The sequence below is a fragment of the Chryseobacterium sp. CFS15 genome (genome assembly GCF_031118795.1).
Classification (GTDB): domain Bacteria; phylum Bacteroidota; class Bacteroidia; order Flavobacteriales; family Weeksellaceae; genus Chryseobacterium; species Chryseobacterium indoltheticum.
On record NZ_JAVHYL010000017.1, the window covers coordinates 1 to 56,552 of the forward strand.

General features: G+C 32.6%; 63 protein-coding genes and 2 pseudogenes (1 of these 65 running past the window's edge). 28 read left to right on the forward strand and 37 right to left on the reverse strand.

Going from position 1 to position 56,552, the window contains the following annotated elements; translation table 11 throughout:
* Positions 1–437: 437 nt before the first annotated feature.
* From asnS to OH814_RS19340, 3 genes are all read right to left on the reverse strand, one after another.
* A complete protein-coding gene (asnS, locus tag OH814_RS19330) occupies positions 438–1,886 on the reverse strand; it encodes an asparagine--tRNA ligase (RefSeq protein WP_115951074.1) in 1,449 nt (482 codons plus the stop codon).
* 125 nt (positions 1,887–2,011) lie between these two features.
* Positions 2,012–2,611, reverse strand: coding sequence for a CDP-alcohol phosphatidyltransferase family protein (locus tag OH814_RS19335; RefSeq protein WP_308829292.1), 600 nt, complete (start codon positions 2,609–2,611; stop codon positions 2,012–2,014).
* Positions 2,608–3,255: an LA_2272 family surface repeat-containing protein gene (locus OH814_RS19340; RefSeq protein ID WP_308829293.1), complete on the reverse strand. Its 648-nt coding sequence runs from the start codon at positions 3,253–3,255 to the stop codon at positions 2,608–2,610. Before OH814_RS19340 ends, OH814_RS19335 begins: the two co-directional genes overlap by 4 nt.
* A 90-nt stretch (positions 3,256–3,345) precedes the next feature.
* Here OH814_RS19340 and OH814_RS19345 point away from each other — a divergent pair, with 90 nt between their 5' ends.
* The 3 genes and pseudogenes from OH814_RS19345 to OH814_RS19355 form a co-directional block, all read left to right on the forward strand.
* Positions 3,346–4,296 carry a helix-turn-helix domain-containing protein gene (locus OH814_RS19345; protein ID WP_308829294.1) on the forward strand — a complete coding sequence of 317 codons (951 nt, stop codon included), beginning with the start codon at positions 3,346–3,348 and terminating at the stop codon, positions 4,294–4,296.
* Positions 4,297–4,375: 79 nt separating this feature from the next.
* On the forward strand, positions 4,376–4,627 hold the full coding sequence (locus OH814_RS19350; RefSeq protein ID WP_308829295.1) for a hypothetical protein: 252 nt from the start codon (positions 4,376–4,378) through the stop codon (positions 4,625–4,627).
* A 74-nt stretch (positions 4,628–4,701) separates the two neighbouring features.
* Positions 4,702–4,899: pseudogene (locus OH814_RS19355) on the forward strand (type II toxin-antitoxin system RelE/ParE family toxin); the annotation flags it as partial.
* Positions 4,900–4,902: 3 nt separating this feature from the next.
* On the opposite strand, the gene rimM reads toward OH814_RS19355, so the two are convergent.
* The 5 genes from rimM to OH814_RS19380 all read right to left on the reverse strand — a co-directional run bounded on the left by rimM (position 4,903) and on the right by OH814_RS19380 (position 8,273).
* Entirely contained in the window at positions 4,903–5,445 is a 543-nt protein-coding gene (gene rimM, locus OH814_RS19360; RefSeq protein WP_123887089.1) for a ribosome maturation factor RimM, read from the reverse strand.
* 111 nt (positions 5,446–5,556) lie between these two features.
* Positions 5,557–6,120 carry a 30S ribosomal protein S16 gene (locus tag OH814_RS19365; RefSeq protein ID WP_076562813.1) on the reverse strand — a complete coding sequence of 188 codons (564 nt, stop codon included), beginning with the start codon at positions 6,118–6,120 and terminating at the stop codon, positions 5,557–5,559.
* Between the two features lie 294 nt (positions 6,121–6,414).
* Entirely contained in the window at positions 6,415–6,927 is a 513-nt protein-coding gene (locus OH814_RS19370; RefSeq protein ID WP_308829296.1) for a nitroreductase family protein, read from the reverse strand.
* A gap of 207 nt (positions 6,928–7,134) precedes the next feature.
* Positions 7,135–7,584, reverse strand: a complete 450-nt coding sequence (locus OH814_RS19375; protein WP_076562809.1) for a hypothetical protein — start codon at positions 7,582–7,584, stop codon at positions 7,135–7,137.
* Between the two features lie 155 nt (positions 7,585–7,739).
* Complete coding sequence (locus tag OH814_RS19380; RefSeq protein WP_308829297.1) at positions 7,740–8,273, reverse strand: SRPBCC family protein; 534 nt, start codon at positions 8,271–8,273, stop codon at positions 7,740–7,742.
* 333 nt (positions 8,274–8,606) lie between these two features.
* Between OH814_RS19380 and OH814_RS19385 the strand changes: the two genes are divergently transcribed.
* Positions 8,607–10,664 (forward strand): M3 family metallopeptidase, encoded by a 2,058-nt coding sequence (locus OH814_RS19385; RefSeq protein WP_308829298.1) that lies wholly within the window; start codon positions 8,607–8,609, stop codon positions 10,662–10,664.
* Between the two features lie 20 nt (positions 10,665–10,684).
* Here OH814_RS19385 and xerA read toward each other — a convergent pair whose 3' ends face one another.
* Positions 10,685–11,515: a site-specific tyrosine recombinase/integron integrase gene (xerA, locus tag OH814_RS19390; protein WP_308829299.1), complete on the reverse strand. Its 831-nt coding sequence runs from the start codon at positions 11,513–11,515 to the stop codon at positions 10,685–10,687.
* A gap of 224 nt (positions 11,516–11,739) precedes the next feature.
* Here xerA and OH814_RS19395 point away from each other — a divergent pair, with 224 nt between their 5' ends.
* From OH814_RS19395 to OH814_RS19435, 9 genes and pseudogenes are all read left to right on the forward strand, one after another.
* Positions 11,740–12,276, forward strand: a complete 537-nt coding sequence (locus tag OH814_RS19395; protein ID WP_279197196.1) for a hypothetical protein — start codon at positions 11,740–11,742, stop codon at positions 12,274–12,276.
* Positions 12,277–12,456: 180 nt separating this feature from the next.
* Positions 12,457–13,542, forward strand: coding sequence for a YARHG domain-containing protein (locus OH814_RS19400; RefSeq protein WP_308829300.1), 1,086 nt, complete (start codon positions 12,457–12,459; stop codon positions 13,540–13,542).
* 22 nt (positions 13,543–13,564) lie between these two features.
* Positions 13,565–13,897: pseudogene (locus tag OH814_RS19405) on the forward strand (ASCH domain-containing protein); the annotation flags it as partial.
* A 233-nt stretch (positions 13,898–14,130) separates the two neighbouring features.
* Complete coding sequence (locus OH814_RS19410) at positions 14,131–14,994, forward strand: prolyl oligopeptidase family serine peptidase (RefSeq protein WP_308829301.1); 864 nt, start codon at positions 14,131–14,133, stop codon at positions 14,992–14,994.
* On the forward strand, positions 14,991–15,374 hold the full coding sequence (locus tag OH814_RS19415) for a M48 family metallopeptidase (RefSeq protein ID WP_115621489.1): 384 nt from the start codon (positions 14,991–14,993) through the stop codon (positions 15,372–15,374). The genes OH814_RS19410 and OH814_RS19415 overlap by 4 nt, the downstream gene beginning before the upstream one ends.
* A 28-nt stretch (positions 15,375–15,402) precedes the next feature.
* Positions 15,403–15,603, forward strand: a complete 201-nt coding sequence (locus OH814_RS19420) for a YqaE/Pmp3 family membrane protein (protein ID WP_076562792.1) — start codon at positions 15,403–15,405, stop codon at positions 15,601–15,603.
* A 16-nt stretch (positions 15,604–15,619) separates the two neighbouring features.
* A complete protein-coding gene (locus tag OH814_RS19425) occupies positions 15,620–16,294 on the forward strand; it encodes a DUF4919 domain-containing protein (protein WP_308829302.1) in 675 nt (224 codons plus the stop codon).
* Between the two features lie 29 nt (positions 16,295–16,323).
* On the forward strand, positions 16,324–16,917 hold the full coding sequence (locus tag OH814_RS19430) for a hypothetical protein (RefSeq protein WP_308829303.1): 594 nt from the start codon (positions 16,324–16,326) through the stop codon (positions 16,915–16,917).
* Between the two features lie 127 nt (positions 16,918–17,044).
* Positions 17,045–17,422, forward strand: a complete 378-nt coding sequence (locus OH814_RS19435) for a PEGA domain-containing protein (RefSeq protein ID WP_308829304.1) — start codon at positions 17,045–17,047, stop codon at positions 17,420–17,422.
* Positions 17,423–17,860: 438 nt separating this feature from the next.
* On the opposite strand, the gene OH814_RS19440 is transcribed toward OH814_RS19435, so the two are convergent.
* The 21 genes from OH814_RS19440 to tssD (OH814_RS19540) form a co-directional block, all read right to left on the reverse strand.
* Entirely contained in the window at positions 17,861–18,295 is a 435-nt protein-coding gene (locus tag OH814_RS19440; protein ID WP_123890144.1) for a hypothetical protein, read from the reverse strand.
* Complete coding sequence (locus tag OH814_RS19445; RefSeq protein WP_308829305.1) at positions 18,292–18,816, reverse strand: hypothetical protein; 525 nt, start codon at positions 18,814–18,816, stop codon at positions 18,292–18,294. Before OH814_RS19445 ends, OH814_RS19440 begins: the two co-directional genes overlap by 4 nt.
* On the reverse strand, positions 18,806–20,071 hold the full coding sequence (locus OH814_RS19450) for a PAAR-like protein (RefSeq protein ID WP_159436399.1): 1,266 nt from the start codon (positions 20,069–20,071) through the stop codon (positions 18,806–18,808). The genes OH814_RS19445 and OH814_RS19450 overlap by 11 nt, the downstream gene beginning before the upstream one ends.
* Before the next feature lies 1 nt (position 20,072).
* Complete coding sequence (locus tag OH814_RS19455) at positions 20,073–21,071, reverse strand: LysM domain-containing protein (protein ID WP_308829306.1); 999 nt, start codon at positions 21,069–21,071, stop codon at positions 20,073–20,075.
* Between the two features lie 7 nt (positions 21,072–21,078).
* The gene (locus tag OH814_RS19460) at positions 21,079–23,232 is read right to left on the reverse strand and encodes a phage baseplate assembly protein V (protein WP_308829307.1); all 2,154 of its coding nucleotides are present in this window, start codon (positions 23,230–23,232) and stop codon (positions 21,079–21,081) included.
* Between the two features lie 203 nt (positions 23,233–23,435).
* Positions 23,436–24,350 (reverse strand): ankyrin repeat domain-containing protein, encoded by a 915-nt coding sequence (locus OH814_RS19465; RefSeq protein WP_228428855.1) that lies wholly within the window; start codon positions 24,348–24,350, stop codon positions 23,436–23,438.
* Between the two features lie 3 nt (positions 24,351–24,353).
* On the reverse strand, positions 24,354–25,607 hold the full coding sequence (locus OH814_RS19470; protein WP_076562776.1) for a PAAR-like protein: 1,254 nt from the start codon (positions 25,605–25,607) through the stop codon (positions 24,354–24,356).
* A gap of 5 nt (positions 25,608–25,612) precedes the next feature.
* Positions 25,613–26,464 carry a hypothetical protein gene (locus OH814_RS19475; protein ID WP_308829308.1) on the reverse strand — a complete coding sequence of 284 codons (852 nt, stop codon included), beginning with the start codon at positions 26,462–26,464 and terminating at the stop codon, positions 25,613–25,615.
* 109 nt (positions 26,465–26,573) lie between these two features.
* Complete coding sequence (tssD, locus tag OH814_RS19480) at positions 26,574–26,978, reverse strand: type VI secretion system tube protein TssD (RefSeq protein ID WP_076562771.1); 405 nt, start codon at positions 26,976–26,978, stop codon at positions 26,574–26,576.
* A 658-nt stretch (positions 26,979–27,636) separates the two neighbouring features.
* The gene (locus tag OH814_RS19485) at positions 27,637–28,209 is read right to left on the reverse strand and encodes a hypothetical protein (protein WP_308829309.1); all 573 of its coding nucleotides are present in this window, start codon (positions 28,207–28,209) and stop codon (positions 27,637–27,639) included.
* 111 nt (positions 28,210–28,320) lie between these two features.
* On the reverse strand, positions 28,321–28,878 hold the full coding sequence (locus tag OH814_RS19490) for a hypothetical protein (RefSeq protein ID WP_308829310.1): 558 nt from the start codon (positions 28,876–28,878) through the stop codon (positions 28,321–28,323).
* 88 nt (positions 28,879–28,966) lie between these two features.
* Entirely contained in the window at positions 28,967–29,545 is a 579-nt protein-coding gene (locus OH814_RS19495; protein WP_308829311.1) for a hypothetical protein, read from the reverse strand.
* A gap of 296 nt (positions 29,546–29,841) precedes the next feature.
* Complete coding sequence (locus tag OH814_RS19500) at positions 29,842–30,408, reverse strand: hypothetical protein (protein WP_308829312.1); 567 nt, start codon at positions 30,406–30,408, stop codon at positions 29,842–29,844.
* 10 nt (positions 30,409–30,418) lie between these two features.
* Entirely contained in the window at positions 30,419–31,543 is a 1,125-nt protein-coding gene (locus OH814_RS19505; RefSeq protein WP_308829313.1) for a hypothetical protein, read from the reverse strand.
* A gap of 383 nt (positions 31,544–31,926) precedes the next feature.
* Positions 31,927–32,226: a hypothetical protein gene (locus OH814_RS19510; RefSeq protein WP_308829314.1), complete on the reverse strand. Its 300-nt coding sequence runs from the start codon at positions 32,224–32,226 to the stop codon at positions 31,927–31,929.
* An 88-nt stretch (positions 32,227–32,314) separates the two neighbouring features.
* The gene (locus OH814_RS19515) at positions 32,315–32,569 is read right to left on the reverse strand and encodes a phosphodiester glycosidase family protein (protein WP_115621475.1); all 255 of its coding nucleotides are present in this window, start codon (positions 32,567–32,569) and stop codon (positions 32,315–32,317) included.
* A 106-nt stretch (positions 32,570–32,675) separates the two neighbouring features.
* Positions 32,676–33,071: a hypothetical protein gene (locus OH814_RS19520; protein WP_308829315.1), complete on the reverse strand. Its 396-nt coding sequence runs from the start codon at positions 33,069–33,071 to the stop codon at positions 32,676–32,678.
* 345 nt (positions 33,072–33,416) lie between these two features.
* Positions 33,417–33,800: a hypothetical protein gene (locus OH814_RS19525; protein WP_308829316.1), complete on the reverse strand. Its 384-nt coding sequence runs from the start codon at positions 33,798–33,800 to the stop codon at positions 33,417–33,419.
* Positions 33,790–34,800 carry a hypothetical protein gene (locus OH814_RS19530; protein WP_308829317.1) on the reverse strand — a complete coding sequence of 337 codons (1,011 nt, stop codon included), beginning with the start codon at positions 34,798–34,800 and terminating at the stop codon, positions 33,790–33,792. The genes OH814_RS19525 and OH814_RS19530 overlap by 11 nt, the downstream gene beginning before the upstream one ends.
* Positions 34,801–34,802: 2 nt before the next feature.
* On the reverse strand, positions 34,803–36,758 hold the full coding sequence (locus tag OH814_RS19535) for a phage baseplate assembly protein V (RefSeq protein WP_308829318.1): 1,956 nt from the start codon (positions 36,756–36,758) through the stop codon (positions 34,803–34,805).
* 349 nt (positions 36,759–37,107) lie between these two features.
* Positions 37,108–37,512 carry a type VI secretion system tube protein TssD gene (gene tssD, locus OH814_RS19540; protein ID WP_076562759.1) on the reverse strand — a complete coding sequence of 135 codons (405 nt, stop codon included), beginning with the start codon at positions 37,510–37,512 and terminating at the stop codon, positions 37,108–37,110.
* Positions 37,513–37,765: 253 nt separating this feature from the next.
* Here tssD (OH814_RS19540) and OH814_RS19545 point away from each other — a divergent pair, with 253 nt between their 5' ends.
* The 3 genes from OH814_RS19545 to OH814_RS19555 all read left to right on the forward strand — a co-directional run bounded on the left by OH814_RS19545 (position 37,766) and on the right by OH814_RS19555 (position 39,772).
* Positions 37,766–37,972, forward strand: coding sequence for a cytochrome C551 (locus OH814_RS19545; RefSeq protein WP_308829319.1), 207 nt, complete (start codon positions 37,766–37,768; stop codon positions 37,970–37,972).
* Positions 37,973–38,056: 84 nt separating this feature from the next.
* Positions 38,057–38,320 carry a hypothetical protein gene (locus OH814_RS19550; RefSeq protein WP_308829320.1) on the forward strand — a complete coding sequence of 88 codons (264 nt, stop codon included), beginning with the start codon at positions 38,057–38,059 and terminating at the stop codon, positions 38,318–38,320.
* A gap of 288 nt (positions 38,321–38,608) precedes the next feature.
* Positions 38,609–39,772 (forward strand): thioredoxin family protein, encoded by a 1,164-nt coding sequence (locus tag OH814_RS19555; RefSeq protein ID WP_308829321.1) that lies wholly within the window; start codon positions 38,609–38,611, stop codon positions 39,770–39,772.
* A 138-nt stretch (positions 39,773–39,910) separates the two neighbouring features.
* Here OH814_RS19555 and OH814_RS19560 read toward each other — a convergent pair whose 3' ends face one another.
* On the reverse strand, positions 39,911–40,933 hold the full coding sequence (locus OH814_RS19560; RefSeq protein WP_279197169.1) for a 3-oxoacyl-ACP synthase III family protein: 1,023 nt from the start codon (positions 40,931–40,933) through the stop codon (positions 39,911–39,913).
* Positions 40,934–41,006: 73 nt separating this feature from the next.
* On the opposite strand from OH814_RS19560, the gene OH814_RS19565 reads away from it, so the two are divergent.
* On the forward strand, positions 41,007–41,906 hold the full coding sequence (locus OH814_RS19565) for a CorA family divalent cation transporter (RefSeq protein WP_076562746.1): 900 nt from the start codon (positions 41,007–41,009) through the stop codon (positions 41,904–41,906).
* Between the two features lie 152 nt (positions 41,907–42,058).
* Positions 42,059–43,645 (forward strand): patatin-like phospholipase family protein, encoded by a 1,587-nt coding sequence (locus OH814_RS19570; protein WP_308829322.1) that lies wholly within the window; start codon positions 42,059–42,061, stop codon positions 43,643–43,645.
* A gap of 636 nt (positions 43,646–44,281) precedes the next feature.
* Here the strand turns inward: OH814_RS19570 and OH814_RS19575 are convergent.
* Positions 44,282–44,782, reverse strand: a complete 501-nt coding sequence (locus tag OH814_RS19575; RefSeq protein ID WP_308829323.1) for a hypothetical protein — start codon at positions 44,780–44,782, stop codon at positions 44,282–44,284.
* Positions 44,783–44,966: 184 nt separating this feature from the next.
* Between OH814_RS19575 and OH814_RS19580 the strand changes: the two genes are divergently transcribed.
* The 4 genes from OH814_RS19580 to OH814_RS19595 all read left to right on the forward strand — a co-directional run bounded on the left by OH814_RS19580 (position 44,967) and on the right by OH814_RS19595 (position 48,396).
* Complete coding sequence (locus tag OH814_RS19580) at positions 44,967–45,710, forward strand: hypothetical protein (RefSeq protein ID WP_308829324.1); 744 nt, start codon at positions 44,967–44,969, stop codon at positions 45,708–45,710.
* Positions 45,711–45,875: 165 nt separating this feature from the next.
* Positions 45,876–46,379: a hypothetical protein gene (locus OH814_RS19585; protein ID WP_308829325.1), complete on the forward strand. Its 504-nt coding sequence runs from the start codon at positions 45,876–45,878 to the stop codon at positions 46,377–46,379.
* A gap of 88 nt (positions 46,380–46,467) precedes the next feature.
* Entirely contained in the window at positions 46,468–47,937 is a 1,470-nt protein-coding gene (locus OH814_RS19590; RefSeq protein ID WP_308829326.1) for an FAD-binding oxidoreductase, read from the forward strand.
* Between the two features lie 84 nt (positions 47,938–48,021).
* On the forward strand, positions 48,022–48,396 hold the full coding sequence (locus tag OH814_RS19595; protein ID WP_123887059.1) for a glyoxalase: 375 nt from the start codon (positions 48,022–48,024) through the stop codon (positions 48,394–48,396).
* A 336-nt stretch (positions 48,397–48,732) separates the two neighbouring features.
* Here OH814_RS19595 and OH814_RS19600 read toward each other — a convergent pair whose 3' ends face one another.
* From OH814_RS19600 to OH814_RS19610, 3 genes are read right to left on the reverse strand one after another with little or no spacing between them, the layout of a single operon-like run.
* A complete protein-coding gene (locus tag OH814_RS19600) occupies positions 48,733–49,284 on the reverse strand; it encodes a DNA-3-methyladenine glycosylase I (protein ID WP_308829327.1) in 552 nt (183 codons plus the stop codon).
* A complete protein-coding gene (locus OH814_RS19605) occupies positions 49,284–49,661 on the reverse strand; it encodes a MazG-like protein (protein WP_308829328.1) in 378 nt (125 codons plus the stop codon). The genes OH814_RS19600 and OH814_RS19605 overlap by 1 nt, the downstream gene beginning before the upstream one ends.
* Positions 49,662–49,680: 19 nt before the next feature.
* The gene (locus tag OH814_RS19610) at positions 49,681–50,211 is read right to left on the reverse strand and encodes an NAD(P)H-dependent oxidoreductase (protein WP_308829329.1); all 531 of its coding nucleotides are present in this window, start codon (positions 50,209–50,211) and stop codon (positions 49,681–49,683) included.
* 289 nt (positions 50,212–50,500) lie between these two features.
* Between OH814_RS19610 and OH814_RS19615 the strand changes: the two genes are divergently transcribed.
* Positions 50,501–50,857, forward strand: coding sequence for a helix-turn-helix domain-containing protein (locus OH814_RS19615; RefSeq protein WP_123887054.1), 357 nt, complete (start codon positions 50,501–50,503; stop codon positions 50,855–50,857).
* A gap of 21 nt (positions 50,858–50,878) precedes the next feature.
* Here the strand turns inward: OH814_RS19615 and OH814_RS19620 are convergent, their stop codons facing one another.
* Positions 50,879–51,784 (reverse strand): EamA family transporter, encoded by a 906-nt coding sequence (locus OH814_RS19620; RefSeq protein ID WP_076562831.1) that lies wholly within the window; start codon positions 51,782–51,784, stop codon positions 50,879–50,881.
* Between the two features lie 167 nt (positions 51,785–51,951).
* Here OH814_RS19620 and OH814_RS19625 point away from each other — a divergent pair, with 167 nt between their 5' ends.
* The 3 genes from OH814_RS19625 to OH814_RS19635 all read left to right on the forward strand — a co-directional run bounded on the left by OH814_RS19625 (position 51,952) and on the right by OH814_RS19635 (position 54,019).
* Positions 51,952–52,329, forward strand: coding sequence for a hypothetical protein (locus tag OH814_RS19625; protein WP_123887053.1), 378 nt, complete (start codon positions 51,952–51,954; stop codon positions 52,327–52,329).
* Positions 52,330–52,378: 49 nt separating this feature from the next.
* Positions 52,379–53,395, forward strand: coding sequence for a TQO small subunit DoxD (locus OH814_RS19630; RefSeq protein WP_308829330.1), 1,017 nt, complete (start codon positions 52,379–52,381; stop codon positions 53,393–53,395).
* A gap of 114 nt (positions 53,396–53,509) precedes the next feature.
* Entirely contained in the window at positions 53,510–54,019 is a 510-nt protein-coding gene (locus OH814_RS19635) for a hypothetical protein (protein WP_308829331.1), read from the forward strand.
* 84 nt (positions 54,020–54,103) lie between these two features.
* On the opposite strand, the gene OH814_RS19640 is transcribed toward OH814_RS19635, so the two are convergent.
* Positions 54,104–54,550, reverse strand: a complete 447-nt coding sequence (locus OH814_RS19640) for a hypothetical protein (protein ID WP_076562828.1) — start codon at positions 54,548–54,550, stop codon at positions 54,104–54,106.
* A 218-nt stretch (positions 54,551–54,768) separates the two neighbouring features.
* Between OH814_RS19640 and OH814_RS19645 the strand changes: the two genes are divergently transcribed.
* Entirely contained in the window at positions 54,769–55,407 is a 639-nt protein-coding gene (locus OH814_RS19645) for an alpha/beta hydrolase (protein WP_076562718.1), read from the forward strand.
* Positions 55,408–55,492: 85 nt separating this feature from the next.
* A protein-coding gene (locus OH814_RS19650) for an aspartyl protease family protein (protein ID WP_123887049.1) crosses the window boundary here: on the forward strand, positions 55,493–56,552 show its 5' portion. It continues 266 nt past the right edge of the window; the window shows 1,060 of its 1,326 coding nt (coding positions 1–1,060); it begins with the start codon at positions 55,493–55,495; its stop codon lies beyond the right edge, outside the window.

The window sequence follows — 56,552 nt, forward strand, 5'->3', positions numbered from 1 at the left end:
CGGAGCTTAATCTCATGTTTTTGTTATATCCTATTAACTGGTCGCCACTCTGTGGCTTTTCAATCTTTACTTCTGACTGCATCGGGTGTGGTCAACTGAATGTATATATCCAATTAAATTATAAAAAGAATAATCTAAATCTGGGATTTTGAATTTGAAACTTTGAAAGCGAAGTTTTACATATAACTAAAGGCTCTACCAAGAACTCAATCATAGCCCGGATTGAACGGCATGTCTGAGCTCTTTTTGCTGCAAAAGGTAAAGCATGGCGCAAAAAAGCGAGTAGTGAAAGCCGGAAATAGCTACAAGAAAAAAGTTGGAGCGTTGGAGAAATGGATGGGTTGGAGAGTTTGAGAGTTTGAGAGTTGAAAATACTTATATTACACAAAAAAATGTCCCTGAAGATTTCAGAGACATTCTTAATATATAATGTTGAATTAAAATTCTGCGTTCTTTGGAGTTCGTGGGAAAGGGATGACGTCGCGGATGTTTGTCATTCCTGTTACGAAAAGTACCAACCTTTCTAAACCAAGTCCAAAACCTGCGTGAGGAACCGACCCAAATCTTCTGGTATCAAGATACCACCACAATTCGTGCTCGTCTACGTGCATTTCTGCCATTTTAGTTTTCAGAACGTCTAATCTTGCTTCTCTTTCTGATCCGCCGATGATTTCTCCGATTCCAGGGAAAAGTACATCCATTGCAGCAACGGTTTTGTTATCATCGTTGAGCTTCATGTAGAATGCTTTGATCTCTTTTGGATAATCAAATAAAACTACTGGACATTCAAAATGCTTTTCTACCAAGAATCTTTCGTGCTCAGACTGAAGATCTGCACCCCACTCTTCGATTGGATAAGCAAATTTTCCTTTTTTATTTTCTTTTGAGTTTAATAAAATCTCAATTGCTTCTGTGTAAGAAACTCTTTTGAAACGTTTAGCAATTACATTTTCCAGCTTTTCAATTAAGCCTTCTTTTGCTCTTTCTTTTTCAGGTTTTGATTTTTGCTCTTCTGCAAAACGCTTGTCTAAGAACTCTAAATCATCTTTACAGTTATCTAAAACGTACTGAATCACATACTTCAGGAAATCCTCTGCCAAATCGATGTTATCTTCCAAGTTATTGAAAGCAACTTCCGGTTCAATCATCCAGAATTCTGCTAAGTGACGCGTTGTATTTGAGTTTTCTGCACGGAAGGTTGGTCCGAAAGTATAGATTCTTCCCAATCCCATTGCTGCAGTTTCACCTTCAAGCTGTCCAGAAACCGTTAAGTTTGTTTTTTTACCGAAGAAATCCTGAGCAAAATCAATATCTCCCTGCTCATCTCTCGGGATATTGTTTAAATCAAAGTTGGTTACGCCAAACATTTCACCTGCTCCTTCTGCATCAGCTCCTGTTACAATCGGAGTGTTGATGTAAAAGAACTGGTTTTGGTTGAAAAATGAGTGAATTGCAAAACTCACCGCATGACGTACTCTGAAAACTGCACCAAATAAATTCGTTCTGAATCTTAAATGCGCCTGCTCTCTTAAAACCTCTAAAGAATGTTTTTTTGGCTGAAGAATCGTTTTGTCTCTTTCTTCAGTAAAGTTATCTCCTAAAATAATGATTTTTTTAGCGATAATTTCAACAGTTTGTCCGGCTCCTTGGCTTTCTACCACCTCTCCTACTACTTTCAGTGAAGAAGCTGTACTAATTTTACTAATGATTTCTTCGTCAAAATTTTCAAAATCAACTACAATCTGCAAATTATTAATTGTAGAACCATCATTTAGTGCAATAAAGCGATTTGAACGGAATGCTCTTACCCAACCGTAAACTGTAATGTCATGATGTAATACTTTTTTGTAGTCCTGAAGGACTTCTTTAATCGTCTGCTTTTTCATTTGTTGATTGATAAATTTTTGTATAAAAATTAATGTTTGCAAATTTACAAAAAACAGCGCAACTTTTAATGATTACGCCGTTTTGATTTAAAAATGATTATTTCGTTGATGATTTTTTTTCTAATTTAATTAAAAAATGTAGTCTTTTTTCTTTGCTTTCCATTTTTAATTTGCCATGCATGATAAAAACTCAGTATGTCGTACTGCCATTTTGGAAGAATTAAAATAATTAAGATAACATCAATATGAGAAACGATTCCTAAAATTATGGTGAGATGAAATGCCCAACCTGCCTGTTGAAATCCGATTAAATAAGTGAAAGCAATCAGTAAACTCAATCCCCACATTTTTGATAAAAAAGCGTGAGTACAGGTCTCTTTACCGAATTTTAAAATACTTATGATATAACATAAGGCTTCCATAATGAAGATTAATGTGATACTTTGCCAATGACTTTTTATTAATTCGGTATTAAGAAAGTATGTTGCCAATCCTAAAGAGAGCCAAAATACCAAATCTACCTGACTGTCGAGTCTTCTTAATTTTTCTGTGGAAACTCCAACTTTTCTTGCGATGATTCCGTCAAAAATATCGGTAAGTAATCCAATAAACATTAAAGCTAAAATTACAAACCTAGATTCTTCACCTTTTAAATAAGCTAAAAAGAAAATTATCGGCGCTAAAAGAAAGCGTATTGCGATTAATATATAAGGTATTGCTTTCATAATTTTTCCTTTTTAGTTTTAAAATTCCAGTTGATGAGAGGTAATTTTCTTTTTTCATTTTCATTCCAAAAACCTATCTGCAAGCCTTTTGAATCTTTACATACATTGATAAGAGCAACCTGCAGACCTCTACACTTTTTGCTAATATTAGCAAATGTAGAAACCGTAACTCCGTTTGTTGTGTGATGGAAATTGTAAAGAGGCGAAACAGAAACTCCATTGATAACAGAAGGAGCACTAATATTACTTGATAAACTTAGTTCAAACCCATTAGTTACCGTTGGTTCCATATTTATTATCGACAACTGCATTCCGTTTATCGTATTCATTTTTTTAGGTAAATCTTCAAAATCTGCATTACTAATCTCCCAAGAATTAATACTTCCTATATTTACAAGAAGAAGAACCGGAAAAAAGATACCTAATCCATTAAATCCTAAACCAAGACCGTTTACTTTTTTAGTCTTAATTTCATTATCGATTTCATCATAATATTTTAACAATACTCCGTTTACATTTTTAGTATTTTTGGAAGGAGAAACTCCAAAAATTTTTGCTTTCTCATTTTTATGCGATAAACTATCCTGACTATACATCAAACTACTTATTAAAATAGTCATGATTAAAAAAAATTGCTTTTTCATTTTTGTAAATTTTTAAAATTATACTTCAAAGCTAATTTTGAAAACCACTTTTACGAATGCGAAAAAAAATTAAAATAAATCTCTACATTTGTGAAAATCGCAAATACCATGAATCAGGAAGTTTTATTGAAACAAATTAGAAAGAAGATCGGCGACAAATCTCTGAATGACGAGATCGCCAATATTCTCAATATTAGTTATGATGCAGCACATCGAAGAACTTCAATGAAAGCCAAATTCAGTTTTGAAGAAGCGGTGGAACTGGCTAAGTATTACCAAATTTCAATTGATCAGTTTTTGGGAACAGAAAATCAATTGGTTGTAAAAAGAACACGTCCTGTAAAAACACAAGAAGATTTACTGCACTTTTTTGAAAGTTCGCTGAAGATTTTGGACGTTTTTCAAAGCATTAATCAGTCGAAAGTATATTACTCGGCGAAAGACATTCCGTTTTTTTATACCATTTCGGATACTATTCTTTCCCGTTTTAAATTTTATGTATGGATGAATCTGCTGAACGAAGATAAATTTCTGTGTTCTTTTGAAGATTTTGACCTTCCTTATCATTCGCCAAAAAATGAAATGCTGAAAGATTTGTACGAAAGTCAGAATGTAACCGAAGTTTGGAATGACACCACGATTATGAGTATTCTGATGCAGATTTCTTTCTACTCCGAAATGGGTCTTTTAAAATATAAAGATATTGTGTTGATTTTGGAAGAAGTGAGAAGTGTTATAGAAAATATTGAATATAAAATACAGCATAATCCTGATTTTAATTTCTATGTCAATGATTTGGTGATTTTAAGCAACAATATTTTATTTAAAAATGAATATCAATCGTCGTTTTTTATTCCCTTCAATATGTTTGGATACATGATGACCAACGATGAAAATACGTGCAATGATACATTGGTTTATTTTGAACATGAACTTAAAAATTCAAAATCGCTCAATACTTCCGGAAACCGGGAACGCAAAATGTTTTTTAATAAAATGTATGACCAGATTAGTGCATTGCAGGAGAAGTTGAAGGCGTGATTAGGTTGGAGCTTTTAAGAGCCGGAGAGTAATTGTGTTTAAAAATATAATTTTTACCTTTGATAAAAATCTGCGAATTATGACAGCTTTAGAAGAATCTATCTATAAAGAGATTCAACATAGATTAAAAACAGCACCAAAAGAAATTCTACAACAAGTTTTAAGATATGTAGATGGAATTTTGGAACATAAAACTGATAGTAATTTCGATGATTTAAAGATGCTTGTAAATGAAGATTATGCAGTTTACAAATCAGGAAAATCAAATTTAATAAGCATTGACGAGGCAGAAAAGGACATTGACAATTTTATTTCTGAAAATGAAAATTGAAGTAACATCTGTTTTCACAAACAAACTAAAAAGGCAAATAGAATATATCTCTTTAGACAAAAAAAACTGCCGCAAGAAAATTTAATCAGTTAGTTTTTAGAAAAATTAAAGAAATTTCAAACAATCCAAAAATGAATAGAAAATCTATATTTTTCGTAGATGAAAACATACGTGATTTAAGTGTAAAAGGATATATTATTGTCTACGAAATTTCATCTGCTGGAAATAGAATTGTAGTTTTTGGATTCTATAAATGGGAAAAAGACTTGTAAATCTTACTCGTCCTTTTTCGAAGGTACCAAAAATACATCGATCAAACCTTCCGGAATTTGCATTTTGATGAATCTTTCTTCACGGTTTACCTCAAGAATCCAGTCTTTGATTAATGGGATCACGACTTCTTTTCCATCTAGATTGGTTACAAAATAATTCTGCGCTGTCTGATCATTCACTGATCTGATAATACCACAGCTATTATCTTGTTCATCAAAAATTTCGTATCCGATAATTTCGTGATAATAGAATTGTTTGCCGGTAAGTACAGGCAGACTTGTCAAAGGTAGATATACGTTTTTCCCTAAAGACTGATCTACCAAAGCTTCAGAAGAATTTTTAAAAGCAATATTCAAAGCATCAAGTTTGCTCCAAGAAGATTTTTCAATAAAAAAAGGCACCAGCAAACCGTTGATTTCTACAAAAATAGAATCTAGTTTTTTATAAAGCTCGGGTTGGTCTGTATCCAGCTTAAGGATAACGTTTCCTGCAAGCCCGTGTCTGCGTGTAATTTTTCCTAATAAATAACAGTCTTCCTTTTTCATAGTGACGTAAGAATTTTTAAAAATCTGTTTCAAAAAGTAAAAACAGATTATTTTGTTGTAAACAACAAAGACACGAAAAATCGTGCCTTTGCTTTGTATCTTTTAAAAGAATTAAGCCTGAGTTTCTTCAGTTCCTTCTGCTTCAGCAGTTGGTTCTTCCGTAGCTTCTGTAACTTCTTCAGCAGGTGCGTTTGCAGCTTCTTCAGCAGCCTTTGCATCAGCTTCAGCTTGAGAAGCAGCAGCAAGTCTAGCTTCGTTTACTTTAGTTTCAGCATCAAAAGCAGCTTTTTTAGCGTCAGCTTTAGCATTTGCCAAACCGTCTACTTTACCTTGTACTTTAGATTCTTTAGACTCTACCCAAGCATTGAATCTCTTCTCAGCTTCAGCCTCATCAAAAGCTCCTTTAGCAACACCACCTTGTAAGTGTTTTTTGTAAAGAACTCCTTTATAAGAAAGAATAGCTTTTGCCGTATCAGTTGGCTGAGCTCCGTTGTTTAACCACTTTACAGCAGAATCAACGTTTAAATCTATTGTAGCAGGGTTTGTAATTGGGTTGTAAGTACCTAGTTTTTCGATGAATCTACCATCTCTTCTAGCTCTTGCATCTGCAACTACGATGTGGAAGAAAGGCTTACCTTTTTTACCGTGTCTTTGTAATCTGATTTTTACTGACATAATGTTTGAATGTTATGGGAACTCGTCCCGGTTAAATATTTAAGTGTGCAAAGATAGTAAAAAGTTTCAAGTAAAAAGACTCCGGTTAAAAGTTTTAGAATAATTTTTTAGGAGCCGGGAACCTGCTTTCCGCTATATCTTTTTCGCAGGCACTTTTTTCAAGCCAACGCAGAAAAAGGATGTCGCTGCAATCAGGGCTATGAAATTAGTCTAAAATTCACACACGACCTTACTACAATAATTGGTAAACTGCTACATTGTTAAATTGTTACATTATTAGATTGTTACATTGAACTAATCAACATTTCCCATGTAAAACAAACCAAGACATTTCTGGTTTTCTTCGATCGTTAAAGAATCTTTCAGATGGTCGACAATTTTTGGTGAACTCCAATAGCAGCCTACTCCATTTGCTGTACAGGTAAGATACATATTCTGCACCGCCATAGAAACAGCAGCAATCTCTTCCCACTCAGGAACCATTCCGCTGAAATTAACAACGATAGAAATTACTGCATCTGCTTTGTTGATTTTAAAACCTATATCCTGATATTTCTTTTCTAAAAAGACTTGTGGCGCCTGGGTTGATTTGTAAATTTCCTGCATTTCTACAGCCAAATTTGTTTTTTCTTCCCCTTTGAAAATTTTGAAACGCCAAGGTTTTGTACGTTTATGATTAGGAGCTAATGTTGCCGAATGAAGAATCTCTTCGATTATTTCCTGAGAAATTTCTGTTTCGCTGTAATCTTTCGGAAAGATGCTTCTTCTTTGTTCTATGATTTGTTTTAAAACTTCTGCTTTATTCATGAACACAAAATTAAGGAAAAGATGGAAGCGAGATGTGAAAAGCTGAGAGTTTTTTTCGGATATAATATGCTTTTACCAAATTTTATGGTTGCACTTTTTTGATTTTTTTTATGCCACGAATTCACGAATATAATTTTAAAAACTTTAAAAAAATTAGTGTATTTGTGGCTATCTCACTTGCATCTTTTTACTTTTTACATGGTTCTTTTATATCACTTCTTCAATTTTCTGATGAATTTTATTCAGCGTAAACTCTTCGCCGGCTTTCATGCCGATAATTTTCTGAGCCATTGGGCTTTCGGGAGAAATAGCATAGAAACGGTCGCCTTCAAAGAAAAATTCACCCAGAGAAACAGAAATATAAAAACGGGCTTTATTGGTAATTACTAATGACCCTAACTTGGCATGTTCAGATTCAGAGTTCAAAACTTTCTTCATCTGTTGTTGCATATTTCTTAAGTTGGCCATCTGCTTATCTAAATGGTAAATCTCATCCTGCATTTCTTCACGAATAGAATCGTATTTTGAAGTTTTTTTTATTTCGCGGCTTGCTTCCAAAGTAAAATTCAAATAAAACTCTAACGTTTTTACTTTTCCAGAAATCATATCTCTTACAAAAATCCGCAATTCATTTTTATTGTAAATCGCCTTCTGCATACATCGTAATCTTTACATAAAGATAATATTTAATTTAAAAAGTTGCTTATTTTTTTTAATCGAACCTTGACAGATGAGATTTTTAACATATTTAAATAAAAAACTGCTTTCAACAATTTGAAAGCAGTTTTTTAGAAATTTATTATTAGTTATATTTATTTTTCAACCAAAGCTTTTAAGTTAGTAAGACCTTCATCGTAAGATTTTCCCATTTGGTAATCCATCATCGGTCTCATAATTTTCATCCAGGTTTCTTGTTCGGTATCCATACTCCAGGTCACTTTTGTAGAATTTCCTTCGGAAGTTAAAACAATATCCGAAATCGCCTGTCCTTCAAAAGGTCTTTTGAAAGTCATTTCTGTTTTTTGCTTTTCATAGGCAACCAATTCTTTAATTTCCTGACATCCGGCGCCTGCATCATCATTTTTACTGTCCCAACAATACTTATCTCCTACTTCACCGGGAGTTCCGGTGTATGTAACTTTCATGTTTTTATCTAATTTCATCCAGGGATTCCATTCGTTAAAAGATTTCATTGAAGCGATCTGCTGCCAAACTTTTTCTTTCGGAGCATTCATCACCATCGATTTTTCGTAATGGTAATTTTTACCAAAAGCCAGCATTGCAATGATTGCATACACAACGATTAAGAGGACAATCCCACCAATAATTTTTAAAATTGTTTTCATATATAGATTTTTAAAGTTTTTTATTCGTTATATAGAATCACCAATCTGCATCAGTCTTTTTTGGAAATCTTTTTAATGGTGATTTCATAGTTTATAGATATTAAAGTTCTTTTTGGTAGTAAACAAAAAGCTAAGTGCTTTGAATAACGCAATATTTCATTCTGTTAATTTAAAATCAAAATTAAACATTTCATTACAAGACAATCTTTTCCTATGACAAGAATATTCATCATTAGGTACATTTGTCACAAATGAAGATCAAGGCATCTTTTTTGCGCATAAAAAATTAATTCAAATCAAATAATTAAATTTACATCAATTAAAAATACGTCAATGAATATTTTAACAGAAAAATTCAATACACCATATCATTCAGCACCTTTTGATCAAATAAAAAATGAAGATTATCTTCCTGCTTTCAAAGCATTAATTCAACAATCTGAAGAAGAAATCAATGCTCTTATTAATAATCCGGAAGAACCAACTTTTAAAAATACCATTGAAGCATTAGCCTTTTCGGGTGAACAGCTTGATGTAGCTTCGAATATATTTTTTAATTTAAATTCGGCAGAAACAAGTGATGAGCTCCAGAAAATTGCTCAGGAAGTTTCACCAATTTTAACCGAATATTCTTCAAAAATTTCTCAAAATGAAGCTCTTTTCAATAAAATCAAAAAAGTTTATGACCAAAAAGAGAAATATAATCTGAACGAAGAGCAGCAAATGCTTTTGAATGAAACGTATAAAGGTTTTGTAAGAAGCGGTGCTTTATTAAACGAAGAAGACAAAGAAAAGTTAAAGAAAATCAGCATGGATTTATCTTTAAAATCCCTTCAGTTTGGGCAAAATGTGTTGGCTTCGACCAATCAATATTTCAAACATATCACCAATAAAGAAGATTTGGCAGGAATTCCGGAAGCAATTATCGAACAATATGCTGAAGAGGCTAAAGAAAGAAATCTGGAAGGTTGGGTTGTGACATTGCAATATCCAAGCTATATTCCGTTCATGACGTATGCTGAAAACCGTGAATTGAGAAAAGAAATTGCGTTGGCAAATGGCAAAAAGTCTTTTGACGGTGGAGAATTTGACAATCAGAATTTAATAAAAGAACTTCTCAATCTAAAACAGCAAAAGGCAGAATTATTAGGTTATACGAATTACGCAGATTATGTTCTGGAAGAAAGAATGGCAAAATCGCCAACGAAAGTAATTGACTTTCTAAATGAATTATTGACCAAAGCAAAACCTTACGCTGAAAAAGAAATCGAAGAATTAAAAGCTTTAGCAAAAGCTGATGGAATTGATGAAATGCAAGGTTATGATCATGCTTTTTATGCCGAAAAACTTCGTAAAGCAAAATATGATCTGAATGATGAGGAATTAAAGCCATATTTTCCTTTAGATCAAGTTCAGGAAGCTGTTTTTGGTTTGGCAAAACAACTTTTCGGATTGGCTTTTAAGGAAAGAAATGACATTCCGAAATATCATGAAGATGTGAAAGTGTATGAGGTGTTTGAGGCTGGAAGCGAGAAGTTGGAAGATGGAAGTCACGATCCTGAAAAAACTTTCAAATCTCTTTTATACGTCGATTATTTTCCAAGAAAAGGCAAAAGAGCGGGAGCCTGGATGACGAGCTACAAAAATCAATATCAAAAAGACGGTGAAAATTCTCGTCCGCATATTTCTATCGTTTGTAATTTTAGCAAACCGACGAAAGATACGCCGAGTTTACTGACGTTTCAGGAAGTGACAACTTTATTCCACGAGTTTGGTCATGCCTTACATGGAATGTTAGCGAATACCCAATATCCAAATCTTTCGGGAACTTCTGTGAAATGGGATTTTGTAGAATTGCCTTCTCAGTTTTTGGAAAACTTCTGTTACGAACCGGAATTTTTAAAAACTTTTGCCAAACATTATAAAACAGGAGAAGTTCTTCCTGATGAAAAAATTGAGAAAATCGAACAGTCGAAAAACTTTATGGAAGGTTATCAAACGATGAGACAGCTTGGTTTTGGATTGCTCGATATGAATTATCATACCAAAGTTGCAGAGTTGGAGAATAAGAGTGTAAAAGAATTTGAAGATGATTATACGAAAGCAACGCAATTGTATCCTGCAAATCCTGAAACAGCGATGAGCCCAAGCTTTTCACATATTTTCCAGGGCGGATATTCCGCGGGATATTATTCTTACAAATGGGCGGAAGTTTTGGATGCCGATGCCTTTCAATATTTTAAGGAAACCGGAATTTTCAATCCTGAAACTGCCGCAAAATTTAAAATTTTACTTTCTTCAGGCGGAACGAAAGATCCGATGGAATTGTATAAAAATTTCAGAGGAAGTGAGCCGAAAGTGGAGAGTTTGTTGAAGAGGGCATTTGGGTAAATCATTCAAATTCAAAGTTCTCAAAATTTAATATCTAGAGGACTTTGAATTTTTCTTATGGTTAAATCTGTAATATGCGTGTAAATTTGAGTAGTCATCACGCTGTTATGTCCTAAAAGCTCCTGAATATATATGATGTCGGTACCATTTTCAATAAGATGTGTTGCAAAACTGTGGCGTAGGATATGAGGTGTTACCAATTTTTGTATTTTCGCCTTTAAAGCCGCCTGCTTTACAACTTGCTGAACACTTCGGGGTGAATATTTTTCATTTTTTCCGCCTTCGAAGAGATAGGTTTGTGGAAAATACTTTTCAAAATATTCTTTAAGCAACGGCAATACAGATTTTGGCAGCATTACATAGCGATCTTTTTTTCCTTTAGCCTGAATTATCGAGATTCTTCCAGATTTTGAATCTATATCTGTGATTTTTAAATTAATTAATTCACTTACTCTTAAACCACATCCATATAAGAGACTTATCATCGATTTATGTTTCAAATTTTCAGTTAATCCAATCATTTTTAAAATTTCTTCTTTATTGAGATATTTTGGTAATTGGTGCTCTACTCTTTTTGGATATAAATGTGACAGAGAAAATTTTCTACTAAACATTATTTCATAAAACAGTTTAATACTTCCTAAAATATGTTTTTGAAATGATTGCGAAATATTTTTCTCCCTTATCTCATGATACAGATACTTTTCAACAATAGTTTCGTTCACTTCTTCGATGGCAATACCATCAATTGATTTGAAAAATGAAGTTAAAGTAGAGATATAAGTTTTGATTGTAGATTCGCTGTACCTTGCAATTTCAAGTTTTTGTCTGAATATTTGAGAATATTTCATCAATGTATGTTTTAACCAAAAATACTAAACATTCGTCAATCCGAAAAACATTTTCAACAAAATTTCACATAAACAATTAAAAACCAACACAATAACTAAAAATAAAATTAATTTCAAAATTAGCTTTGCGAATGTTATATAAATTGGATTGACGCAATGCGTAAATTTGGAAGTTGTGCGTCAGCTTAAAAGATGACACAACGGACAACTAACAAGACAAGAAAATGGGATTTGGTTTTAATTTATTTTTCGTTTTTATCCTCGTTCCATTTACAGGTATTCTCTTGGTGACCTGGTTGCTGACCAGAAAGAAAATTTTCGGTAAGACACTTGGACTGATTTGGCTCGGAATATTTGGACTTGCATTGCTTTCTGGTATCGCTCAATGGTTGACAGCAAAGACTGAATTGAAAAAGAAAGACTATTACGGAGAGTATATTGTAAATCGCGACTATTTCCCTGGCAGACAAGCGGACTGGCAATACGAAAATTTTAGATTTGAAATTAAAGAGAATGACTCTATATACTTTCACGTGACAGATAAAGAAAAAATATTAAAAACATATCGTGGGACCATTACAACGACCAAACCATATAGCTCGGAACGACTGATAATAAATATGGAGCAACCAACTCACCACATTATAACAAGTAACCCGACAACTTATCGAAGTGCTTGGAGCTTTTATTTAGTATTTTACTCACCGAAATTTAACAACGTTTATTTCACAAAAGGACAATGGAAACCACTCGACAAATAGACGACAGAAAAGAAAGCCGACCGCATAACAGGCGTTTGGCAAAAAAGCGGGTTCAGTGCTTAAATGAAGCATTGTGCTTCGGTCGAAATTTATATTTTAGTTGAAAATTTGTGCTTCGATTGCCCCACCATCGCCAAGCCCCGCAACGTTAGCAGAGATTTTAGAAAAAACCGACACCAAATGACAAGAGACATTTTTACGATATTATTGATACTTATAAATTATTCAGTATTTGCAAATGACGGAGCTTTTTTCGCAAAAGGAAATCAACTCATTCCAATCAATGAAACAGAAATTACTGTCAAAAAAGAAATTTTGACGCTTAAAAAAGTCAGAAATAACTTTATAGAAGTAACTGTTTACTATGAATTTTTTAATCCAAACGAAGACAAAAAATTAACTGTTGGTTTCGAAGCTTTTTCGCCTGAAGGTGATGTTGATGGAAAGCCAAAAAATGGACACCATCCGTATATGAGAGATTTTACAGTAGAACTAAATAACAATATTTTAAAATACAATGTTGCTTATGTTTCTGATTCATTATATACTGAAAACGGGAAAATAAAATCTAAAGGCATTCCTAAATTCGATGATAATACAAGTGTAAATTATGTTGACTTTTATTACGTGTATCATTTTGAAGCAAATTTCAAAAAAGGCGTCAATATTATAAAACATACCTACAACTACGACTTGTCAGGTTCAATTGACTACAATTATGATTTTGAATATGTATTAACTGCCGCCAATCGTTGGGCAAACAAACAAATAGATGATTTTACATTAATTATTGATATTGGCGAATTCGAAACGTTCTCTATCAATAAATCATTCTACAAAAACGCAAATGAATGGCTTTTAAACGGAATTGGTAAAACAGAAGACGTTAAAGGCGTTAAAAATTCATTTATTGAAAATGATGCAACAAAATTCCATTTACAAAAAGGAAATTTAATTTTCCAAAAAAAGAATTTCAAGATTAACGGAGACTTATTTCTTTACGCTCAAAATTATATTGGAATTCAAAATTTAGAATATATTCCTTTCAGTTATTATCAAGAAGAAAATATAAATGAACCAAAGAACGATTTACAAAGAAAAATTTTAAAGAATTTACCTTTCGCAAGACGTGGTTATGTTTTTCAAAATCAAGAGTTGAATAATTTTTACAAAAAAATGGATTGGTACATTTCAAATCCAAACTATGAACCAAACACAGAAATATTAACAGAAAACGAAAAGAAATGGACAGAAAAGTGGAAATAAAAAGGATGCAGATGAATGTGCCGATTTAGTAGTTAAAAAAATAAAACAAGCAACTTCACCATCCGTTTGGTGGTTTGAAAAAAATAAAGAAGAACTTCCAAAAGTTGGAGATATTGCCATTGTTACAGATTGGAATGGAAATCCTAAAGCAATTATTCGAACAACAAAGGTCGAAATTGTAAAATATAAAGATATTACACCTGAATATGCTCGACTTGAAGGTGAAGGTAATAAAACTTTAGAATATTGGAAAAAGGTTCATTGGGATTATTATACTGAAGAAATGAATAAATTTGGTGAAAAACCAAATGAAGAAATGAAAATTGTTTGCGAATATTTTGAAACTATTTGGTAAAAATAAAATAAGTACAGCTACCACTTCAATAAATCATAAATTCACATTTACTTTTCGCAATATTTTCCATTATTTTCAAGAAAAACAAACCTCAAATTACAATAGATTATGTTTCTGTTTAAAATTTTGGATGAAACAAAAGCGGACGAAACAGCTTTAATTGCAGCAATCCAGAAAACAGTTTATAAATCGGAAACCAACTAACTTTTTGCATTCTAATAATCTTACCAGTTATGAAATTTAAAATAATTCTTTTATTAGTTTTCGCCATCCATCAAGCTTTTGCACAAAAGAAAGAATTTCGGGAAACGGAAGTTGATACGCTTACTTTTTTAAACAACAGAAAATTATTAAACAGTTTAAACACCAATGCGTTTCAAAAGAAAACATTTGCAGAAAATGAGATTACAATTCCTTATCGATTTTTAATCCCTAAAAATAACCTCATCAATCAAAAATATCCTTTGGTTATTACCTTTCATAATTCCACAAGGATCGGAAATGATAATGAAAATCAGCTTGAGCCATTTGCTAAAATATGGCTGCGGGATGAAATTTATGAAAAGTTTCCATGCTATGTTGTAGCGCCACAATTTAATAAACGCTCTACAAATTATAAGATTAATAAAGACGGTATTCAGGTTTCAAAACCATCTGAAGAAGTTTTTGCTTTACTGAAATTAATTAAAGCTCTTAAAAAAGGATATCCGAATATTGATAAAAACAGAATCTATCTGATTGGTTATTCAATGGGAGGTTCGACTGCCCAAAATCTTATGAATCTGAGTCCTGATACATTTGCTGCGATTGTTTCCGTGGCTTCGGTTCCTGATTTTTCGAATCTTACTAAAATTAAAGAAAAAAATATCTGGTTAATTCATGGTAAAAATGATGATGAAAACCCATATATTGGCAGCGTTGAATTGTACGACAAACTTTCTTTCAATAAAAATTTGATCTTTACAACCTTCAACAATCTTAATCATAATAATATTGTGATTCCTTTTTTGGTAACCGATGAAATTCCGAAATGGCTGTTCGGAAAACGCAGGTTAAAGGAAAATAAGTATGTACAATTTCGTAATTTTACGCCATGAATAACATTACCCAAAGATTAGAAAATGTAAAAAAGCTTCAGGCAAAAAGATGGGAAAATGAAGATCATTGGGATGATATCAACGATCTTTTAATTAAAGAACTAGAAGATATTTTATCTATAGAATCTGAAAACACATCTGCTTTGATTAATCTCGGAGCTATTTTATGTGATTCGGGTGAGTATGAAAATGCTCTTGTAGTCTTAAAAAGAGCATTAGATTTGGGTTCGGAAGATAAAAATCTGTACACCAATCTTGCGATCGTAATGGTGGATATGGGAATAAATCCCGAAGAATATCATGAATATCTGGAAACTGCCGAAAATATGAGTGAAAATCCGCTTACTTTCAAGGCATATTTTGATCCGCATTCACATTAGAAATCAATTAATTTAAAAACTTCAAACCATGTTACTTGCTATTTTACTTCCATTTTTATCCTTCATTGTGAGAGGAAAAATCATTACAGGAATTATTTGTTTTATCTTGCAAATTACCATTTTGGGCTGGATTCCGGCAGCAATTTGGGCTGCTTTATCATTACAAAATTCACGAGCTGAAAAGAGAAATGAAAAACTGATTCGAGCAGTACGAGAAAATAGAAATTAAAATATTCTAAAGCATCATGATAAAATATATCCTATTTTTTTCTCTACTTTTTGTCTCGGGTTTTATTTATTCTCAAACAAAAGAATATGAAGCTCCGGACTATAAAGCCATTCAGAAAAATATTGAGAATAAAGATTCAGAATATTATTATCCGAAATTGATGGATAAACTGAAAGCAAATGACACGCTGATTACCAGTGATCAATACAGACATTTGTATTTTGGATATACCTTTCAGAAAGACTATCATCCGTATAAAACTTCAGAAAATGATAAAAAGCTTATCCCATATTTTCAAAGTAAGGATTTAAAAAAATCTGATTACGCAGAAATTATAAAAATATCGAATGCTTCACTAAAAGAGTTTCCTCTCAATCTGCGTGTGATGAATTTTCTTGGCTACATTTATCATTTAGATGGTAATAAAGCGATGGCAAACAAGGTTTCTCAAAATTTTTATGGTTTATTCGGCGCTATTTTCAGCTCGGGAGACGGAAGAGATTGTGCATCAGGATTTCATGTAATTGCTGTAAGTCACGAATATGTTGTGATGAATATGTTGAAGTTAGAAATTGATTCGCAGAGCTTAACCGGCGATTGTGATTATTTAGCTCTAGAAAAAGACAAATATAAATTGCCCGGAGTTTATTTTAACATAACAAAACTCAAGGAAAAAGGGTTTGATTTTTAAAATTAAAGCTAACCAACATTTCACAAATAATGAAAAAACTATTTACTTTTTGTTCTATAATATTATCCTTCACTATATATTCTCAAAATATACAGACTGAACTTTTTTTTAATGAGAATCAAATTAACGAGTTATTTAAATCAGATTCAAGGATAGAAAAGCTATTTATCAAAAATAGTAAGGATTCAATTTTGGTATTTGCTGAGATTAAAAATGACTCGGTATTTTCTATATATGTGAAAAACAATAGGAAAAAAGATTTACAACTTATTCCTCAAGATAATAAACTAACTCTTATTCAGGAAGCTTTAACTCAAGATAAAGACTGGAAACCGATTGAGTTTTGGGTTAACTCCGATTGTGGAGTATCTTATCTCAAAAAAATTAATCTCAAATCTGGAGCAGTCATCGCTTTAAATTCAAAAAAATATAACGGAAATTTTAAAACTAAAATAAGATTTAAGTTATTAATCAACAGTAAAGTTTATTATTCAAACTCTGTCAAAGCATCAATCAACAAGTCAAAATTTGAAAAATCAGTTTGGTATAATCAAATTAAAGAGATTTACTACCCTACTAAAAGTGAAAAAGAAGCTGAAAATATTTTATTCTTAAATGAGTAATTTAATTCTGAATGAAATGAATATTTTTTTATTCGACTTAAAAAATATATTTTCGCATTACTGAAAATTAGAGCTAAAATGTTCTGTTTCAGCAAAAATTAAAATTAAAAACACTATCTAATCAAAAATGAAAAGAACTTTATCAATTGTCTTAGGCTTAAGCATTGTGCTTTCTACTACATCTTGTGCGACCATTTTTACAGGAACCAAAGATTCAATCACATTTACCACAACGCCGGAAGGTGCAAAAGTAATCCATAAAGGAGTTGAAAAATGTTTAACACCTTGTACAGCAGAAATTCCGAGAGGGTTGGGTAAACAAATGGTGATGTTTCAAAAAGAAGGTTTCGAGACTAAAGAAGTGAAGCTTACCAAAACTTTTAATCCGGTAACGTTACTAAACATTCTTCTTGGCGGCGCAATCGGTGTAGGAATTGATGCGGCAACCGGATCGCTTACAAAATACAGCCCTAAAAGTTATACTGTTGATTTGGAACATAAATAGATCAATTACTTTTTACAATATTATAGGGAAATCAGAATTAAAAATTTTTAGTTCTGATTTGCTTTTTTATGTAAGATGTTTTCGTAGCTATCTATTTTCACAAATTTATATTTTAATTAGCTGTCCTCACATACAACTGTAAAATATAAGATGAGTCTAGAACTTACAAAATTGTTAGTTGATGAGTTTTAAATTCTAAATAACTTGAGAAAAGATGTTAGAAAGTTATGATTTAAATTTTACTTACCAAAAAAAATATTTTTTAAGATGATTAATTGAATCTAGTATTCTAAAGTTTCGTTTTGTAACAATATTCACAAATTATTTTCAACAGTTGAATCAATAGAATTTGTCAGAAATCTTTTCCTAATAAACTTATTTATATGAAGAGAAGTATATTCTGAAAGACTTATAATCGGCTTAAATTATGTATTCTAATTATTTAATATTATTTTTTTCAAGTTCTTTTAAATTATTCATGCTTGTCTGATTGCCACGTTCAGAGGCTTTTTTCCAATATAGTTTTGCATTCTGAATATCATTAATTTTAAAATAAGCCACTCCTAAATCATTCAGTATAATCTTATTATCTTCATGCTGAGAATCTAAATGGCTGAGATAACCTTTTAATTTTGGTATTGCTCTTTTAGGATTACCAGATTCTAAATAGATTACACCAGAGTATTTAAGCGCATCAGTATTACCTAATTTTTCAGCCATATCAAAATAAACCAAAGCTTCTTTGTATCTGTTTTCATTAAAGTATTCTATTCCTTTATCTAAATACTTTTGCTCATCTTTTTTAAACAAAAATTTATAGGACATGAAGGATAGTAGAGCAAAAACTCCAATTATTGCAATAATTTTTCTCATAATACTAAAATTAAAATACCATAAAACAGATAAACAACGATTAAAAATTCAAAAATTTTGAGTTTGAAAGTATAGATTGCATAAGCATTTAAACACATCATTAAAATACAAAAAACAAAAAAAGGAAGTTTGCCAAATTGAGAAAAATAATAGTAAAAGATGTCTATAAAAACATTCTTTTTTTGTAATCCAATATACTGAATGTCTTTTCCTTTTTTGAGCTTCAGAAAGTCTTTTTTATTTACAAAAAAAGTGATGTGCTTATCATTCTTATTATATAATATCTTTTTATCATCCTTTAAATTTGATAAAACTCCTGTTCCAGAGTTATAAAATTCATTTGTATAATCTGCTATACGAAACTTATAGAAAGGAACTCTTGTAAATGATTTTGTTACTTCAGTTAAAGCTCCATTTATACTAATAAGATTACTCTTTAAAACAATTAATTTTAAAGGCACATATAAAATACCAGCAATTGAGATTAATATTATTATAAAAATCTTTATATTAAAATTCATTTTCTCTTACATTTATACCTTTCACAGCCTCTACTTCATGATTTAATAAAGCTTGAGCAATTTCTTCTTCACCAAAATTTGCCATTAGATTGAATGTAACAAAATCACCAATATCTTTAATAACATTTTCGATAAGACCTTTACCAACCGTTGATTTTAGCTGGTTCATAGCATTGGTCTGAATATTGAGATTGGAATTATTTGTTGTATTATTAATTTCTGTAATAGATGGCGAATGATATCCCGTTGTAGATGAACTTGATGAACTTATATTTATGTTTGTTGTACGAGGACTTGCATTGGGGTTGGTAGACGAATATATTGTTTGGGTTCCTACGGTTGTTTGCTGTACTGTAGTACTTGGTAAAATTACCTCTCCGTTAGGTGTAATTATTGTAGTTCTGTTTTGATTTATAGAAGTGTTTTGAGTAACTGATGTGTGAGTGATTTGAGTATTTACATTTTCAATTTCTGAAGCACCTCCCCAAAGTCCCCCTTCCGGAGAACTAACGTAATCATAAGTCGATGTCGCAGTTGACCCCAAACTTTCAGGATTAATTACATTACCCATACCCGTTACATCTTTTAACCAGTCATAGGTTTTACCTGCAGTATAATTTGCTCCAACAACACTTCCCGCTTGTATTAATGCAATCCAATTCTTTGCCTTTACCGCAGTAAGCAGTGCCGGTACACCTTGTGAAACCCCTTGAAATAAACTTCCCCCAAAATAAGAAAGCCCAATAATAACCACCGTATCTCTTAAAGTATCTACTCTGTTTTTATTTACAATTGCATCTGCATACTCTTCAGAAAAGCAAATAATAATTTTACCTCCAAATAAACAATCTAATGTAGAACTTCCTATTAATGCTTTTTTATTTTCAAATTCGACATTCTGATGTACTGGTGCCCAATCATACATTAAAGTCGTCATAGCACAAATGGGAAATGATATTGCAGCGGCTAAACCTGTAGCGGCTCCAGCTGTAGCACCAATAGCCATTACAGATCCTAATGCTAATGCTGCCGCACCACCTGTAAAAAAAATCAAAGCACCAACAGCAGCACCAATTAACGCTCCGGCGATAACCATTTTCGAACATACAAAATTACCTCCAGTTCTGTCATCAATTGTTGCTAAATATTTATTCTGATTTTTTATTGATGACTGACTGTGAACTTTTATCTGTTTTTTATTCATTCCTGATGTACATACTAACCATGTTTCATCAGGTACATATACATTTCCCATATTATATTTTGGTAATTTCGTAATTGCATTTAGACACAATCGTGTCATTAATATTTTCGGTAAATTCTGATAAACACTTTTCTATATGTCCTGTCTTGTCAAGCTTATATTTAGATCTTAAACTAAAATCATATTCAAAATTATTCCCTAATAATTCTCTGTAGGTTTTATCATACAAATCCTTAAGAATATCTTTATTTTTATTTTCTAAAAAGCTCTTATTTTTTATTTCAAAGGAATCTTCTCCGTTATCAATTTTTTTTGTATTTATCTTCAACCAAATTTTATTGCCAGAAAATAAGGAAGAGTAAAGTTCTAATGAATGGCTGTTCTTTATACTATTTGTGTTTAATTTATTTTCAAAAAGTTGAGGAAATATTTGATTATATTGTATGTTTGCTACTATATGTTTTAACGAATCAGAATATATGCTTTTACTTGTTTCTATTATTTGTTTCAACATTTCCTTATCATCTGTCATTTCATTTAATTCTATTTTTACGATTTCCCATTTTTCCTCTATCTCAGTTTGATTAACTATTTTAACTATTTTCCCACTATGGTCGGTAGAAACAATTAAATTTTCAAAAGGCTTATCCAATAATGATAACAGGATTAAATAGCTATCATAATGAGGAGAGCTACATGTAATTACTTTTGATTTTTGATTTATTTCATAGGTATTACTCACAATACTTTTAATCTCTACAATACTTTCCGTTTTTGAAGTATAGATTAGTTTTTTAAAAGTATAATATTCACTTTCTGCAATAATTTTATAATCATTAATAAATAAGCAATCAATCTCCCGTTTGTTATTTACTTCGGGGTTTATTATTATGGTAGATAAATGTATAGGAAGATAGTCTCCTGAAATTAGTTTTGTTAATGAAGAGTTACTGTTATGATAATTAATAAGTTCATTTATTGATATTTTAAATTTTTCAGCAATTAGTTCTAATGTATCACCCTCCTGAATTTGGTATTCCAACAATTCCATCTTTTATTTAGTTTATATCAACTTGTTTACCTGTCACGACAGTATTACCTGTAGCATTAATTGATGTATTTGATTTACTATGTAAACTAAGATTATTTTGAGTAACAAGTAATGCGTTATCTTTTGAGTTCATATCAAGCATACCATTTCCTACAGAAATCGTAATTGAATCTTTTTTAATGGTTATTTTATTTTCGCCAACTTTAAGTTCGATCTGTGTTTTTCCTTCCAAAGAAATATTTCCGGCATTATCCATTGTTAAAACACTCTGATCTTTTCCGACATTAATCGTGGTTTTCGTAGCGACTTTTGTGGTATGATTATTACCAATATCTTCATTATTATCATTGCTCACAAAAGTGGTCACATCACCCGTTCCACTTAAAGTGACATGATTTCCATTTCTGTCTTTAATTTCAATTCCGGCTCCGTCATTGAGACAAATAATATTTCCGCTTTTACTGGATAAACTTTTAACATTATTTCCGGCTCCGCCACCGCCGCCAACTCCACCATGAAACATTCCGCCCATTACAAAAGGTCGGTCTGGGTGTTGATGAACGAAATTAACAATCACCTGATCACCAACTTCAGGAATTGCCATAAATCCACGGTTTTTATTTACTTTATCACTGCTTCCTGCATCCGGAGTCATTACTCGAATAAATTCTGAGGTATCCGGCCCACTCTGCCAATCGAACTGAACCTGTACTCTACCCTGATTTAAAGGATCTGCATTTGCGATAACTTTCGCAAACTGAGCCTCAGCTCTTGGATTTTCAAAAACCGGGCGTGGAATATATCCGCTGTCTGCAGCAATAGCCTCAAAATATCCAGTGTAATATCCTCTTGCATCAACCTCGTGAGTTACTTCAGTCATCATCAATTTGGTGAAATAAGAGGTTTGATTGGTATCTTGTTTTCTCATTTCAACATCTGCCGTACACCCAGGATATAAAAATGGAACCGTTGTTTCTCCTGAAGTAATAAATACCTGCGAAGCATTGCTTCCGGCCGTTCCTTTTTGTGAGGCGTCAATATCCATAAAAGATGCTGCCTTTATTGGCGCAACTCTTAGAGATGGTGTTGTAAATGTTTTTTCTGAAATTTCGTACGCTCGTTTTGCAATATCTGAAGCGTGGGTAATTTTTGAGCTTCCCGTCGTCAGTTTTTCGTTTTTACTGCTGTTATACCCGTAAAATGAAGGATTTACATGTTGAGCTTTCATTTTGATTTTAATATCGCTCACACTGCTTCCATAAGTAAGCTTTATAGGCTGTTCGGCAGGTGGAAGCTTTCCAAAATGCAGAACTTCACCGTCATAAAAAAATTGCTCGCCGTAAGCTTCTGCAATTCTAGCTAAATAGTTGTAATGTGTTTCTTCGTATTGGGAACTGTAAGAAACATTTCCGTACTGAGCATCTACTCGAAAGTCGAATTTATTTCCGCCAAGTCCTTCTTTTATAACGTGATGGGCAATACTATTTAGGCTAATAGGTTGGGCACCCCCAAAACTTTGAATATGAGGAGCAGCATCTAATAATATGGTCGGGCTGAAACCACTCAAAACAATATTTCCTAAACTGCCTTTTTCCTGACTGAAACCTACTTCTGTGATAACTCCTACAAAATTTCTTTCAGGACCGTCGATAACGTCTTTATATTTAAAAATTACAGTTAATCTTTTCCCTAAAAAGTTCTGGGCTTCCTCAAGATTATGATTTTCTGCAGAACCAAGCGTATCATGAGCAAGAGTAATGCTGAATTCATGATGTTTTATAGCGCTTTGATTTAATTTGAAATGCTTAAAATGTTTAATTTCTTTTCCTTCGATAATCAAATCAAGCTTTACCACTCTGTTGATTCCTAAAACCTGACTTGTGGCTATTGCCAAAGCATTGTGAATTTTTGAAGTTGGTTGATTTGCCCAAACTTTTTCTTCTATAACTGCCGGATTGTTGGTCTGAGCCATCTGATTCATAAACATATTAGATTTTTGTGCTGCTCCATTAATGGGTTCGCTAATCTTTGAGTTTATGTTTTTAATATTTTCGCTGGCTTTATCTGCAATTTCTTTGGACGCTTCTTCCCGAAGGTTTTGTGTCGCACCAGTCTTTATCTCGCCTGAAAGCTGTGGTTTTATCGTATTATCCTGAAACATAATATTTTTCTTTAAACTTGTGAATTTGGTTTTTTATTTTTCTTATCTCATCAGAGATGACAAAATTTTCGTATTATGTATTACGAAAATTTTTGTTTTTCTTATTATTTTAAATTTAATCATATTATTACCAAAAGAAAAAAAATTAAGCCTAAAATTTTACTTTTTGTAGTAATACTACGATTCATTCTTTAAGTATGGTATTATTGTAACAACAATTTTTGATCTTCTTTATATCTGTTTTCGCCGTAATTTTTATTAAAGTTCACAGATTTTTTATCTTTTTCGCTCAGTTTCTCATACAATTCTATTCGCAGTTTTGCTTCTGCTTTCGGATCGTCTTTTACAGGAAATGTAATGTGATATTTCTCTTGAAGTATAGTTGAGACTTTCAATAGGTTTTCATAATAATCAACAGCTTTAGGATTTTTATTTTCCGATGTTTTCTTTTTTTCGTACTCAATATATTTTGCCATTGGAGAAAGCTCAGTTCCTTTTATTTTGGGATTTCCTCCCTTTTCTAAGAGATATAATGCGATACGGAATTGAGACAAATTACGTGCTGCTTCTTCCATAATATTGTGCCCCAAATAAGAAGTATGATTAATATCTGCACCATTATCCAACAAAAAATCGATCATTTTTTTCTCGGTTTGTTCATTTCCCAAAGACATTGCATTGCAAAGCGGACTATTCCCTAATTCAGGATTTGGATTAGCTTTATATTTGAATAAAAGCTTTGCCATTTCGTAATTATTTAAGGCAACTGCGTGAGAAAGGGGTAAGCCTAATCCTTCATTAGGAACCACAATATTGGGATCTGCTCCGTTTTTAAGGAGAATTTCCATTGCAGGAAGATTTTCGACAACGGAAGCATACATGAGTAAGGTATATCCTTTGGTATCACTCAGCTGGTTGATGATTTGCGGATCATCTTTTAAAACACTTTCTAACCCTGAATTATCTTCATCAAAAATTTTCTGTGCAGCCTCTAGTTGTTTTCCTTCAAAAAGTTTTTGAGGAGGGTATTGCTCTTTGTTTTGAGTTTTTCGGGATCTTGTATCCTGACAGGAAAATAACGTCATGGTAAAAAAGATTAAAAAAATTATTTTTTTCATGGATTATGGGTTTGTTGCAATTACATTGGTATTAATGGTTGCAATCATCGCTTCTACAGCATCTGCATATGCGCTGTGACCGCTTCCGAATGTTTTAAGATTCATTCCTTCATTATCCGGAATGTACCCGAAAATTTCGTTTTGTTCGCCTAAAGCTCGTGGAACCGCACCTGTAAGGCCGCCAAAAAGCGCCAGATTATTCAGTCCGGGAATTCTTGAAATCGCAAGAGTCGATAAAAGACCTTCTCTGTTATTCTGAAGTGCATTAAGAATATCATTACTGGTACTGTAGTTGGTGATATTGGAAGTAGATCCTACCGCATTGTTTTCATCTAAAAAATCTAAAGTATTTTGGTGCACACCTCGCGTGTTGAAAGTATAAGCCGGTAATCCTGTGTAATAAGACGCCATTGCACTATTTCCTCCACCCAAAGAATGTCCTGTAAAAGAGACATTTCCGTTGGTTGCTTGGTTCATTTTATCTGCCAGACGCATTGTTTTTTCGATCTGTGGAGTCTGGGCACCAAAAGCCTGCCCGCCATCTTCTATAAACCAGTCATGATAAAACTGCATCCCTTTAGGTTCTGACCCTCTGAAAGCTACAAAATACTCTCCTGTAGTATTATTTTTGTATAAAGAAGCGTAAAATCCATCGTCACGATTCGTATTAAAATCTTCAGGAATAAAATTTCCGGGACCAAACATGTCGTCTAGCACTGCCTGGTCATCGGTATTCATTCTTGTATACTCACCAATTTGTGCTGCTTCATCAGAATTATCATTATAAGAATCCTGCGCCATCGATGCGGCGTTGCTTAACTCTGTAATCTTAGCAGGTGTAGGAAGATGAAACTTGACCGTTCCACCCAAAAAACAATTAAGTGTAGAATTCTGAAGAAGAGGTTTCTTACCTTCAACTTTTACTTTTTGATGCGTATTCGTCCAGTCACTTCCCTTGGTAAGAAATGAGCAAATATTAAGACAATCATCAATAAGTGCGCTTCCAGCCCAAGCTGCAGCAGCCAAAACAAACAATCCGCCACCAAATGCAGCGGCTATTCCGACTCCGGCAATAGCTCCGGCGACCATCATCTGCGGACAGATAAAATTGTCTTTGAAACGATCATCTTCTGTCGCCATCAGTTTGGAACCATTTTTTAGATAAACGCTCGACTGAGAACTGACTCCTATCCCGATCAGCCGTCTTCCGCTTGTACACATGAGCGGAGTTTCTTGTGCGATATACAGTTGACTCATATTGTTTATGTTATTAGTTGAATATGATACCTGCAGACATACAGCATTTTTTCGTTTAGCTTTTCCTTTACATGAAATACAATTTCTGATAATACGGAATCGAGATTATAAATATATTCTCCCTCCAGCATCAAATCATATTCTAAAGGAATATTTAAAGCTTTCTGATAATTATTAGCATAAATTTCATCAAAATCGCCGGTGTGACTTTTAAGTTTTCCTCCGATATTCATCTGAAATTTATCTTTATTATCTACAAACTGATAGTTTGTATCGTACACTATTTTCTCTCCCGGAAAAAGGGTCGAAAGAAATTCTCTTTCTTTGAATTGACCTTCATTTGTGAAATTGACTCCGGTATTCGGAAACGGGTAAAAAAGTATCTGGTAAATAAGATTTGCTTTAATATTATCATCAATCCTCTGAAATTCTTTATCGTAAATATTGATGATTTCGTTGTAAGATTCTTTGACCAATTGCAGAAAACGAAGTTCTTTTCGTTTGATCTCTTCCCATTTCTCAATAATTTCCTCTTCATTTTCAATCTTTTCGATCGTTTTATCTTCACTGAGAAGTAAAGCAAGATTTTCGGTTGCTTTATTTACCTTATCCAGAATTTCGTAGAAAGGTTTCATCTGTGCATCGAAACGGATATATTTTTTATCTGAGATCAGAACCTCAATATGCTTGTATTCTCCGGGAATAATTTCCCAGATTTCTTCTGTTTCTGTTTCGTTTGCTTTTCCGTTGCCTAAGGTAAGGTATGACTTGACGTTAACAGAATATTTTCCGTTTCTGTACCAAGCATATTTAAATGAATTTAATTCTTGAATTTCGTTTACTTCACTTTGATTCATAACCGGAAAGTTTTGAAATTAAGGATGATTTAAAACAAAAATGGTAGTATATTGAAAATGTGTATGAATAGTTTTATTCATACACATTAATCATTTCATAAGAGAGAAATTATACTCCCGGCCAGATGCCTTCGTATGCAGCTCCACCATAGTTGATTTTTTCTGCACTTACTACAAAGCTGATTAACATAGAGTTTTGATCTATTGCATCAAAATCTACTTCGTGTTGAATAACGTATCCGTTTTCCCAGTTAAGAGTAATCAAAGTACCTTCTTCGTGAGATTTGTTGAAAGTAATTTCACCAGTTGTTGGCTTATATTTACCATTAAGCAAACTTTCAAGAATTTCAGATTTCTCTGTTGCTTCGATCGTTAATTTGATGATAGCGTTGGAAGGATCTGATGCTACACGTCCTGAAACGTCTGTAGATCTAGATACGCTGTAATTAAGCTTTAGTAATTTTTGTCCTTCGCTTCCGTTGAATTTTAAGATTCCTCTTGAATTGTCTGCCATGTTTTGTAAATTTTAAACAGTTAATATTTTGTGATTTGGTTGTTATTTCTAATCCAAAGATAGAGCCATTGATTTATTTTGGAGTTATAAATATGATAAATCTCAGTTTTTGTAGTAATACTACGATTTTGTGTAGTAGTTCTACTACTTTCGATACGAACATAGGAAAACCCCTTTGTATAAAGAGGTTTTGAGTCATTTTAAATGAAATTATCTCTTGATTAATTTTAAGGAATTTTTAGGAGGATTTTACATAATTAACAACGTTTACCAATTATAAAAAACTAAAAGATTATTATGATAATACAAGTGTTTCATAATATGGATAAGTATCTATCCCATTTTTACCAGATTTTTTCATAAGAAGTCTCGTTCCGGTATTTCCATCTAAACGTACTAATTAAATTCCTTTATTACACTTATATTCAAAATCTGGATATTAGCAAGTTTAGAATAGTATTATTTATTTTGCGTAAATAGAAGCTTTTGGCTTATTAATATTTATAACTAAATTCTTTTCCCATTGTAATAATTTCTGCAGAATCATCTTTAAATCTGATTATAAGAGTAAATATTTCGTATAAGCTATCGATATTATTTTTTGCGATTTTGAAATTACTATGGAATTAATTCAATTGAAGTTACATGAATAAAAAGTTTAATCTTCAAGAAAATCAGAGCTTCTTTCTTGAGATGATAGTATTTTAAGTGTAGAATCTTCCAATGTAAATATTTTGACTAATTTATTCTCAGCAACCAAAAATTCGACATGCCAGATGCTTCTATTTTTATCCTTTTGTCTATCGATAATTGTCAGTTCATTTTCAATGTTTCCACCATGAGATTTTATAAATGTAACTATTTGTTCCGGTTTACTTAAGAAACCTTCATCATAATCTTCGGTTTTAATTATGATTCCCTTTTCATTATACTCATCATGTTTTCCTACAACAATATTTGGATTTATCACTAATGTTTTGAATGAATAAAGCAGCATTCCGTTTGCCCGATAAAATTTCACGTCAGTGTAAAGATTAGGCTTAGGTAGAACTTCTTTTAAAGAATAACCTTCTTTATCACTTCCTGAAAATTCAATTTCTTTACTCATTTCTGATGTTTCTTTTAAATAATAATAAGGCTCTCCGGTCGTTACCGTTTCACCATCTTCATTCAGGCTATTCATATAACTTTTTGCTTTTTCTTTCCATTCATTGATATTAATTCTTTGCATTTCTGTTGGTTTTAAGATTTTGGAAACTGTACTGTTTTTTTTATTTTCCTGTCCATTACAAGAAAATAATAGGGTAATCAAAAAAAGAAAAAATAATTTTCGCATAAAATATTATGGTTTATATTGATGATGATTGCAGTTGCTTTGCAGCTTTTTCCATTGCCATTTCCAGAGGGAATATCGGTTTTTGTAGTAATCCATTACATTATCGGTTTTAAATTTTTCAAATATAAATCCGTTGATATCTGAATTTTTATTTCCTTTCTCCCAAGAATGTGGTAAGCCTACTGCATGTAACAATTCGTGTACGGTTGTTGCCGGATTCCTGGGTGTGAAAACAATCGTTAATTTTGTGTAATAATGCGACGCCAGCAGTTCCAGGACAAACATCCGCCAAGAAGAAAACCTTATAATAATTTGTAAATTCAGGATGTGCATTATTAAATAAAGCCTCAAGTGTATGATGTAAAAATTCATTCGATGCGCCAATCTGCTTTTGGTAAGCAATACCTCCCGGAACTTTAAAAGACTGTATTTAGCGTTCCCAGTAACATCAAATTGTTGTATATACTTCAATTTCGGCTTTACCAACGCCTGACGATAGAGTGTATAAAGATTTTTATATTCACCAAGGTAATTTCCTTTTTTTGAATTACATTTTACTTTCATTAAATCATTTTCTCCTGCAATGTCATGATAAAGAAACTCTTACCGCATCGTATTTTGTTAATAAAAATGAGGAAGCCAGTTCCTTTTATTATTTTCCTTTTTTTCCTTTTACTTCTTGCAATTGCTTTTTAATATCCTCGGGAAACCAAGGTAAAACAGAATCTTGTTTGTACTGCTCATACACTTCGTCAGGATTTAGAAATCTCTCGGGAAGATTGAGTTTTTTGAGTTCAGCTTGGAAATCCAATTCTTTGTCAAAATAAACAAGTTGTTTTTCTTGAGTATTGATGATGAACCATTTTTCGGGAGAATCAAAAGTAGAATCTTGCTCATCTTTTTCAAATGGCTTGTAGCCATAAATATAAATTTTATGACAATTAAATTTCAAAATAGGTGATATTCCACCTCCAAGATCATTTTGAAGCCTTTCAACAAAAGTATCTAAAAACCATTCTTCAGGGTTACCTATACTTGAAATGTTATATGGTTTTATTAAGGGAATAATAGGAGTATTACCTAAATCCTTTTTCACATAATAAAATTTATCAATTCCTGCATTTTTATAGGAATAATCAGGCATATGTTCGTTCATTTCTTTTTTTATTTTATTACATTTTAATGAACCAAGAATCATGAAAGATAAAAGTAATGTCTTTAATAATTTCATATTAACCTTTTTTAATTTCCAAAAGGAAATGTAGTTTTATTATAATCCATCTATTTTGTTATATTCTCTTATTATAGAATCTTGTTTTTGCTTCATATTTTTTCCATCATTTTTTTAATTCTTTCATTTCCATTTGCCATCCAGTCAATTTTTGATTTATTGTAGGAATTTGTCCAATTTCCTTTTACTTTCATTAAATCATTTCCTCCCGCAATGTCGTGGTAGAGAAAACCGGAGATAATACTTACAAAATAGTATTTTATTAATAAAAATGAGGAAGCTAGTTCCTCATTATATTATTTTTCTTTTACTTCTCGCAATTGCTTTTTAATATCCTCGGGAAACCAAGGTAAAACAGGGTCTTGCTTATATTGCTCATACACTTCATTAGGATTTAGAAATGTTTCTGGAAGATTAAATTTTTTTAGTTCTATATTAAGTTCTTGTTCTGAATTAAATTTAGATAATGAAACTTCTTTAGTTCCTCTTTTTAAATCAATAATAAACCAAAACGCAGGAACAATTACTTTACGATTATCAAAGTTTCGAATCTCTTCATTTTTATGACCATAAATGTAACTACTTGTTAAATTAAAATTATCAACTGGACTAATACTAATTTCATCAAACTTATTGAAGCCTGTTGAAATTTGCCACATATCATTGCCTTGCAGCTTTATTAATTGAAATGGTTTAATCAATGGAATCATCGTATAATCCCAACCATTATCAGCCCAATAAAATTTATCTATTTTAGCGTCTTCATAAGGTCTTTCGGGAAATAATTTGTTTTTCATTTTCTCAGTTTTATTACAGTTAATCAAAACAATAAAAATAGCTAATAACGCAATTATTTTTTTCATTTTAAATATTTTATTCAGTTTTGCGAATCCATTTTAAACGATCTTGTTCCATTTTTTCTTTCCATTTTTTCATACCTTCTTCAATAATTTTGTCTCCGTTGGCTTTCCATTCAACATCTTTTTTAGAGTATTGATTACTCCAGTTTCCTTTTACTTTCATTAAATCATTTCCTCCTGCAATGTCGTGATAGAGAAAACCAGAAATAATACTTACCACATCATATTCTATGCTTCGTGAACCATCTTCAGACGCTCGTAAATCAAAAGTATCCTCAAACTTATGTTGAATTTTTACATCTCCATTTTTATCTACACTAACTAAAGTTATTATACCAATACTTCTTAATAACCAAGTCAGTTCATTGGCTGCAACTTTCCAAGTATCTCTATATTTTGTACTAAAAGGATTTTTAAACTGGTCTAACATATCTCCTTTGGCTCTTTTTCCTCCTAATTGAATTGCTCTTAATGGAAGATCTATAATTTCAAACGTTTCTTTTAAATAACGTAAATCATGAAACACCTTTTTAGCAATTTCTTTCTCATATTCAACAAACTCGGGGTCTTCATTAATCATCTTAATCAGCCTTTTGCTGTTACTAATATCTACTTCACCACTTTGCAGCATAGAATAAATTCCGGCTTCAAAAAGATTATCAATATTTCCATCCGTAAAACCAATAGATTTTGCCAGGCTTTGTCTTGCACCATGTGCCCAGCCGGAACCGTCATATTCTTTGTCGCCTCTTGCCCAATCTACAATATCAGTGTACCAGTGTTTTGTAATTTTCAGTTCTTCTTTGGCTTGGTCTACCCATTTTTTTATTCCTGCGGTATTCGCAATGCTTGTTTTTACCATTCGGGTTTTTCCTTCGCCTTCTACAAATGCTTTTTCTTCTTTCCGTTTTTGTTCCAAAGTCGCACCCGAAGAATAATCTAAGCGGTAAAACAAATCTTTGCCTGTATCTTTTACCCGATCCCAAATGGTTTGATCCTGATACTGATCCCAATCTGAAAGAGTTCCTTTATTAAACATTAATCCTACCGGAGCAAAATGGGCCTGCAGTTCCATATTATGTACTTTTTCAAAAGCTATTAAGGCATTAAGCTTAAGACGGTACAATTCACTTTTCATATAAAGAGCTTTTTTCGCTCCTTCTGCTTTTGAAATTGCCTGATCTAAAATTGTATGAAACCAATCAGGTAACACATTACTTATTATAGGAATTTTATATTTTGCCGACGCATACTTTTTAGAGGGATTAGCCTTTATATAGTCCCGATACGTTTTATACTGATGATAAATTTTCCAATAAGATTTTACGCATTCTCTGAATGTAGGTGCATTTCCGTTAATACTTCCATCAGGATTGAAAGCTTTATCTAAAAGACGTTTAGGAAAATGACAACCTTCTTCCGAGAAAAAACCTTCTGCGCTTGCTCCTGCATAAAATCCCCAACTTTCAACATAGAGATTATCATAATCCTATTTGGAAATATTATTCGCAGAAAATAACACTAAATACCAATTGAAATGCTTGAAAAAATGACATCACATTTGATTTTTTCAAAGTAAACATCAAAGGTAAATGCATAAATTATTATTGCAACAATGAGTAGAAAAGCAAAAAATCCAACTGTGAGCTTTATATATTGGTGTATTTTGAATTTAAATATTTTTGAAAAAATTAAGATTATAAAAAAGAAAATCAAAAAATCAGAAATTAATTTTGTTATATCTATTTGATAACTTAAAGATGAGTATCCTCTAACCAGCCATACAAAAAAATGCCCTTTTCCTTCTTGAATTTCTTCCATACAATTAGTCTCGTATTTGAATATTGTAATTATAAAAATCAATAAGGTAATTGAAAATAAGTAATAATATCTATAAATTGCTTTCATTCTAATAATATTTAACAAACAATATTCCTGCTGTGCATAATTCATTTTTATCTTGCCCCATATTTATAATGAATTTCCCGTTTTCGAAAAGCATTGAAGAATCACTACCATCAAAAAATGCTGCATATCTACATTTTTGTTTTATAAAAGAGTCTCTTATGTCACCTAAAGATGATCCTTTTACACCATCTTGATGAACACTAATAATTACTTTTGATGGAGATATTCCAATACAAGTTTTGCCTTTAATATGCAATTAAAATATATAAAGATTTCATTATAAAAATTTTATTATACACTACAATCCATAGAAGCAAAATCTATTATGGTAAGATACGATTTTCCAGCAATGTTAATGTTGGTTATATAAAAACAAATGTTCCTCCTTTACTATTCATTGTAACCCTCCGCCTTGTTAGTTCGATTTTTCTAATTTTTTTTAAATCTGTATCTAATTCTTTTTTCTTGGAAGAGTCTATTTTTTCTCCAATTATATTAGAATAATTTTCTATAAAAAAAGATACTGATCCGGACAGACTATGAAATTTATCCTTTAAAGAAACAAAAACGCCATACTTTTCAATTTTTTCACATTCAAAAAATGATTTTTCGGTAAATTCAATTTTATTTAAATTCAAATTCTCTACTTTATAACCTTCCAAAAAAGATTGATAAGGAATTCCTGTTGAATTTGTTTGTAGGCATTTCTTGCTAAGACAAACTTTATGAACTTTCAACCAGGTATTATTAGATCCCATTGTAGTAATAAAAACCAAACCTGTATTTTTATTAATTAACTAATTGAATTTTACCGAGTTTTTCTCATTAATTACTATTTTTACAAATTCTTCTACATCTTTATTTTGTCCTTGTAAAGAATTGCACCCAGAAAATAGTATTGATGCAAATATTATCAATAATATATTTTTCATAAGCATTCGTTTAATAACGGAAAAATGGCATCTTTTACAACTTGACCTTAACCCAATCTATGCTTTTAGAATTGCGAAATTAATTTGAAATATTTAGATTTTTTCGAATAAGGATATATAAAAAAGTATAAATTAATTTTGTTTCAAAAAAGATAATAATTTCATTTAAAATTATTTTTTTCCAGAACTATTATTTTGAAGTATTTTTCCCTCTTTTTTTCTTTTTATTAGATGAATAAATTTCTCATCACATTCTTTGAAATGCAAATATGGATTTATAGAATTGCCTGAGTTTTGAATATAAATTGTATCATTTGCAAACATAGAGCTTAAATTATCAAATTCGAGATAAGTTACATTGTCTTCTTTTAATACCTTTACAATGCCTTTAATTTTTTCATTACCAATTGTACTAAAAACAAAGTTATTTTTACAATCAATTTTTAAATAAAGCTTGCACTTAGATTCAATTGGATAATATTCTCCAGAAATCTTTTGCGAAAAAACACATATAAATGCAAGAAATAAAAAGAATATTAAAAACTTAGTCATCATACTTTTGAATTTTAGATTTATTGTTTTTACCCCATTTGAGGTTTTTGATATTACTTGTCTCATATTTATAAGTTCCAATTGATTCTAATTTGTTTGTTATGCAATTCTCTTTAATTTCCATTAATTTAATAATAGATTTAACATTACTTTTTCGATGATCAAAACCATTTAATCCCCCGTTGATTCTAACAGAAATAAAAATTAAATCATCTTTATCCGCATAATTACCCAATTGTCTATCATCCCAAAACCAACCAGCAGAATCACAAGTATACGTTAAGTTATTTGCAATAACTTCGGAAGTGTCAATTAATTCTGGTTTTTCAATATGTATAAAATATTTTTCATATGTGTCTCTCCATGTTAATTGAATCAAACCTTTACCTTTGTATTTGGGACCATCACCTTTGGAAGTATGACCATGGCTCAAGCACTCTTTGTATCTGTTATAAGAACGTCTCAATTGCTTTGTATTATTAGCCAAATACGGATTATCCTTTCTTTTTTTATTGTCAAGATATAACTTATATTTATTATACCCTTCCAAATGAGTAGAATGATCATAATCCCATCCCGAAGCATATTCCATCGTGGTGTTAAGTCTATCTGATTCTGTTTCAATCTGCGCTAAAAAATGAGCTTTTCTAAGACATGTATTGATATTATTGTCTTTCATTGCCTTATTCAAAGCATCTGTAAAAGCTTGATAGGTTTTCATTTCAGCTGGCAAAGGACAATTTTTAGCAGTAAACAATCTTTTAGAATTATAAAAAGATTTAATATCTTCTTCTTCAAATTCTTTTTCACAGAAACATTTTTTATCTTCTTGTTTTAGATTGGGTGCAGATTCATTCGTACCATACGTCACTCCTGAGCCAAGTCCATTCTGTGTAAATTGATTTCCAAAGGAAGAGTTTTCAATATTTTTCCCTGCATAGGTTTTGGAAGCACCTCCGGTGGTTTCAATATAATCTCCTCCTATAAAAGATTCCTTGCCCATAACTAATGGTTTTTTGAAATTTCTGCAGAATTATTCTTAATCTCTTTTTGAGAATGCTGTTCAAAAACTCCCTGACTTTGATTGGTAATTTTACCATTGGCAACTCTTAATCGATCTTTTTCTGTATGCGATTCTTTATTTCCGGTAATAAACTCAGTCATTTTCCCTGTAACGTTTGTAATAAAATCAGTTCCAACAGAAAGCATATTTAATAAACCAACAGTAGAAGTTCTATTCATACCTGCACTTTCAGAAATATTCATTCCCACGGTATTGTTTTGGTTCATTCCCACGTTTGTGTTCATACTTTCCGTCACATTGATATTCATATTCTTACAATTCAGCGTCATCGTTTCTGGAGCGGTGATGTTGATATTACTTCCCGTCGTATCAAGATGAATCTCATTACCCGATTTATCTGTAATAATAATACTTTCATCTTCCGTGAAAACAACTTTATGGCCGCTTCGGGTCATGATAGATTTTACACGGTTGTCTGCGAATCCTCCCAAAGCTGTTCCCCCATGAAACATTCCGCCCATAACAAAAGGTCTGTCGGGATGATTGTGTACAAAATTCACCATCACCTGATCACCGACTTCCGGTATGGCAACATACCCTCGGTTTTGTGTGATTTGGTCGGTTCCTCCTGCATCGGGACTCATCATTCTTATAAAATGAGTGGTGTCGTTCGTCTGCCAGTCAAATCTTACCTGAACTCTTCCCTGCCCTTCCGGATCGGTATTTGAAATTACAGTGGCAATTTGGGGTTGAGCAATTGGTATTGTGAATTCCGGCTTAGGTAAAAATCCTGTATCAGATGCAATTCCCTGAAAACTTCCGGTGTAATGACCGATGGTATCTATCTCATGCGTTGCTTCTGTAACCATGATTTTTGTGAAATAGGAGGTTTCATTCGTATCCGGTTTCCGCATTTCGATATCGACACTGCATCCCGGATGTAAAAAAGGAACCGTCGTAGAGCCTGAAACACTGAAGACATTCACGCCTTCACTTCCTGATGTGCTTTTTTGGGAGTATTCAACATCCAAATGGGTGGTTGCTTTTATCGGAGCAACCCGTAATGAAGGTGTTTTATAAATAGTATCGTTGTGCTGATACGCTGTTTTTGCCAAATCTCCAACATGCTGAATCGGAGTAGAACCTGATATCAGTTTTTCATTTTTATTGCTGTTGTAACCGTAGAATTGTGGTTTTGTATGAACCGCTTTCAATTCGACTTTTATGTCGTTGGCGCTGCTTCCGTAGGTTAATTTGATGGGTTGGTTTTGTGGAGGAAGTTTTCCAAAGTGGAGAACTTCACCATCATAATAGAACTGTTCACCATACGCTTCTGCCATTCTCGCCAGATAATTATAATGGGTTTCATCATACTGACTGCTGTAAATGATTTGAGAATAATCATTTGTATCGATTCTGATATCAAAACGGCTTTTATCTAAACCCTGCCTAATCACTTCTTCAGCAATAATTCCCATATTGACAGCCTGATTTCCACCAAAACTCTGAATATGCGGTGCCCCATCCAATAAAATAGTCGGACTGTAACCTGATAAAATAATATTTCCCAAGCTCATTTTCTCCTGACTGAAACCTACGCCGGTGATGACACCTACAAAAGTACGTTCCGGACTGTTTTCAATGTCTTTATAAGAAATAACGGCCGTTAATCTTTTGCCTAAAAACTTATTGGCTTCTTCTAAAGTATGCGTTTGGCGGTCGCCTAAAGTATCGTGAGCTAATGTCAGCGTAAATTCGTGATGTTTCTGAGAACTTTGGGTAAGCTTGAAATGCTTGTAATATTTGATCACCTTACCTTCAATGACCAAAGATAATTTTACCAATCGGTTGATACCGGTATGGTGATTCTCTGAGATCCCGGCCGCATTCTGTGATGGGCGAAAAGCGGAACCTCCGTTTTTTTCTAAGGTATTCATATTGTTGTGATTATGTGGTGGATTAAAGATATTAAATTTTATTTATTCATTTAAATTTTAAGTTATAAATTTTTTATATTCAGGCTTTTAGCTATCTGTTTACTGGTAAGAGTGTGATATTTTACTGAATTCTTATAAAATAGACTCAATCGCAGCCCTGCTTGAACGGAGCTCTTTTTTATTTTTGGTAGCTAACCAATAATAAAAAAAGCGGGAGTGGAAGAAGGATCAGCTGCCATAAAAAATAAAGTTGTACAAAAATCAACACTGAAATATACGATGAACTGAAAAAGACCGTCTTTTCGGACAGTCTTTTTTTGAATCTCTAATAAACCTTGATGAATTGCTGTTATACTGTCGGCCAAACTCCTTCGTAAGCAGAGTTTCCGTAGTTGATTTTCTCAGCACTTACAACAAAGCTGATTAACATTGAGTTTTCGTCTACAGCATCGAAGTCTACCTCATGCTGAATTACATAACCGTTTTCCCAGTTTAAAGTAATTAGAGTTCCTTCTTCGTGAGATTTGTTGAAAGTAATTTCACCAGTTGTCGGCTTGTACTTTCCGTTTAACAGTGACTCAAGGATGTCAGATTTTTCTGTTGCCTCGATCGTTAGTTTGATAAGCGCATTAGAAGGGTCTGATGCTACTCTACCTGAAACGTCTGTAGATCTAGAAACGCTGTAGTTCAGCTTTAATAATTTTTGACCTTCGCTACCGTTGAATTTTAAGATTCCTCTTGAATTTGCTGCCATGATAAGTAAATTTTAATCGTTAGTATTTTTTGTGATTTCTATAACCCAAAGATAGATACACCAATAATATCTTTAAAATTTTAGAATAATTATTTCGAAAATTGTAGTAATTCTACGATTTGATGTAGTAGAACTACGACAATTTATAACCACTACCAGTTTTTTAACAAATATTACCGAATTTTAATATAAAGTTTACACTTTTTGGAATGATAATTGGGTATGGATTAAAACACTATAAAAATAAAATATTATGAAAAAGTTAATGTTATTTGCCTTCGGAATAGGCTTAGTTGCCGCAAGCTGCGGATCAAAAGAACCACGGATGTCTTCAGAAAATAAAGACTCAATGACTGTTATAGCAGATTCTACGACAAGTATGGACTCAACCTCTACGCCAATGCAAAGCCCGGACACTATGAAAATGCCAGTAGATACAGCGGCAGCGCCAATGAAATAAGAAATAGATCTTATAAAAACATAAATCTGCTGATAATTTCGGCAGATTTTTTATATTTGATTAACTAACCAATATGCTTTAAATATGAAAAAATTAGGAATAGCAATGCTTTTAGGCTTAATAACTTTAGGAAGCTGCGCAGACAAAAAAGAAAACAGGGAAGAATATAAAGAAAATCACAATAAAGATTCTTTGAGAAATATATCAGGTGATACGGCAGCAGCACATTCTGAGCCTACTCAAGCGGAAACTGATACTCCAAAATCTTTACAGGACACTGCCGCCTCGCCAACCGATTACAGCAGTAAAGAGTCAAAACCCAATACCTCAGTAGGAGGCTCAAGATAAAAAAGCAAATCCGTAGAAAATTCTATGGATTTTATTTTTTAATTGTTTCTAAAATGCTTGTCTGCAATTTCTCATATTTTATAACTTTTTGTATTTCTTTACTAAGTTTAATCCTTTTTATAACTTTAAACGGTCAAGTTTTAATATTCTTTGTTTGCTTTTGCGTTAAATTGTGGATTATTAGTAAAAACGGAGATACATAATTTCTAAAATGATCCTCTTATTTTTATTAAAAAGAGAATAATTATTTAACTTAATTATTACATTTGTATCCAACAAAAAAAATTCATGAAAAAAACAGCAATATTATCATTCCTTTTCTTTGCAGCACTTGCATTTGCACAAGGAATTAAGTTTGAAGAAGGCAGTAACTTCAAAACTATTTTAGCTAAAGCAAAAAAAGAAAACAAACTTGTTTTTATTGATGCTTATGCAGTTTGGTGTGGCCCATGTAAATTAATGGTAAAGAATATTTTTCCGTTAAAACCAGTTGGTGATTATTACAACGCCAACTTTGTCAATGCAAAAATTGACATGGAGAAAGGTGAAGGTATTGATCTGGCAAAAAAATACAATGTAAAAGTATTCCCAACCTATCTTTTCATCAATGGTGATGGTGAAGAAGTTCACAGAACCATAGGATATGTTGAAGAAAAAGATTTCATCCAGTTTGCAATGGATGCAGGAGATCCAAACAAAAGATTAACTGCATTGAAACAAAAATTTGAAAAAGGAGAAAAAGATTCTGAGTTCCTTTTAAATCTTGCCGGATTAACGGTTTATAATGATACAGAATTTTCTAACAAAGTTTTGGAACGTTATTTTGCTGCAAAACCTGCAATCACTCAGGATAATCTACAGCTGCTTTTACAGGCTATGAAAAGTACAGATGGTGCACCTTACAAGATTTTTACAGAAAGAAAGGCTGATATCCTGAAAATAATTCCTGAGAAAAACGTTGAAGGCATTGATAAAAACGTGAAAGTAAATACGGTAATGAGCAAAGCTTACAACACAACAACAAAAAAGTTGGATGAAGCTTATTTCCTTGCAGAAACTCAAAAGTTCATGACTAGAGATGAAGCAGAGAACCTTTTGAAAAGAGTAAAAGCAAGCAGAGCTTTGAAAGATAAAGATTTTGCAACCTATGAAAAAATCACTATTGAACTGAATAAAGATACTTCGGCTTTAAGCGCAGACCAACTTAATTCTTTAGCTTGGAATTTCTTTGAAAATGTTACCACTAAATCTTCTCTTGAAACTGCTGTAAAATGGGCACAGGAATCTGTAAATAAGAATGAAAATTATGCAAATACAGATACTTTGGCAAACCTTTACAACAAAATTGGAGACAAGAAAAATGCTAAAATCTGGGCACAGAAATCAGTAGATCTTGGAAAAGCAGCGGGTGAAGATACTGCAGACACAGAAAAATTATTGAAGAGCCTTTAATCTTTAATTTTAAAACATAGAAAATCCGAAGAACGAATAGTTTTTCGGATTTTTTTTATTTTGTTTTGCCACGAATGCACGAATAAAACCTTTATTTTAGATGAATAATTCGTGCATTCGTGGCATCTATTTTACAATTTAATACTCAAACAAAATGCTTCCCCACGTAAAACCACTTCCGAAAGCTGAAAGCAGCACTAGATCGCCTCGTTTGATTTTTCCGAGCTCAATCGCTTCATTTAAAGCAATCGGAATAGAAGCTGCTGTTGTATTTCCGTACTTCTGAATATTATTATGGATTTTTTCATCTGGCAAACCAAATTTCTGCTGTACAAACTGTGCAATCCTTAAATTCGCCTGATGCGGAATAAACATATCAACATCTTCAATTGTTTTTCCTGCCTTATCCAAAGCTTCCTTCATGGTTTCAGGAAATCTTGTCACCGCATGTTTGAAAACGAAATTCCCATTCATGATCGGGTACACTTCTTTATCGGTTACATTTTCAGGCTCTTTTCTCATTCTGTCGCTCCATCCGTATTTTGAACCCGGAAACTGCGTGCACAGTTCATCTGCATATTTACCTTCAGAATGCATATTCATCGCCAGAATATCTCCTGCATTTGCATCTTCCGTTGCAGAAAGCACAATTGCTCCTGCTCCATCACCGAAAATTACAGAAACACCTCTTCCCTGATCAGAAAAATCAAGTCCGAAAGAATGAACTTCAGCGCCTACAACCAAAATGTTTTTATACGTTCCCGATTTTATAAATGCATTCGCAACGCTCATCGCATAGACAAATCCTGAACATTGGTTTCTTACATCCAAAGCTCCGATCGTATCACAACCCAACATATCCTGAAGTAAAACTCCACATCCCGGAAAATAATAATCCGGAGAAAGCGTGGCAAAAACAATATAGTCTATATCTTTTGCCGTCAAACCAGCTTTTTCTAAGGCTTTTTCAGAAGCCTTGAAACCAAGATATGCCGTTGTTTCCTGAGCATCATTTCGGTTTATTCTGTGTCTTCTTTCTTTTATTCCGGTACGCTCGGTAATCCACTCATCATTGGTGGTCATTAGTTTTGCTAAATCATCATTGGTGACCACATGATCCGGAACATGAAATCCGATCCCTTTTATTGTACTTTTAATCATATAGTTTTCTAATTTTGGTAAAGATAAAATTTATTTCATACATCATATTTCAAATTAATAGTATTTTTACTTTATGCCTATTGACACAATTTACAGAGATTCGGGATGCGAATGGATAGACGTGGAAGCGCCTACACAAGAAGACATGAAGTACCTTCATGAACGCTACGAAATCAACAATCTTCTTCTTGAAGATACTTTAGACCCCAATCACTTACCCAAATATGAAGCCGACGGAAATGTCAAATTTTTTCTTTTGCGCGAAAGTACCGAGCTGGAAAGGAAAAACCTCAACACCATAAGTGATATCAGTACAAAAATCGGGATATTCCTTGTAGAAAATACCATCATCACCGTACACAGGCTGAAAACCAAAAGTATTACGGAGACCAAGAAACAGCTTTCGGCAAGCCAGGAAAACTGTTCTCCCGATAAAGTTGCGTTGATGATTGCTCTGGTCATCATGAAAAGTTTTGATGATGAATCGCTGAGCTTATTTGAAACGATGGACAATATTGAAAATGAAATTTTCCTTAAAAATACCAATCATACCAATCAAATTCGAAGATTGTATAAGCTGAAAAGAAAATCAGGCCTAAATTCGAGGGTTTTAACGATTTCTACAGATGCTGTTGATAAATTTAAACTCCTCAATCTTCCTGATTCTGAGTTCGTCGATTTAAAAGATAAACATAAAGACGTTGTTGCCGATTTTGATCACCTCAACATTCAGATTACCAACTTAATTTCGATGTTTCTGGCGCTTTCTGATCAGAAAGCCAATCAGGTAATGAAAGTTTTGGCCATCTATTCGGTTTACTTTTTACCCATTACTTTTATTGCCGGTTTATACGGAATGAACTTCGACAATATGCCCGAACTGCACACAAAACAAGGATATTTTTACACTTTAGGGACAATGGGGGTGATTGTAATCTGTACGTTTATTTATGCAAGGAGAAAGCAATGGTAATTCATTTTAAACTTATTAGTCCTTTTTGTCATTCCGCAGGAATCTCAGCAGAAAAAATTTTAAGTATTTAGATTCCTACGGAATGACAAACTGAGTGTAGAATTTTTTTAATAATTAATCGAAATTCAACATCAAAAACACCACACCAAACCATGAAATCCGAAACCCTCCAAAAAATTCTTGATGAAGACATACTTTCTCAGGATTCCAAAGAAAAGCTGAAAGCACTGCACGAAAATATTTCGAAAAGAGAATTTTCTGATCTTCTGGATGCCGAAGGAAACCAGTATATAGAATTTGTACAGGAAGGAGGCGGTGTTTGGGGAAGTGCCTTGGTAGGATATCTTTACGGACTCGAAATATTCGGAATCCGTTTTCTGAAAGTTGCCGGAACCAGCGCAGGAGCAATTAATACCATGTTGATTGCAGCTTGCAAAACGAAAGAAGAAGCCAAAAGCGAAGTCATTAAAGAAATACTTTTTAACTGGAATTTTGCAGATTTTATGGATGGAAAAAGCTATGTAAAAAGTACCATTCATGCGATGCTCAACAATAAAAATTTCTTTAAAATCAATTTAATTATTACGATTATTCTAACGGTTGGATTAATCAGTTTACCGTTTATCCTTTCCTCTGAAACAACAAGAGAAGCGAAGCTTTATTTTCTGATTCCCCTTGTTCCTTTAATTATTTTAATTCTAATCTTAAAAAAACTATACCTGAATTTTCAGAAAAGCAACAGCGGGCTCAATCCCGGAAATGTGTTTGAAGACACCATGAAAAATGTACTCAACGATTTCGGAATAAAAACGGTCGCAGAACTCAATAAAAAATTTATTCAAAAGGAATATGAGCTCAATCTCAATTACCGCTATGGCAACGGAATGGAATTTTACACCAACGCTTTAAACGGAATTGAAGAAATTAAAATGAATAATCTGGAACACATTGATGAAACACAGTACAGAATCTATTTTGAGGGCATCGAAAACAACGATTATTATAAAAACAATCCGTTTTATCAGTTGAAATCTGAATATACGGTTATCACGACCGACATCAACGCCAAAATAAAAGTACAGCTTCCTATTATGGCGAATCTTTACTGGTCTGAAGAAGAACTGAAGCACATCAGTCCGGCAGAATTTGTGCGTGCTTCGATGTCTGTTCCTTTCTTTTTTGAGCCTATGCAAAAGCTCATCAACAAAGACGATGATTCTGTACAATACGCCTGGAAATTCTGGATGAATACCTCAAAAGAAAACATTTATCCTGTCGGGATTTTTATCGATGGCGGAAGTATTTCAAATTTTCCGATCGATCTTTTTCATGTGACCGATATTTTCTATCCAAGACTTCCACTTTTTGGAGTACAGTTAACGAGTGATTCGGCAATCAATGAAGAGAAAGGGAAAACGAGCGAACAAATTCTTAAAACTCCCCTTTCCTACGCCGGAAATATCATCGAAACTTTAAAAGGTTTTAACGACAAATCTTTCCTGACCAAATATTCATTTTACAATTTGTACAGCATTAAAACCGTGAACTGCGGAACGAGTAGCTGGCTTAATTTTTTTATGAAAAGAGAAGAAAAAGAACAGCTTTTCAATGCCGGATTTGTTGCCGCACTTGATTTCCTCAATCAATTTGACTGGGCAGAATACAAACGCGAAAGAATGATGGTTGCGATGAAAGAGAAAAAGATTTTGAATGAAGAGGATACACCGACGGTGGGGTGATTTTTGGGTTGGAGAGTTGGAGCGTTTTAGGGAAGGAGTGAATTTGTTATGCACAAAAAACTTTGTCATTCTGAATGAAGTGTAGCGAAATGAAGAATCTCTACGATAAATCAAAGAAGTATCTCAAAATAGATTTGCGATAATTTACATAAACCCCGCTCCCTGCTAGCGCAAGCGTCTCGCTTGTGCTCTACATTACCCAAAACAGTACATGCTAAAATGTATACTGTTGTAAAAAATAAAATCATTCAGTTATTAAGCGCATCATTTTGGTTAAGAACTATACATTTTCGGTGAAATACCCAAATGATTCGGTTGTTTAGAAATATGATTCGACTCTGAACCATAACCTTTGGGTTTAAGACGTAAACGATTCGGTGCAGAACCCAAAACGATTCGGTTCGGAACGACAAATTTTCGGTTAGAGACCTGGTCGATTAAGTCGACAACCGAAACGATGGTCAAAACAACCGCAAACAACCATTACAGAACCGAAACGGAAGTATAATTTAGATTAACGTTAATATTAATAATTGTATAAGTTCTGTACAACACTTCAAAAAATCTCTACGCAATCATTCCATTCAAAAAAAATCCTCAAACGATTAGTTTGAGGATCATTAATTTTAATTAGACCTATACACTTTCAGATTCTGGTGTCTCGGTATCGGGCTTTTTGGGAGCGCTGCTTCTTCCGAAAAACTGTTTCAAATCTGCTTGTTTCGTTTGAAAGCCTGATGCAGAACTTCCGGCCTTATAGCTTGTAAATGCATAATCTTCGAGTGCCGCATGATAATTGTCGTAATCGTGAAGCGTCTTGGCATCTACCAGTTTTGTAACCAGACTATTGAATCTGGAAATCATTCCTTCGAGATTTCTCCGAGAGTTGTAATCATCTTCAAATTCCTGCCAATCCAGATCAGGTGCGCTAAGGTTGGGTTGGTTTTTATTATAATCGTACACTTTGTTGACCAAAAGTTTGTTTTGCTCATTAATGCTTCCGTAGCGTTTGCGGTCTTGTGGAGAGAGATTGATATTAAAATCTTCAAGAGCTATCTCAAGAGTTATAATTGCATCAAGAATAGATGCCAGTTTTGCATTGTCTAAATGCGTGTTGTTTAAATTTGTAATTCCCATCATTTATGATTTTAAATGTTAGTATAAAAATCGCTTTGTGTTTATTTAGGTTTGAACTAAATTAACGATTTTTTTGATATGAAAATGAGTGAGTTGCAGATTTAATGAAAATATTTAACCATTTTTAATTTAATAAATTAAAGCAAATAAATATATTGTTATTTTTGAATAATAAGATATTACAATGAAATATAACTACCTGTTAATTCTTTTATTTATTTTTAATTTTTGTTTTTCACAAAGCAGATTAACAAAAGAATTGCAGTTATTTAAAAGCGAAAACTTCGATGACGTAACTTCAGCGAGGAAATATTTACTTGGATTGCATAACAAAGAAGTAATATCAGCTTTAATAGAAATGTCCAAAGATACTAGTTATGTAGAATTAAAAAACACTGGAGATTTAATATATCCCGGTACGAAAAGATTCTATGGTCATGGATGGAATGTACGATATGATATTGACTGGCTTTCCGCTCGTGCAGGTTGGTTGCTTGAAGAAATAACTTTTCAAAATTTCGGATTTCTAAAGAAGGAAATTTCCTATAATGAGTTAGTTGAAATTACTAATGATAAATTAATTTTAAAAAGAAATGATGAGGCAGAAAGAATACTTACTTATCGCAAAATAATTGCTGATGAAGCCGAAAAATGGTGGATGAAAAATGAAAATGAGTGGACTGATTATTATGCTCTGAGCGAGGCATTAAAGAGTTACAATGTTTACCGTTGGGATTTAGCTATACACTATCTCCGATTTGGGGATTATATCTTCGAAAATTTAAATATTGAAAATTACACTAAGGAATTAAAGCCAAAATTAATAGAAATAAGTAACAGCATAAATAGTGAATCAACTTCTTTTCAAGCTAAACTATTACTAAATGATGATGAAAATTATTGGTATAGCAATAAAAAGATAAAGTAACTTATTAGAAAATATAAAGTATACCCGTTGTGCATTTTGAATCTTTGTCTTTCGAAAATAAGTGAAACGGCTTTGTTGCCGCACTCGATTTCCTCAATCAATTCGACTGGACAGAATACAAACGCGAAAGAATGATGGTTGCGATGAAAGAAAAAAAGATTTTGAATGAGGAAGATACACCGACGGTGGGGTAAAAAAAAATCAGATAATAAATATCATCAAACAAATCAAATGATTATAAAAAATAAAGTCATAAAATTTATATCCGGAAAATACTATTTAATACTCCTTGTTTTGGTAATTGGGTTCATTATTTGGGGAGTTATACATGAAAAAATGTGGATTAAACAGATGTTGAAAAACTCTAAATACACAATTGGTATTGCCACAACAGATTGGCATCAAAAAAATAATAATGGTACTGGTACAGATTACAAATATCATTTTAAAGATTTAGACTATTTCTCAACTACAAGTTATTCTTATAAAAAAGGTGATTCATTTCTAATAATTTTTGATTCTCTTAAACCAAAAAATAATCAAGTCCTTTGGATTTATCCTATTGAAAACTATTTAATAGATTTAAAGGTCCCTAAAGATGGTTGGAAATACAATGACGTTCCATTTAAAATTGACAGTATAGAAATTAGAAAGAAATTAGCAGAATGATTTTCTTTATCCAAAAAAGAAAGAATCGAAATGTTTAGAAAGTATGCTTAGAATTTTCCCTATTTTCGTTCCTAGTATCCTACAGTAGATGAAAAAAAAGCACCTTTTTATTATTGGAATTGTAGCAGTTCTTATTTTTCTGGCGATTCCGGTTATTCACGTTCTTAAAACAAAATGGAATGAGCAGGATATTAAAATTGAAACTCCGAAAGGTTTTACCAATGATGCAAGTCAATTGAATCTTACCGAAATTGATACTTTAATCATCGTTCCCAACAATAAAACCGAAATTGTCAATCAATTAAAGCAGGTGATACAATACGCCAAAGAAAAAAATCTTAAAATTTCGATTGCTGGAGCTCAACACAGCATGGGTGGACATTCCATTTATCCCAACGGAATTTTGCTGAATATGCTTCCGTACAAACAGATGGAACTCGATCAGAAAAATAATATTTTGACGATTGGTTCGGGTGCTTTGTGGGAAGATGCGATTAATTATTTAGACAAATACGGAAAATCTGTTGCGGTGATGCAGGCTTTCAGCTCGTTTTCCATTGGTGGTTCGATGAGTGTGAACGGACATGGCTGGCAAAAAAATCTCCCGCCCGTTTCTTCGAGCGTGATTTCTTTTACTTTAATGAATGATAAAGGAGAGATTATCAATTGCAGCAGAGAAGAAAATCCTGAATTATTTAAGTTGGTGATTGGCGGATATGGACTTTTCGGGATTATTCTGGATGTAAAACTGAAAGTCGTTGATAATCTTGCGCTGAAATATAAATCGGTAGCAATGAATTCTGATGACTACGTTTCTTACTATAAAAAATTTATTACAGACAACCCAAATGTAAATCTTGTTTTTGGAAGATTAAGAGTTTCAGACAAAAAGTTTTTAGACGAAGCGACCATCATTTATTTTGAAAAAGCTGATGTAAAACCGCTTTCTCTTGCTGCTCAGAAAACAAAAAATAAAGAAATCAGACGTATAGTTTTCAGAAGTACCGTCAACAGCGAATATGGAAAAAGACTTCGCTGGGATTTGGAAACCGGAATGAATACCGTTTTAAACAACACGGTTTTTACCCGCAACGAATTATTAAACGGTCATGTTTCGCTGATTGAAAATAAAGATCCCAATTCTACCGATCTCCTGCATGAATATTTTATTCCTGAAAGAAATTTTAATCAGTTTATAAAGGATATAAAACCAATTTTAAAGGATTCTGAAATAGATTTATTAAATATTACCATTCGAGCCGTAGACAAAGATGAAGACAGCTACATGAACTATGCAAGGGAGCATGTTTTTGGTTTTGTTTTACTGTTTAACCAAAAGAAAACGGCAAAACAGGAAAACGAAATGAAAATAGTAACCAACAAATTAGTTGATATGACCATCAAAAATGAAGGCACTTTTTACCTTCCCTACCGTCTTCATATCGATAAAACAAAAATGAGAAAAATCTATCCTCAATCTGATTCTTTCTTTGAGCTTAAAAGAAAATATGATCCGCAGGAAATTTTTGAAAATAAGTTTTACTTGCATTATAAATAATAATAAAATATAATTGAGATTCTTCCTTCGTCAGAATGACAAATTGGGTTTATATTTACTACCAGAAATTACTTTATACAACCTATGATTACCAAAATAGACCTAAGAGAATCTTTACAAATTGCTAATTCAGAGACAACCACTGAAACAGAAGTATTTCAAAATGAAACGCTGCGTCCCATTTTGAAACTTCAGAATGATCTGTATCTGTCAATGTTTACAAACTATGCTCTGCGGCAAAAAGCAGATTTCGGATCTCTGTCAGTTTCGAAAAAACAAATATTTATCGAACAGAGTGTACAAAAAGACGCTGTGCTGAAAAACACTTTTATCGGAATGACCATCGGAATGTTTACTTTAGAGGAGATGGAAGTCTATCAATCTGACAGCAAAGTTTTTAATAAAAGAATCATTACGATGTTGATAGAACGATTGAAAAGCCAAATTGAAAAAAAATAAATAAAAATGACATACATCTGTGAATGCTGTGGCGAAGAAAAAGAAGAAGCCGAAAAAAGAATTAATAAAGTTTTAAATAGATCATAAAATGAAGACAAAACAACTTTACAAATATTTGCTGATTATCGGTGGCTCAATGATTCCGTTGTCAATAATCATGCTTGTTTTTGGTATCTCAATGTTTACAGCACGGGGGGATTTTTCCAGCTTTGTCATTCAACTTTCACAATTCTGTTTTATTTTCTGGATACCCGTTTGTGTGTTAGGAATTATTTTATTGATAATTGGCTCAATAATGCAGAAAAGAAATATTTAATTTCAAAATTGAAAACAAATCTACCCTTTCCTCCACATCGGATTATGCTTCAAAATAGCTTCATTCACCACGCAATCTTCTGCGTGCGCACCTTTTAGAAAACCAATGCTCATTAAAAATTCATTCACAATTTCACCGCCAGTAAATTTGAACGTTTTTTTAAACAGTTTCATCCATTCCTGTAAAGTTTTGGGGTGATGATGCTCCAGCCATTTTTCAAAAGAACCGAATTCTATTTGCAGTTCTATAATAGTTTTTGCATTTTCAATGGCAGCGTTTACTTTCAATTTGTTTCTGATAATTCCGGGATCACTTAATAACCTTTCACGGTCTTCTTCACCGTAAGCGGCAATTTTTTCGATATTAAAATCATCGTATGCTTTTCTGAAACCTTCTTCTTTTTTTAAAATCGTTTCCCAGCTCAATCCTGCCTGATTGATTTCCATAATTAACCTTCCAAACAATTCATTATCATCATGAATCGGAAATCCGTAATGATTGTCGTGATATTTTTTGTGCAGCTCTTTTCTGCTTTCAGGCTGCATTCTTTCGACTGCTGAACAATAACTCATTAGAATAGGTTTTCTGTTTTGGTTAAAAATTTATTTAACGCTTCTTTGATGTCAATTCCGGTGCGGTCTGCCAAAACAATGAGCCACCAGATATTTTCACCTAATTTATGCTCAAGTTCGGCTTCAGAATTCTGTTTTGACCAGGTCTTTTCGTGCGACATCACATTTCTGCCCACCAATCCGGCATCAGTAAGATACGCCAAAGCATCTTGCTCCAATGTCCACTCGCTTCCATTTTGCTGAATTTCCAACTCGTGATATTTTTTTCTGATTTCTAAAGAACGTTCTATGATTTTATCTAAATTATTTTGATCCATCATTTTATTTTTGAAAAGTAAAGGTAATACAAACTGCTGACAAGTGTCTGTCAGCAGCATTATTTATTAATCATTATTTTTAAAATTGATCGAGAAAATCAAGATACATTGGAACGCTTTTTTCAATCCATTCGAGAGAAGTATTATGCTCCAAACCATAATAAACAAAAGGTTCTTTATAATCTGCTTTCACATATTCAAAACTGAGTTCAAAAGGTCTTGTCAATTCTTTCATCGTGTATTTATATTTTCCTTCTGCACTGTAATCGTCAAGATCTACTCCTACAGATATTGCCAAAGCAATCTTTTTACCACCTACTTTGAATCCGCTTTTACTTCCGTAAGCCCAACCGTGCAAAAGCACTTCATCCATCCATTTTTTTAATAAAGGCGGACTGCTAAACCAGTAAAACGGGAACTGTAAAATAATTTTATCATATGCTTCAATTAATTCCTGTTCTTTTTTAACATCGATATTTTCATCAGGATAACTTTCATATAACTCATGAACGGTATATTTTTCGGGAAACTTCTTCAATTCTTCCACCCATCTTTTGTTGATTAATGAATCTTCCATTTTTGGGTGAGTAACGATTACTAATGTTTTCATATTTTTAAATTTCTTTTTTTAACATATGACTTTTTTTAAACCGCAAAGAGCCAAAAGATTTAGTCTGATTTAAGTTTTTCAAAAGCTAACAAAACAACCAATAAGTAAGGTTTTTACATTTTGTAAACTTTTGAATTTCTATTTTTTTCAATCATTTCTTTTGATGCTTTTGCGGTAAAAAGACGCTTAGTTTCTTATAAGGTTTAAATTTCTTTTACAAAAATAATAGGTGTAACTTACATTTGGTATATTAGCAACCAATTGTATGGTACTATAAAAAATGTAAGTAATGACTAAAATAAAGGAAACTTCAACCAACTTTGCGAATAGAAAAGCGCTCACCGATGAATGTCCGGAATTGTATGCTTCAAAATTAATTGGCGGACAGTGGTCACTTGCCATTTGCAGTTATCTGATCAACGGAAAACTGAGATTCGGAGAACTTAGAAAAAGTCTTGGAAATATTACAGAACGCATGCTTACGCTTCAACTTCGAAGACTGGAAGAAGATAAAATTATCACAAGAACCGTTTTTGCAGAAGTTCCGCCAAGAGTGGAATATGAATTAACAGAAATCGGATATCAGCTAAAACCCGTTATCCAGGAGTTGGAAAAATGGGGAATTATGCACAAAGAAAGCATTTAAATTGTTAGTTTGAATCTTCAGCTATCTAAACACCGCTTCTTTAGTCTTTAACCTGAAAATTTCCTTTGCATTAAAAATAATAACCGCTAAAAATATAATAGCGTAAGACAAAATCTGTAAACCTCCAAGAGCTTCGTGATACACTGCTCCTGCCAAGATAAAGGCAATGATTGGATTGATATTAAGAATCATTCCCACTTTTGAGGAGGCAATTCCTGATAAAGCATACAAATTCAGCAACAAAGGGACAATCGTGTACATCACCGCAATAATTTCAATATAAAAATAGAACGTAAAATCTGTAGGAATAGACCCTGAATATTTAGGAAAAAACGGCAACAAGATCAATGCTGATAAAATCATGTGAAAATTGAGAATCAGAAACTTATCAAATTTCTTGTTGGTACTTTGCACAATGAGGTAACACGCATAAGTAGAGCCAATCAAACTGCTGTACAACATATCAAGAAGATTCGAATACGACAGCAAAACACATCCTACTCCACTTAAAAATACCGAAAGCCATTGTAGTTTTGTCAGTTTTTCACGAAGAATAAAAAAAGCAAGAATCGTTGTAATAATCGGACATACAAGGTAAGCAACTGACGTCGCTCTCACGCTGATATGATTCATCACATAAATAAACGAAAACCAATTTCCCGTGAGCAAAATACTGCTTAAAACGTTTAAACCTATTATTCTGTATTTACTTTTCTGAGAAATACTCTTAAAATATTTTAAATTTTCTTTAAGCTTTGCTCTTCTGAAAAGAATCGTTACCAGCGACATAATCAATGCACAGCTGAAAACTCTGTAAAAAAGTATATCTAAAGATGCATACGAATGCAACGGTTTTAAAACCAGACTGAATGTTCCCCAGGTTGCGAAAGCAAAGATGGCGGCTAAATAATATTTGAGATTCTTCAATTGAAGTAAAAGTGTTTTTATTGCTTTAAAAAGAGACAAAGATAAGAATAAGGAAGCTGCGATTAATGTTTCAATATGATGTTTAAAAATATTTTTCTACTATTAAATTCATGTATAATGGAAATATTTGCAGCCCTCTTAATTTTGAAAACCGTAGTTTTGTACAAATGTCAAATATAAAACTCCATATAAAGATATACAAAGCAGTTGTAATGTTGCTTGTAGTGGTGTTTTCGTTATCTCCCTGTTCATTAAAGAGAAATGTTTTAGATATTTTTGACATTCAGCATATCAGTGCTCTCAACAAAACAAAAACCACAGCACCCTCATTTTCCGGCTGTGAAAGTTTTAATTCTTCTTCAAAAATTTCCGATTCAAAAGCAGATTTTAAATTTAAAGGAATTGCGCTTTCAGATTTTTTACAATCGGTCAATTTTAATTCTGAGAAGCCTATTTTTTCTCAAAAATCGTATTCCGGAAACACTTCCGGGAACAGTCCTCCAAAGTATATTTTATTTAAAAGATTGAAGCTGGATATGGTTTAGAATGAATTCTAAATCATTTTTAACAATCAACTTTTAAAATAAAACTTCAATGACAAAAAATATGACCAATCAGCCCACTGATATGGCTGGTTTATATACGTTATCAATCCGCCTTGTAATTGGCTGGACCTACTTTTCAGCTTTCTGGCGGAGACTTATTCTCGAAAACAAACTCATTCCCGATGAAGCGGGATATATCGGCGAAAAATTCAATCATTTCTTACCGAATGCTTTAGGAATAAAACCCATTATTGAATATCTGGTTACTCATCCTGATGCGCTTCAAACCTCAATGATCAGCTTCACTATCATTGAAGCGATCGTAGGATTATTTATTATTTTGGGACTCTTCACAAGGTTGATGGCTGCAGGAGTTTTTGCTTTGGCAATGGGAATTTTGCTAGGTTCCGGATGGATAGGAACGACCTGTTTAGATGAATGGCAAATAGGCGTTCTCGGAATCGCCTGCGGCTTTACGCTTTTTCTTACAGGTAGCGGAACTTATTCTTTAGACCAATATTTTAAAAATAAAAAATACAGCTTCACTCAGAAAAAATGGTTTCAATGGCTCGGTTCGGGTGCAATTCCTATTACAAATCCTAAACGCTTTGTACTTGTAGGTTCGTTGATTATTTTTGGATTGACTTTATACACCAATCAATACTTTCATGGTGGTGTTTTTGGAACTTTGCATAATAAATCGGTGAAGCCAAAAGTTGAAATTTCAAATATAAAAATGAATCAGTCGCAGGTAAAATTTGAGGTTTACAGAACAGAAGGTGTAGACGTTTATGGTTCTTTTCTTATCGGAATCGATTTATTAAATGAAAAAGGAGAAGTGATTCAATCAATGAATGGAGCTGAACTTTCAAAATTCTCTAAAGAAAAAATTCATAACCATTATGTAGCGAAAGTAAAACCCGGAAAACACAGTTTAATTATTCCGTTAGGTTCAAAAGCTGATTTAACGATTGATTTGAAAGATAATTCTTCTTCAGCCGAAAAAATTTCAGTGATTAAATTAACTGATATCAGTGGCGCAGAATGGATTGCGAAAATCAAATAAATTTAGCTTAAAATTTTATGATATTTATCCGTTTTCTGAATATGATAAAATATTAATATCCAGAAAACGGTTTTATTTTGTAAATTTATATTACTAATCATTCAAAATCTTATTATGAAAAACTCAATTCTTCTCCTTTTTGTAATTACATTTTTAAGCTTCGAAAATTTTGCAAAGGCCCAGAAAATCTCTGATGGCGAAACTGCGGATGTAAACGGAATGAAAGTGAGCTACAATATCACCAACAAAGAAAGTATACAGGTCGGCGGAAAAACTTTTGATCGCTACAAAGTTTCGGCTTCGGTAAAAAACACGTCTGATAAATCTTACAATATCAGACTTACCTCTTACCCACAAATTGTAATGGATACCGGAATTGTAGAACTCGATTGTGTAAATGCTACAGGAGCAAAACTGACTTCTAAAAAGATTCAGCTGAAAATGAAAACTCAGTTAATTAATGCATCGTACACCGCTTACGACAAATCGGGAAAAATGGTTACCAACATCTTACCTGTTATCGGAAGTTATTATTTTGATTCCGGAGATACTATTAATGATAATGCTATTTTTATTGTTCCTCAAGGTGAAAAACCGGAGGTGAATGTAAGAAGTTTGAGATAATTTGATCAAAATATTCAAATATATACCAATAAAAAACACCTCTGCAGTACAGAGGTGTTTTTCGTATAATAAAATTAATATTAATTATAATTCTAGGAAACTGTGTGCTACCGCAACTTCTTTGGTTCCGCTTCCTTGTATAGTGTCTGTTTCTGCAACCTCACCATCTATATAGATTGATATGATCAGTTTAGAATCAGCATTTAAAAGGTTGGCATTGGCAGCTAAATTTAATTGTGACTGGCTGGAGTTTACAAAAAACTCACCGCTTGTCCAGACCAAACCAGGAGAATCATACAAGGTTTCCTGTTTTGTTCCTACCTGCGTAATAATCGTTTTGAAAGTACTAACAGGAGGAGTGGGAGCTGTACCACCATTAATAATTTTTGCTTCAAACTGTACCAAGTGATCCTGAAACTGGTCTTCGTCATCATCATCTTTACAAGAATTAAAAACAGAAGCTGCTGAAAATAATATCACTGCTAAAAATGAAAGTCTAAGTAAATTTTTTGATTTGTAAAATTGCTTCATTTCTCCAAATAGATTTTTTAATGGTTCAAATATAGGTTTTTTATCAATATAAAAATAATTATTATGAAAATTTTCCAACATATATTTCCAAATAATATCAAATCAACAAAAGACTCCGCGTACCTTTTAGGATAGAGATTCTTTACCATATTTGATACTTTACAAGCTTTTCGGTTTAAAATATTAATTTAAAATCTCAATATTATTATCTTTGCAAGATGAATTTAGATTACATCGTAAGAGAACCCGAAAACATTAGTTCGATTACCCCCATTCTTTTCATGCTTCACGGTTATGGCAGCAATGAGCAAGATCTTTTCAGCTTCAGAGAAAGTCTTCCTGCAGACTGGATTATTGTGAGCTTCAGAGCTCCAAAACCCACTCAGTTTGAAGGATATTCTTGGTTTGATATCGATTTCAACAATCCTGAACAATTTATTGATCTCGATCAGGCAAAAGAAGTTCTCGAAAGTGTTTTAGAAAACATCATGGCAATTACCAACAAATATGGCCTTACCAGAAATAAAACCCATCTCTGCGGCTTTAGCCAAGGTGGAATTTTGTGTTACAGTTTAGCTTTAAAATATCCCGATCTTTTCAACTATGTAGCCTGTCTGAGTACCTATCCGGAAGAAAAATTACTTACTGATATTGTGAAAGATAAAAAGAAACTAGAAAATCTTCGTTTCTTTGTTTCTCATGGTACAGATGATGCCATTATCCCTATGGAATGGGGAAGAAAAGCTGCAGATCTTCTGTATGATCTTAGCTGTTACTTTACATTCAGAGAATATATGAGCGGCCATGGTGTCAATCAAAAAAACTATATCGATTTGATGGAATTTTTCTCAAAATAACAATTAACGATTCTCAAAATACCAAACATTCTTCCTGAAGAATGTTTTTTTTGTACCATATCATATATTTCACTAATTTCAATGAATGAAATTTAGGTTTTTAATATCAATCGTACTATTGGGCATTTTGATGAATGCACAGAACAGGTTTGAAATTAAAAACGGAAGTAAAGTCGTTATTCCTTTTAAATTAATCAATAATTTAATCTTCATTCCGATCAATATCAATGGAGCCGAGCTCACGTTTATGCTTGATAGCGGTGTAACAGAAAACACAATTTTCAGTCTTGAAGATAAAGAAATAAAGCTAAGCCAGATGGAAAAAATGAAGTTTTCCGGGCTGGGTGGCAACAGAAGTATTGAAGGTTTTAAATCTGATCTCAATACCGGTAAAATTGGTAAAAACTTCGTTAATGATTCTCTGATGCTCTACATTATCCAAGATGAGGAATTCAATATTTCCTCACACATCGGAATTCCTGTGAACGGATTTATGGGATATCATTTTTTTAAAGACTACCCGATCATTATAGATTACAGTTCAAAAAAAATTACCGTTTTCAAAGACCGCAAACTATTTGAAAAGAAAATTAAAAAATTTGAAGAATTCACCATTTCAATTGAAAAAAACAAACCTTATATTTTTGCTGATGTAGAAATGACCAGCGAAAAAAAACCGTCGAAAATGCTTATCGATATTGGGAATAGTGATGCAATCTGGCTATTTCCTACTTTAATAAAAGACTTTGTGTACAACAGACCCAATATTGAAGACTTTTTAGGAAGAGGGTTTAATGGTGATATTTATGGGAAAAGAAGCAGAATTCATCAGCTTCATCTCGGAAATTTTAAGTTTGAAAAACCGTTGACTGCAATGCCCGATGAGTTTTCTATTCAGCATCTTAATTTAGCCAAAGACAGAAAAGGCTCCATCGGTGGAGAAATTATGAGTAGATTCACTGTTGCTTTTGATTATAAAAACGAAAAGATCTATCTTCGAAAAAATAATCGATATCAAGACCCTTTTCATTTTAATATGAGCGGGCTCGATTTTAAGCAAGACGGGCTGCAATGGGAAAAAGATTATTTAACTTTCAGAACGCTAAATGAAAAATCTACATCAGGTGATATTCAAACATACAATA

What these genes read in the sequence shown, in the direction of transcription:
- asnS (WP_115951074.1), bottom strand. Translation starts at nt 1,886, where the DNA reads ATGAAAAAGCAGACGATTAAAGAAGTCCTTCAGGACTACAAAAAAGTA.
- OH814_RS19335 (WP_308829292.1), bottom strand. Translation starts at nt 2,611, where the DNA reads ATGAAAGCAATACCTTATATATTAATCGCAATACGCTTTCTTTTAGCG.
- OH814_RS19340 (WP_308829293.1), bottom strand. Translation starts at nt 3,255, where the DNA reads ATGAAAAAGCAATTTTTTTTAATCATGACTATTTTAATAAGTAGTTTG.
- OH814_RS19350 (WP_308829295.1), top strand. Translation starts at nt 4,376, where the DNA reads ATGACAGCTTTAGAAGAATCTATCTATAAAGAGATTCAACATAGATTA.
- rimM (WP_123887089.1), bottom strand. Translation starts at nt 5,445, where the DNA reads ATGAAAAAGGAAGACTGTTATTTATTAGGAAAAATTACACGCAGACAC.
- OH814_RS19365 (WP_076562813.1), bottom strand. Translation starts at nt 6,120, where the DNA reads ATGTCAGTAAAAATCAGATTACAAAGACACGGTAAAAAAGGTAAGCCT.
- OH814_RS19370 (WP_308829296.1), bottom strand. Translation starts at nt 6,927, where the DNA reads ATGAATAAAGCAGAAGTTTTAAAACAAATCATAGAACAAAGAAGAAGC.
- OH814_RS19375 (WP_076562809.1), bottom strand. Translation starts at nt 7,584, where the DNA reads ATGCAGAAGGCGATTTACAATAAAAATGAATTGCGGATTTTTGTAAGA.
- OH814_RS19380 (WP_308829297.1), bottom strand. Translation starts at nt 8,273, where the DNA reads ATGAAAACAATTTTAAAAATTATTGGTGGGATTGTCCTCTTAATCGTT.
- OH814_RS19385 (WP_308829298.1), top strand. Translation starts at nt 8,607, where the DNA reads ATGAATATTTTAACAGAAAAATTCAATACACCATATCATTCAGCACCT.
- xerA (WP_308829299.1), bottom strand. Translation starts at nt 11,515, where the DNA reads ATGAAATATTCTCAAATATTCAGACAAAAACTTGAAATTGCAAGGTAC.
- OH814_RS19395 (WP_279197196.1), top strand. Translation starts at nt 11,740, where the DNA reads ATGGGATTTGGTTTTAATTTATTTTTCGTTTTTATCCTCGTTCCATTT.
- OH814_RS19400 (WP_308829300.1), top strand. Translation starts at nt 12,457, where the DNA reads ATGACAAGAGACATTTTTACGATATTATTGATACTTATAAATTATTCA.
- OH814_RS19410 (WP_308829301.1), top strand. Translation starts at nt 14,131, where the DNA reads ATGAAATTTAAAATAATTCTTTTATTAGTTTTCGCCATCCATCAAGCT.
- OH814_RS19415 (WP_115621489.1), top strand. Translation starts at nt 14,991, where the DNA reads ATGAATAACATTACCCAAAGATTAGAAAATGTAAAAAAGCTTCAGGCA.
- OH814_RS19420 (WP_076562792.1), top strand. Translation starts at nt 15,403, where the DNA reads ATGTTACTTGCTATTTTACTTCCATTTTTATCCTTCATTGTGAGAGGA.
- OH814_RS19425 (WP_308829302.1), top strand. Translation starts at nt 15,620, where the DNA reads ATGATAAAATATATCCTATTTTTTTCTCTACTTTTTGTCTCGGGTTTT.
- OH814_RS19430 (WP_308829303.1), top strand. Translation starts at nt 16,324, where the DNA reads ATGAAAAAACTATTTACTTTTTGTTCTATAATATTATCCTTCACTATA.
- OH814_RS19435 (WP_308829304.1), top strand. Translation starts at nt 17,045, where the DNA reads ATGAAAAGAACTTTATCAATTGTCTTAGGCTTAAGCATTGTGCTTTCT.
- OH814_RS19440 (WP_123890144.1), bottom strand. Translation starts at nt 18,295, where the DNA reads ATGAGAAAAATTATTGCAATAATTGGAGTTTTTGCTCTACTATCCTTC.
- OH814_RS19445 (WP_308829305.1), bottom strand. Translation starts at nt 18,816, where the DNA reads ATGAATTTTAATATAAAGATTTTTATAATAATATTAATCTCAATTGCT.
- OH814_RS19450 (WP_159436399.1), bottom strand. Translation starts at nt 20,071, where the DNA reads ATGGGAAATGTATATGTACCTGATGAAACATGGTTAGTATGTACATCA.
- OH814_RS19455 (WP_308829306.1), bottom strand. Translation starts at nt 21,071, where the DNA reads ATGGAATTGTTGGAATACCAAATTCAGGAGGGTGATACATTAGAACTA.
- OH814_RS19460 (WP_308829307.1), bottom strand. Translation starts at nt 23,232, where the DNA reads ATGTTTCAGGATAATACGATAAAACCACAGCTTTCAGGCGAGATAAAG.
- OH814_RS19465 (WP_228428855.1), bottom strand. Translation starts at nt 24,350, where the DNA reads ATGAAAAAAATAATTTTTTTAATCTTTTTTACCATGACGTTATTTTCC.
- OH814_RS19470 (WP_076562776.1), bottom strand. Translation starts at nt 25,607, where the DNA reads ATGAGTCAACTGTATATCGCACAAGAAACTCCGCTCATGTGTACAAGC.
- OH814_RS19475 (WP_308829308.1), bottom strand. Translation starts at nt 26,464, where the DNA reads ATGAATCAAAGTGAAGTAAACGAAATTCAAGAATTAAATTCATTTAAA.
- tssD (WP_076562771.1), bottom strand. Translation starts at nt 26,978, where the DNA reads ATGGCAGACAATTCAAGAGGAATCTTAAAATTCAACGGAAGCGAAGGA.
- OH814_RS19485 (WP_308829309.1), bottom strand. Translation starts at nt 28,209, where the DNA reads ATGCAAAGAATTAATATCAATGAATGGAAAGAAAAAGCAAAAAGTTAT.
- OH814_RS19490 (WP_308829310.1), bottom strand. Translation starts at nt 28,878, where the DNA reads ATGAAAGTAAAATGTAATTCAAAAAAAGGAAATTACCTTGGTGAATAT.
- OH814_RS19495 (WP_308829311.1), bottom strand. Translation starts at nt 29,545, where the DNA reads ATGAAATTATTAAAGACATTACTTTTATCTTTCATGATTCTTGGTTCA.
- OH814_RS19500 (WP_308829312.1), bottom strand. Translation starts at nt 30,408, where the DNA reads ATGAAAAAAATAATTGCGTTATTAGCTATTTTTATTGTTTTGATTAAC.
- OH814_RS19505 (WP_308829313.1), bottom strand. Translation starts at nt 31,543, where the DNA reads ATGAAAAGTGAATTGTACCGTCTTAAGCTTAATGCCTTAATAGCTTTT.
- OH814_RS19510 (WP_308829314.1), bottom strand. Translation starts at nt 32,226, where the DNA reads ATGGAAGAAATTCAAGAAGGAAAAGGGCATTTTTTTGTATGGCTGGTT.
- OH814_RS19520 (WP_308829315.1), bottom strand. Translation starts at nt 33,071, where the DNA reads ATGGGATCTAATAATACCTGGTTGAAAGTTCATAAAGTTTGTCTTAGC.
- OH814_RS19525 (WP_308829316.1), bottom strand. Translation starts at nt 33,800, where the DNA reads ATGATGACTAAGTTTTTAATATTCTTTTTATTTCTTGCATTTATATGT.
- OH814_RS19530 (WP_308829317.1), bottom strand. Translation starts at nt 34,800, where the DNA reads ATGGGCAAGGAATCTTTTATAGGAGGAGATTATATTGAAACCACCGGA.
- OH814_RS19535 (WP_308829318.1), bottom strand. Translation starts at nt 36,758, where the DNA reads ATGAATACCTTAGAAAAAAACGGAGGTTCCGCTTTTCGCCCATCACAG.
- tssD (WP_076562759.1), bottom strand. Translation starts at nt 37,512, where the DNA reads ATGGCAGCAAATTCAAGAGGAATCTTAAAATTCAACGGTAGCGAAGGT.
- OH814_RS19545 (WP_308829319.1), top strand. Translation starts at nt 37,766, where the DNA reads ATGAAAAAGTTAATGTTATTTGCCTTCGGAATAGGCTTAGTTGCCGCA.
- OH814_RS19550 (WP_308829320.1), top strand. Translation starts at nt 38,057, where the DNA reads ATGAAAAAATTAGGAATAGCAATGCTTTTAGGCTTAATAACTTTAGGA.
- OH814_RS19555 (WP_308829321.1), top strand. Translation starts at nt 38,609, where the DNA reads ATGAAAAAAACAGCAATATTATCATTCCTTTTCTTTGCAGCACTTGCA.
- OH814_RS19560 (WP_279197169.1), bottom strand. Translation starts at nt 40,933, where the DNA reads ATGATTAAAAGTACAATAAAAGGGATCGGATTTCATGTTCCGGATCAT.
- OH814_RS19565 (WP_076562746.1), top strand. Translation starts at nt 41,007, where the DNA reads ATGCCTATTGACACAATTTACAGAGATTCGGGATGCGAATGGATAGAC.
- OH814_RS19570 (WP_308829322.1), top strand. Translation starts at nt 42,059, where the DNA reads ATGAAATCCGAAACCCTCCAAAAAATTCTTGATGAAGACATACTTTCT.
- OH814_RS19575 (WP_308829323.1), bottom strand. Translation starts at nt 44,782, where the DNA reads ATGGGAATTACAAATTTAAACAACACGCATTTAGACAATGCAAAACTG.
- OH814_RS19580 (WP_308829324.1), top strand. Translation starts at nt 44,967, where the DNA reads ATGAAATATAACTACCTGTTAATTCTTTTATTTATTTTTAATTTTTGT.
- OH814_RS19585 (WP_308829325.1), top strand. Translation starts at nt 45,876, where the DNA reads ATGAGGAAGATACACCGACGGTGGGGTAAAAAAAAATCAGATAATAAA.
- OH814_RS19590 (WP_308829326.1), top strand. Translation starts at nt 46,468, where the DNA reads ATGAAAAAAAAGCACCTTTTTATTATTGGAATTGTAGCAGTTCTTATT.
- OH814_RS19595 (WP_123887059.1), top strand. Translation starts at nt 48,022, where the DNA reads ATGATTACCAAAATAGACCTAAGAGAATCTTTACAAATTGCTAATTCA.
- OH814_RS19600 (WP_308829327.1), bottom strand. Translation starts at nt 49,284, where the DNA reads ATGAGTTATTGTTCAGCAGTCGAAAGAATGCAGCCTGAAAGCAGAAAA.
- OH814_RS19605 (WP_308829328.1), bottom strand. Translation starts at nt 49,661, where the DNA reads ATGCTGCTGACAGACACTTGTCAGCAGTTTGTATTACCTTTACTTTTC.
- OH814_RS19610 (WP_308829329.1), bottom strand. Translation starts at nt 50,211, where the DNA reads ATGAAAACATTAGTAATCGTTACTCACCCAAAAATGGAAGATTCATTA.
- OH814_RS19615 (WP_123887054.1), top strand. Translation starts at nt 50,501, where the DNA reads ATGACTAAAATAAAGGAAACTTCAACCAACTTTGCGAATAGAAAAGCG.
- OH814_RS19625 (WP_123887053.1), top strand. Translation starts at nt 51,952, where the DNA reads ATGTCAAATATAAAACTCCATATAAAGATATACAAAGCAGTTGTAATG.
- OH814_RS19630 (WP_308829330.1), top strand. Translation starts at nt 52,379, where the DNA reads ATGACAAAAAATATGACCAATCAGCCCACTGATATGGCTGGTTTATAT.
- OH814_RS19635 (WP_308829331.1), top strand. Translation starts at nt 53,510, where the DNA reads ATGAAAAACTCAATTCTTCTCCTTTTTGTAATTACATTTTTAAGCTTC.
- OH814_RS19640 (WP_076562828.1), bottom strand. Translation starts at nt 54,550, where the DNA reads ATGAAGCAATTTTACAAATCAAAAAATTTACTTAGACTTTCATTTTTA.
- OH814_RS19645 (WP_076562718.1), top strand. Translation starts at nt 54,769, where the DNA reads ATGAATTTAGATTACATCGTAAGAGAACCCGAAAACATTAGTTCGATT.